Here is a 53,344-nt window from a genome sequence, read left to right on the forward strand (position 1 = left end):
CCGCCGCCGATCTGGATCGGCAGGCCGGGATAGCGCTTGGCGATGGCGGTGACCACCTCGCCATTGACCGGCTGGCCCTCGAAGGCGCCGTTGAGATCCACCAGGTGCAGCCGGCGGCAGCCGCCGTCGACCCACTGGGCGGCCATGGCCACGGGATCGTCGGAGAACACGGTGGAGTCTTCCATGCGCCCCTGGCGCAGGCGGACGCAGGCGCCGTCCTTGAGGTCGATGGCGGGGATGATCAGCATGGCAATACCTTGGCTCGGGGGTGAGGGCGGTCTAGGGCTTTTCCAGCGCCCAGATGTCGCTTTCCAGGCTGTCGACGCGCTCCCTGAGCAGGGCCTGCACGTCGGCAACCGCCTTGTTGTAGTACAGCGGCCCGCACTCGCGGGCGAAGAAATCCAGCAGCTCCTCGACTTCGAACCGCCCCAGGCGGACCTCGAAGCTATCGTCCAGCAGGGTCTGCAAGGCCGTGACCAGGCGCTGGGTCTGCTCGGGTTCGAGCCTGACCAGCGGCGCGGACGGCTTGCGCGCCATTACCAGCGGCCGTCCCAGGCGAGGAAGTTGGCATAGAGCTGCAGACCGCAGTCGGCGCTCTTCTCGGGGTGGAACTGGGTGGCGAAGCGCGAGCCGTCGGCCAGGGCCGCGGCGAAGTCCAGGCCGTAGTGGCCGCGACCGACCACCTGGCGCGGATTGCCGGCCTCGACATAGAAGCTGTGCACGAAATAGAAGCGGGCGCGATCGGGGATACCGTGCCAGAGCGGATGGTCAAGCACGTGGCTGACCTCGTTCCAGCCCATGTGCGGCACCTTGAGGGTCTCGCCCTCTTCCTGCATGCCGCCCGGGAAACGCCGCACGGCGCCGGGGAACAGGCCGATGCAGTCCACCCCGCCGTTCTCTTCGCTGCGCTGCATCAGCGCCTGCATGCCGACGCAGACGCCGAGGAAGGGACGATCCTGGCTGACTTCGCGGACCAGCTCATCGATGCCCTGGCGGCGGATCTCGGCCATGCAATCGCGGATGGCGCCGACGCCGGGCAGGACGATGCGGTCCGCCTCGCGGATCACCGCGGGATCGCCGGTCACCAGCACCTGGTGGCTACCGGCATGCTCCAGGGCCTTGGCCACGGAGTGCAGGTTGCCCATGCCATAGTCGATGACGGCTACCGTCTGCATCACAGGCACCCCTTGGTGGAGGGCATGACACCGGCCATGCGCGGATCTTCGGCAAGGGCCATGCGCAGGGCGCGGCCAAAGGCCTTGAACACCGTCTCGATCTGGTGGTGGCTATTGACCCCGCGCAGGTTGTCGACGTGCAGGGTCACCTGGGCGTGGTTGGTGAAGCCCTGGAAGAATTCGAGGAACAGATCGACGTCCATGCGGCCCACGGTGGCGCGGGTGAAGGGCACGTTCCAGTGCAGGCCGGGCCGGCCGGAGAAGTCGATGACGACGCGTGACAGGGCCTCGTCCAGGGGCACATAGGCATGGCCATAGCGCTGGATGCCCTTCTTGTCGCCGACGGCCTTGGCGAAGGCCTGGCCGAGGGTGATGCCGATGTCTTCCACCGTGTGGTGGTCGTCGATGTGCAGGTCGCCGCGGCAGTGGATATCGAGGTCGATCAGCCCATGGCGGGCGATCTGGTCGAGCATGTGCTCGAGGAAGGGGACCCCGGTGTCGAAGCGCGCCGCGCCCGTGCCGTCCAGATCCAGGGATACCTTGACCTGGGTTTCCAGGGTGTTGCGCTCGACGGTTGCCTTGCGTTCGGCCATAGCCTGCTCCGCGAAAATCGGTGGGCGAAAGGGCCGATATTATAGGGGCGCGAGGACTGGATCGAAAGCGCGGCGGGACGAGGCGTCCCACCGCCAGGGGCGCCCGCGTGGGGACGCCCCGTTACCGCTTGATTCGGCTGTGACTCAGCTGAACAGCGCGGCGGTCTTTTGCAGGGTGATCCAGATACCCCAGGCCAGCGGGATGCCCACGGCCAGCCAGGCGGCGATGGCCAGCGGCTTGGTCTTGGGATCGGCGCTCCACTCCAGCACCTGGGCGCTGCCAGCATTGCTGTCGTGGCCATTGGCGCGCTCGACGGCGAGTTCGGCCTCGGTCATGAAGTGCTTGTCGGCCACCGGGCGCACCATCAGGTTGCAGAGGAAGCCCAGCACCAGCAGACCGGCCAGGATGTACAGGGTGATGTCGTACACCTGGGCACGGGGGATGCCCATGCTCAGCTGGTACTCGCGCAGGTAGTTGACCAGCACCGGACCGAAGACGCCGGCGGCGGCCCAGGCGGTGAGCAGGCGACCGTGAATGGCGCCGACCATCTGGGTACCGAACAGGTCGGCGAGGTAGGCCGGCACGGTGGCGAAACCACCGCCGTACATGGACAGGATCAGGCAGAAGGCAAAGACGAACAGCGCCACGCTGCCCAGGTGACCGGTCCAGGGCACGATGGCATAGAGCACGAAGCCCAGGGTGAAGAAGACGAAGTAGGTCATCTTGCGACCGATGTAATCGGAGAAGGATGCCCAAAAGAAACGCCCGCCGATGTTGAACAGGCTCAGCAGACCGGTGAAGCCGGCGGCGATGGCGGCGATCTGCTTGAGCTGATCGGCGCTGAGTTCACCGTAGGCCAGGCCGTTGCCCAGCAGACGACCACCGAAGACTTCCTGCAGGAGCGGCGAAGCCATGCCGATGATGCCGATGCCGGCGGTCACGTTCAGGCAGAGCACGGCCCAGACCAGCCAGAATTGCGGGATGCCCCAGATCTTGCTCACGTGGACGTGGCGATTGGTGATCATGTTGCTGCCGGCCTTCTTGGTGGACGGCGTCCAACCGGCGGGCTTCCAGCCGGTCGGCGGCACGCGGTAGCCCAAAGCGCCGCTCATCATGAACACGAAGTAGATCACCGCCATGACCAGGAAGGTCTGCCAGACACCGATTTCGGTGGCCGACGCGAAGTGCCGCATCAGGGCATCGGCCAGGGGTGCACCCACCATGGCGCCGCCACCAAAGCCCATGATGGCCATGCCGGTCGCCATGCCGCGCTTGTCCGGGAACCACTTGATCAGGGTCGACACCGGCGAGATGTAGCCTAGGCCCAGACCGATACCACCGATCACGCCCGAACCCAGCCACAGCATCCAGATCTGGTGGGTATAGATGCCCAGGGCGGAGATCAGCAGACCACCGCACCAGCACAGCGCCGAGACGACGCCGGCCTTGCGCGGACCGGCGTGCTCCAGCCAGCCACCGAACAGGGCGGCCGAGCAGCCGAGGAAGATGAAGAACAGGGTGTAGATCCAGCCGAGCTGAGAGATCTTCCAGTCACAGGTGGCACTGAAGATCTGTTCGAAGAAGCCCATCTCGACCGGGCAGGCCACGGCGGCGGTGATGCCGATCGCCTTGGACAGCGGCAGCCAGAAGACCGAGAAGCCATAGGCCATGCCGATGCACAGGTGGATGGCCAGAGCGGCCGGCGGGACCAGCCAGCGGTTGAAACCGGGCCGGGCGACGATGCGCTCCTTGGACAGGAAAGCTGGACGTGCCGAAGCGGCGCCGCCAGCGGTGAGAGTAGTGCTCATGGGTTCAGCCCTTTTCTAGTGTATAGCGTCCAGGTCGGTAGACATTCCCTGCACGCTTCCCCGTAAACGAGTCAAAGAAACGGCGCCAACCGACCAGAGGTGCGCGACATTAAAGCGCACCCTGGCGTACTGCCACCCCTGCTCATTTACCAGGGTACGGGCGGTGCAAGACCGCCGACGAAACGGGCGAGTACCACCGCTGTCACAGGGCCGACACCTCGATGTCATCGCGGCCAGCCCAAGCCCCTATACTGGCCAGTCGCGCCATCGCCCGTCGGAACAGGAATTTCCTCGTCATGAAAGCTTTCGCCAAAGTGCTGGGTATCGTCCTCGTCGGCCTGCTGCTCCTGCTGGTCGCCGCAGGCTTCGCCCTCACCCATCTGGTCGATCCCAACGACTACAAGGACGAGCTCCGCCAGCTGGCGCGCGACAAGGCCAACGTCGACCTGCAACTCAAGGGCGACATCGGCTGGAGTCTGTTTCCCTGGCTGGGCGTCGAATTGCACGACGTCACCCTGGCCAGCGCCGCCACCCCCGACCGCCAGCTGGCCCAGGTGCAGCGGCTGATCCTCTCGGTCCGCCTGCTGCCGCTGCTGCTGCGCCGTGATCTGGAGATGAGCGACATCAAGATCGACGGCCTGGATCTCACCGCCAGTCGCGATGAGCAGGGCCGTACCAACTGGGCTGAAATCGGCCGCCCCGCATCCAAGGCGGACGCTGGCGCCGCGCCGACCGACACCTCCGCCGACGCGTCCACGTCTGGCGAGCCGACCGCGGGACGCCAGCCGCTCAAGCTCAACGTCGAAAGCCTGACCGTGCGCAATTCCCGCGTCGAATACAGCGACGCCCGCAGCGGCGCCCGCTATGCCTTCGAGGGCATCGATCTGGAGACCGGTGCCATCTACGCCGGCACGCCCATTCCCATCAAGCTGGCCGGCACCGCCAGTACCACCCAGCCGCCGGTCAACGCCACGGTACTGCTCAACGGTGAATTGCGCTTCGATCCGGCCAGCCAGCAATACGCCCTGGACAATCTCCAGCTGACCGGCGACGCCAGTGGCGAGCCCTTCAACGGCAAGGTGGTCAACTATTCCGCCAGCGGCCAACTGGCCGTCGACCGCCGCGCCCAGACCGCCGAGTGGACCAGCCTCAAGCTCACTGCCAATGACCTCAAGGCACTGGGCGACCTCAAGCTCACCGGTCTGGAAACCGATCCGCAGCTGGCCGGGCGCGTCTCCATCGCCCGCCTGGACCTGCGCGCCTTCCTCGACAGTATCGGCGTCGAATTGCCGGCCATGGCCGATGCCAAGACCCTGCAGCGCTTCGAGATGAATGCCCAGGTGCAAGCCAGCCGCAACGCCCTGGCGCTGGACGACTTCAACTTCCAGCTCGACGACAGCACCCTCAAGGGCCGCGTCGCCGTCGCCGACATCGCCCGCCGCGCCCTGCGTATCCAGCTCAGCGGCGACGCCCTGGACCTGGATCGCTATCTGCCGGCCAAGGCCGCCGCGGCGCGCCAGGCCAATGGCGCGCGCCAGGAAGAGGTCGCCCAGGTCGATGCCATCGCCACCCAGGGCAACTCGCCGCTGCCGGAAGCCCCGACCCAGCACGCCTGGAGCCAGGAAACCCTGTTGCCAGTGGAGCGCCTGCGCAGCCTGGACGCCGAGGTCAACCTCAGTCTGCAACACCTGACCCTCAATCGCCTGCCCTTCGAAGGCGCCAGCCTCAAGGCCAGGGCCGCCGATGGCCAACTGCAACTCAGCGCCCTGGAAGGCGAGCTGTTCGGCGGTCGCTTCGAGGCCAATGGCGCCCTCGACGTACGTGGCGCCCAGCCGCAACTGACCGCTCGCGAGCGCATCAAGGGCGTGCCGGTGGAGCGCATCCTCCAGGCCCAGGGCCAGAAGCCGCCGGTGGAAGGCCTGCTGGACCTGGACGCCGATCTGCGCAGCGCGGGCGCCAGTCAGCGCACTCTGATCGACAACCTGGGCGGCACCGCGCGCTTCGCCCTGCGCAATGGCCAACTGATCGACGCCAACGTCGAAAGCCAGTTGTGCCAGGGCATCGCCCTGCTCAATCGCAAGCCGCTGGAGCTGCCCCATGGCGGCCAGAACACCCCCTTCCGCCAGTTGAGCGGCAGCCTCAGCATCGTCAACGGCGTGGCCCGCAACCAGGACCTCAGCGTCAGCGTGCCGGGCCTGGCGGTAAAGGGCGCGGGCGACATCGACCTGCGCACCCTCGGCCTCGACTACCGCCTGGGCATCACCGTGCAGGGCGACACCAATGCCGCCGCCGATCCCGGCTGCCGGGTCGGCGAGCGCTATGCGGATATCGAGTGGCCGCTGCAGTGCCGAGGCCCCCTGGAACTGGGCGCCAAGGCCTGCCGCCTGGATCGCGAGGCCATGGGCCAGATCATCGCCCGTGCCGCTGGCAATCGTCTGAACGAAAAAATCGAAGAGAAGCTCGGTGATAAAATCAGCCCCGACATCCAGAACGCCATCCGAGGGCTGCTGCAACGCCGATGACTGACGACGCCTTTGGTACCGCCGTGCTGGCCTGGTACGACCTGCACGGCCGCAAGGACCTGCCCTGGCAACAGGGCGTGACGCCCTATCGCGTCTGGGTCTCGGAGATCATGCTCCAGCAGACCCAGGTCGCCACCGTGCTGGGCTACTTCGACCGCTTCATGCAGGCGCTGCCCACTGTCGAGGCCCTGGCCGCGGCGCCGGAAGACGAGGTGCTGCACCTCTGGACCGGCCTCGGCTACTACAGCCGCGCGCGCAACCTGCACAAGGCCGCCAAGACCGTGGTCGAGCGCCATGGCGGCGAATTCCCGCGCAGCGTCGAGGCCCTGGCCGAATTGCCCGGTATCGGTCGCTCCACCGCTGGCGCCATCGCCAGCCTGAGCATGGGCATCCGGGCGCCCATCCTCGATGGCAACGTCAAGCGCGTCCTGGCCCGCTATACCGCCACTCCCGGCTATCCGGGCGAACCCGCCGTGGCCCGCCGTCTGTGGGAGGTGGCCGACCGACTGATGCCTCACGAGCGGGTCGGCCACTACACCCAGGCGATGATGGACCTGGGCGCCACCCTCTGTACCCGCAGCAAACCCAGCTGTCTGCTGTGCCCGGTCAAGCCCGGCTGCCGTGCCCACCTGCTGGGCCAGGAAACCGACTTTCCCGCCGCCAAGCCACGCAAGACACTGCCGCAGCGCAGCACCCTGATGCCGCTGTTCGTCAACGACGCCAATGCCGTGCTCCTCCAGCGCCGCCCCTCGACCGGCCTCTGGGGCGGTCTCTGGGGTCCGCCGGAGGTGGCCGACGTGGCCGAACTCGAAGCCCTCGCCGAACGCCAGGGCCTCGCCATCGACGAACGCCAGGCGCTGCCCGGCCTGGTGCACACCTTCAGCCATTTCCAACTGGCCATCGAACCCTGGCTGGTGCAGGTGGACCACCGCCAGCACCGCGTGGCCGAGGGCGACTGGCTTTGGTATAACCTCGCGTCCCCGCCGCGCCTGGGCCTCGCCGCCCCGGTGCAGAAACTGCTCAAGCGCGCCGAGCAGGCGCTCAAAGGAGAACCCGCATGACCCGCACCGTGATGTGCCGCAAGCACAAGCAGGAGCTGCCCGCCCTCGATCGTCCGCCCTACCCCGGCGCCAAGGGCGAAGACATCTACCAGCACGTCTCCAAGCAGGCCTGGGAAGAGTGGCAGAAGCACCAGACCATGCTCATCAACGAACGCCGGCTGAACATGATGAACGCCGAGGATCGCAAGTTCCTGCAAGCCGAGATGGACAAGTTCCTGTCCGGTGAAGACTACGCCCAGGCTGAAGGCTACGTGCCCCCCAGCGCCTGAGTCGACGCCTAAGCGCCCGAAAAATCTAAATTTTTTTGGGCTCGCTGTTGACACAGGGTCGAGAAACGCTTTTAATGCGCCCCGTTGCCCAGGTAGCTCAGTTGGTAGAGCAGGGGATTGAAAATCCCCGTGTCGGCGGTTCGATTCCGTCCCTGGGCACCAAGAACATAAATCCGAGTGGTTCCATATGACCTCGGAACACAGAGAAACCGGCCCTTGAGCCGGTTTTTTTGTGCCTGTATGAATCTGTATGGTGATGTACAGCGACGCGGTTTAGGGGTAAGAATGAGGGTAACGACCGATTCGATATTGGTTTTACCCTTAAAGGGATGAAATGGCCCGTACCGTTACCCCCCTGACCGACTCAAAGTGCGAGGCGGCCAGGCCCCAGGACAAGCCGATCAAGCTCAATGACGGCCAAGGCTTGCATCTTGAAATCCGCCCCTCTGGCCTGAAGGTCTGGCGCCTCAAATACAAGCGCCCGAACGGCCAGGAGAACACCCTCACCATCGGCGAGTATGGTCGTAAGGGCATCACCCTAGCCAAGGCCAGGCAGGCCCGCCAGGATGCCCGCGCATTGCTTGCCCAGGGCATCGATCCGTCCGAGTACGCCAAGCTCGAGGAAGCAAAGGCCCAAAACGCGACCACGTTCGAAGCGGTCGCCCGTGAATGGCACGCCTCCCAGGTGAAGCGCGGCAAATGGTCATCCGGTCATGCTGAGCGTGTGCTGCGTGAGATGCAGGCAGACCTATTTCCGATGCTGGGCAAACGCCCGATTGAGCAGCTGAAGACCCGCGACCTGCTGGCGCCCCTGCACGCCATCGAGGCCCGCGACGCCCTGGACATGGCCGCCCGCCTAAAACAACGGCTGTGCTCTGTGATGCGGCACGCCACCCAGACGGGGAAGCTTGATTACAACCCCGCCCAGGATCTCGGTGGCGCCATTTCCACACGGAAAGTGAAGCATCGTCCCGCCCTCCCCCTGGATCGCCTCGGCGAGCTGTCCGGACGAATTGAGCGCTACAGCGGCCGTCCCCTCACTCGCCTGGCGCTGACCCTGACCCTGCAGGTGTTCGTCCGGTCGAGCGAGCTGCGCTTCGCCCGCTGGGCGGAGTTCGACCTCAAGCGGGCGCTCTGGATCATCCCTGGCCAGCGCCCGGCCCTGGAGGGCGTCAAGCACTCCACCCGCGGGAGCAAGATGAGGGACGACCACTTAGTGCCTCTGTCGCCTCAGGCAATCGAAACGCTGGATCAGATACGGGATATGACTGGGCACGGCGAGCTGGTTTTCCCGAGCGATGCCTATGCCAGTAAGCCCATGAGCGAGAACACGATCAACGCCGCGCTCCGGCGCATGGGTTACGACACCCAGGCCGACGTGTGCGGCCACGGCTTCCGGACGATGGCCTGCTCCGCCCTGGTCGAGTCCGGCCTGTGGTCTGAGGACGCCGTAGAGCGACAGATGAGCCACAAGGAGCGCAACAGCGTGCGGGCGGCCTACATCCACCGGGCCGAGCATCTAGAGGAGCGCCGGCTGATGCTGAACTGGTGGGGCAACTTCCTGGACGCAAATCGGATCGCTCCAGTGACCCCCTTCGAATACGCCAGGCCTGACGGCCAGAACGTGGTACAGCTGCCCAGGCGGGCGGTGTAGCTGATAGTGAGATCCCATCATGCAAGGAATTGATTACTGGCGCCTCAATGACGAACTCACGATCATCCAGGCAGCGTTGTTGATCGTAGGCGTAGATCCTTCAAGCGAGGAAGGGGCGAATTGCGAAGACTGGAAGCCAGAGGAGCAACCTCCCGGCTATCAAGCAGCCAAGCATGCGTTGATGAATGCCTTACGCAAAGAAAAAATCGCGGGCGATCTTGAGCCTTATTGTGAGTACGACATCAACGGCAATATCGTTGGAGATCAGCCTGGGACATTAGATCCGGCATACTCCAGGATAGAGGTCGAATCGCTGAAGCAATGGCTGAAGGCTCGCGGAATTACGGGCGGTTTCTTCTTCCCTGACTCAGTCATGGCTGCTGAGTACCTTGATGCTCGCCACCCCAGATACTCGGCCAAGCTCGCCGCTGCGGTGAAAGTATGGCAAGCGATGGAAGATGAGAACTTGCTATCAGGCAAGTCGGCGGCCAAGGCTATGAAGGACTGGATGCAATCCCACTACCGCGAACTGGGTTTGGTCTGGAATGGCGAGATCAACAATACCGGCATTGAGGAGGTGGCGAAGGTTGCCAATTGGCAAACCACCGGGGGATCACCCCGCACGCCAGGCTAACCCACCCACCCCTCAAAACCTTGCACCAGAGCGGAATCGCGTCATTCAGTGCAACCCTACCCACCCCTGTCGGGCATAGCGCCCCACCCTACCCAAGGCCGTTTTCTTGGGGTGGGTTTTGTCGATCCCGCCCTGCTATTCGGGTCCCCGTCGTGACAGCAATCTGGCTCCGTACTCACTCGGAGCCATACGAATGCACAACGATGAACCCCTGCTCTCCAAAGGCCTCATTCGCAAGGTGAAGCTCTGCCAGCGCCTCGGCATCACCGCTGGCGGCCTGGACAAGCTCAAGAAGCGCGACCCTTCCTTTCCCAAGCCAATCAAGGACAGCGACAGCCGCCAGGCTGCCGCCTACTACGTCGTCGCCGAGGTGGAGGCCTGGCTGCAGCGGAAGGTCGCCGAGCGTGATGCGGCTCATGGAGCGGCCGCCTGATGGACAAAAAAAAGGCCGACCAACAGGCCAGCCCCAAGCATTCCGCCGTCGATAGTACCAGTGGTGCTGCGCAACGCCAGCGTTTGCTGGAACGCCTGCAAGAGGGTCCAGCGAACACAGTCGAGCTACGCCGCGATCTGAACATCATGATGCCCGCCGCCCGGGTGAAAGAGCTTCGCGAGGCTGGCCACGACATCCGCACGCACTACGGCCGTGTCCACGACGATCAGGGGCGGCTGCATATCGGCGTCGCTACCTACTACCTCAGCACCGGGGAGGCCAGCGCAGCATGACCGACCTCGCAACCACTGACCGCAGTCCGCGCCAGCTCAACCTGGCGGACGAACTCCTGCGTATCACCTTCGCCGCGGCTAACGTCGACGACCTACGCGATATGCAGGGCGGGACCCTCTTGCACCAGCGCCTCACAGACGCCGGCCGTCTGCTCGCCACCCTCGACGGCCTGTCGGCTGAGCTGGCAGCCCTACGTGTCCATGTCGCCCAAGCCTTGAACGATGGCCAAGGCCGTCTGGATGGCGTTTCTGTGCCGCTACTGCTCGCCCTGGTAGGGGAGGCCTCCGCATGATTCCGCTCAAGTCCACCGACGAACGGTCGATACAGATCATTGCCAGCAATCTCGCTCGTGGCTATCGTTCGCCCGTCGCTGCAAATTCAGCGACCGGGTTTGGCGACCCGAGTAGCAAAAGGCGCACAGGCGCCCATACCGATTGCAGGCGCTTTTTTTGTGCCCGTAAGTCCGTGTTATGGCGGTCGTGCGTGGGAGACCGAAAGGTCTGCCGGGTTCCTTTTGCCCCGGTTCGCCAACCTGCGCACGGCTGCCTCCCTTCGTTTGGCGACGATGGCGGCAGCTCCTACCAGCAAAAGGAGCTTCACCCCATGATCCCTACCCGCAATCCGTCTGCCCTTCTGGCCCGCGCTGCTGCACACCGCGCCATGGCCATGTCGGCCCTCTCCGCCAACTCGTCCCTTTCCTCCCGCCTCAAGCGCTACAACCACCACATGACCGTCGCACGCTCGCTGCAGGCGCTGGAAGCTCAGGGGGTGACCCATGGCCAGCACTGACCAGCCTTGCGTGATCCTCAACTGTGGCGAGAAAGATGGGCTCCGCATGACAGTCCAGGTCGGTCCCTTCGTCTCCATGGCCCAGGCCTCCGAAGCGGCCGAGCGGCTGACCCGGGATTGTCCTGGCGTCATTGCAACCGTCTGCCGGAACTACGATTCGCGGCAGCCTGACGATGCGGAGCTGGCCGAGCGCCTCACCGAGGCACGCCGGACCGCAGCGGAGATGCTGAGGATCTGCCACCCCCAAGGAACGCCCACCGTTTCAGTGTCGCAACCTGCACGGCCTTCGACCTTTCCATCGCCCCTGCATGGCCGTATCAAGCCGGGCTATATCGAGACCCAGGTGATCGCCTACCTACCCAAGCACGGCAGGGTCGCTATCCCGCCCGTGGTCGGGCACAGCCTGGCTGGCGCCGTCGCGGCTGAGATTCAGCGGGACTATCCCGGCGCTGAGGTCTGGACGCATGACATGCAGCGCGGTACCGGCGAAGGGTTCGCCGAGGCGTGCGAGGTCAGCGATCAGGTACAGCAGGCATTCGTAGCCACGGCCGGTAAGCCTCGACGCGGTATCGCGCTGATGGAGCGGCTACGGCTCATCCATCCAGACCAATCTGGCGCCGGCACTGCACGAGCGCCCTCCCCCAAGGCCACGGCGCCAGCGCCCGCCACGAGGACCTGACCATGACTGATTTCGAACAGCGCGGCGACGCGTTGACGGGAGCGGCTTGCCCGAATAACCAGTTCGCCATGCTCGACCTGATGGAAGACTTCAAGCGCGTACAGGCCGACCTGTCCAGGCGTATGCAGGCCCGCGATGAGGCCATGGTGCATCTGTTCAAATCGCTCGATGCCTCGCTGCCCATGCTCCAAGCGCTGGCGCAGATCATTGATCGCCGGGCCACAGACCCCTCCCTCAAGCGGGCCGCCGAGCTGATGACCACTGAGCTCGGACAGCTCGAATCGTGGCTTGCCCACTGCATGCAGGTCTGCGTCAGCGGACCGGGCGGGGAGTAGCGGCCATGACGAGTAATCGCACGACCGACGCCATCCGCAGCGTTGCTGCTCTCGCCCTGCTGCATGCCCCGGCACTGGTGCCTGAGCTGCTGCCTGAGGGCAAGCGCCAGGGCTCGGAGTGGTGGAGCCGTAACCCGACCCGCGCCGACCGGCACGCCGGCAGCTTCTCCGTCTCGCTGGTGGATGGCCGGTGGCATGACTTCGCCAGCGGCGATCGGGGCGGCGACCTGGTTAGTCTCGCGGCCTTTCTCTGGGGAGTCCGGCAGACCGACGCCGCCCGCGACCTAGCGCGACGCCTTGGGCTCGATCTGGCGCCGCTGGAAGGCCACGGCGATCCCCATGCCATGGCCACCCAGCAACAGCGCCTAGCCGAGGCTGTCCGGCTTGCAGACGAACGCCTGGCCGCCGAGGAGCGCCAGCGCCAGCAGGACCAGCAGAAGGCCGCGTGCCAGGCACAGCGCTGGTGGCGCGACGGGCGCCGGGCAGATCCGGCCCATCCCTACCTCACCACTAAGGGGATCAGGCCCTACAGCCTGCGCCAGCGCGGCGACGTGCTGCTGGTGCCGATGTATGCCGGTGGACGCCTGCTCAACCTGCAGCGGATCGGCCACGACGGCGGGAAAAAGATGCTCTACGGCGCTCAGGTCACCGGCTGCTACTCCCCACTAGGCCGCATTGAGGGTGCCACACGCCTGTTCGTCTGTGAGGGCTGGGCAACCGGCGCCACGCTGCACGAGCACGAGCGCTGCCCCGTGGCCTGCGCCATGACCGCCGGCAACCTCAAGGCCGTGGCGCTGGCGCTGCGCGAACGCTACGGCGCCGGCCTGGAGCTGGTAATCGCCGGCGACGACGACCGCGAGACCGAGGGCAACCCCGGCCGCACCGCGGCGAACGCTGCCGCCCTGGCCGCTGGCGCCCTGGTGACCTTCCCCGACTTCCCGTCCGAGGCACCTGCCAGCCTGAACGACTTCAACGACCTCGCAGTATGGAGGGCCCAGCATGGCCAAGCCTGAAAGCAACCTTGTGTCCCTGGCTCGCCTGGAGGAGCCCTCGATCAACCCGCGCCGGCCTGGCTGGGGTGTGTATGAGCACCCGGTGCGCAACGAGCGCGGTCGCACCTTGAAGCCGGGCGTCTACCGACACACCTGCCGTACTGCCGATGACGCTACCCAGGCCGATGCCGACCGGGCGCTGGTGGACGAATGGATCGCCACCCCCGTGACGGTTATTGCCAGAACGATCAACAGCGACGATGGCAGCGAGGGGCGCCTACTACGCCTGGTCACCGATGGTGGGGGCGTAAGGGAGTGGGCTATGCCCATGGAGATGTTTGGCGGCAGCGGCGAGGATGCCCGCCGGGCGCTGTTCGCCATGGGCGCCATCATCAGCCCGCGCAAGCGCAACGCCTTCATGGAGTACCTCCTGGAGCAACGCCCCTCTACGGTCTACGCCACAACCAGCCGGCCAGGCTGGCATTCGTCCGGAGCCTTCGTGCTGCCTCGGCGCACCATCGGCGGAGACAACGTGCGGTTTCAGGGTGGCGGCGAGGTGGATCTGTTCACCACCCGTGGTGACCTAGCGGCCTGGCAGGCCCTCATCGCGTCCCGGTGCCAGGGTAACCCTGTGCTGACGCTGGCCATCGGCTGCGCCTTAGCTGGCCCCCTGCTGAGCTTGGTGGGCGTGCTGGGCGGCGGCGTGCACCTGGTGGGTGACAGCTCCAGCGGCAAGTCCCTGGCGCAATTGGTGGGCGCCTCCGTCTGGGGACCGCCAAAGCTGTTCGCCGCCAGCTGGGACATGAGCAAGGGCGGCCTGGAGATCGAGGCATCCTCGCGCAACGACACCCTGCTTCCACTGGACGAGATCAAGCGGGCCGACCCCAAACGGGTGCAGGAGATGGCCTATGCCCTCTCCAACGGCCAGGGCAAGGGCACCATGGATCGCAACCGCCAGAGCCGCGCCAAGCTCTCCTGGTGCGTGCTGGCGCTATCTAGTGGCGAGCGATCGCTGTCCGAGCATGCCGCCATCGCCGGCAGCCCAGCGCATGCCGGCGCGGAACTGCGCATGGTGGACGTGAACGCGGGCACCCGTACCTATCGTGCCTTCGATGAGCTGCACGGCATGGAGGGCGCCGCCTTCCACCGAGCGCTGACGGTGGCCACCTCCCAGCATTACGGCCACCTTGGCCCGGCCTTCGTTGAGTGCTTGCTACACGGCAATGACCGCACTGGCCTCGAGGCTGATTTCGGGCGTATGCGGGCCAGCTTCGAGAGTGACAACGCCCAGGCCGGCCGGGTGGCGGATCGCTTCGCCGTGATCGCCCTGGCGAGCGAGATGGCTATCGCCTACGGCCTGCTGCCATGGCCTGCCGGTACTGCCCTAGCCGATGCCCGCCTCCTGTACGCCGAGTGGCTGGCCCGCGTTGGCAGTGGCAACGCCGAGGACCGCCAGATCCTGACCGGCGTTGCCGACTTCATCGACCGTCATGGCAGCAGCCGCTTCTCCGACATCGAGGCAGCGGCAGACGACGACCGAAGCCGGGTCTACGACCGCGCTGGCTACTGGCATAGCGACGCCGGTCGGCGCCTATACCTGTTCAATCGTCCCGCGCTGCTACAGGCCGCCCAGGGCTACGGCGTATCGAGGATCGCGAAAGCCCTTGATGCGGCCGGCGCCATCGCCAAGCGGGATATAGGCCGTCAGCAGGCCAGCTACCGGTTGCCTGGCGGCGGCAAGGCGAAGTTCTACGCCATCAATCCCGAGGCGTTGGAGGGGGCGGCGTGATGAAAAAGAGGCCTGAATTTGGGGACGTGGGGACGGATTTCGGCGTTGTGGGGACGCTGAAACCCGCGCCGTTGAAGGGTTATCCCCACTGTCCCCAGCGACCCCACCAATTTTTCGAAATACAGACCTATGAGAGGGGGCGGTGTGTAGGTGAAGACATAAAAAGTGCGGGGACACGGGGGACGCTGGGGACATCCAGTAACCATGCGGGCTGTAGCGTCCCCTTTGTGGGGACAAGAGTGGGGACAGGTGTGGACACAATCCAATTATGGGGACAAATGCATGGGCATTCTTTCCGCGTTGCTTGACCGAATCGAACAAGCCGACGCTCTCGAAACACGCGCCACGCCTCGCCCACAGCCTGCGCCAGACGTACCTCTGAGCTGCAAGCTCGTACTGCTCGACCCACCCGCCCAAGCAGATCCCGCCAGCCCGTGCTGGCAGGTCTTCATCGATGGGGAACTGATCTGCAGCATGGTCGGCGCCCCCATGACTCAGCGGCAGGCCGATGAGGCCGCCAAGCACCGCTGGCCAACGGCGTCTGTCCTGTCGCCCGCCAGGCCTTCCAGCACCAGCACCCACGAAGGCGCGATCAGCGCCACGCAAGGCCGCCCAGGCGGCAGGAGCGCCCAATGACCACAGCAGCTCATTACACCCCCGCCACCATTATTAAACTGTCAGGGCCGCTGGCACGCTTGTTCGGACGTAATCACCGCTACATCCTCGACCGTGGTACCGCCGAGGAAGCTTTCAGCGCCCTACGCAATACCCTGGATGGCTTCCGCGAGGCCATCGCCGCCCTGGAGCGCCGTGGTCTGGTCTACGCGATCTTCAGGAACGGCAAGAATGTCGCCGCCGATCGCTTCGAGCTAGGCGGTACCCGAGAGATCCGCATCGTGCCGGTGCTGCGCGGTAGCAAACGCGCTGGACTACTGCAGACAGTCGTCGGCGTGGTTCTGATCGCCCTTAGCCCTGTTACCGGAGGCGCAACACTAGCCCCAGGTTTAGCGGTTGCTGCGGGCGGCATCATCCAGATGATCAGTCCACAGCCAAAGGGGCTACGCTCCAGCGCTTCGCCCGAGAACCAGCCCAGCTACGCGTTCGGCAGCGCTAAGAACACCACAGCCAGTGGAAACCCGGTCCCGATCTGCTACGGCCGCCGGCGCTGGGGCGGGGCAATCATAAGCGCGGGGATCTATGCGGAGGACGCCCAATGAGCGAGCGCATTCGCGTCGTCCGCCTTTACGGCACCCTAGGCGCCCGGTTCGGCCGAGTGCACCGCCTGGTCGTAAACAGCGCCGCCGAAGCGGTACGGGCGCTATCCGTCCAGCTCCCAGGCTTCGAGCAATTCTTCTACGACGCCAGGGACCGGGGAGTCGTGTTCGCCGTCTTCCACGGCCGGCGGAACATCGGCCAGGACGAGCTGGGGCATCCGCCTGGCCGGGCCGAGATCCGGATCGCACCAGTGATCGCCGGCAGCAAGCGGTCGGGAGGACTGCAAACGGTAATAGGTGTGGCGCTGATCGCCGTTGCGTCGTACTTCTCCGGCGGCCTGGCTGCGACCGGATCGGGAGCCCTGTTCGGTAGCGCAGGCTATGCAGGTGGTGCAGCTTGGGCCGCAGTAGGTGCCGTGGGTATCTCGCTAGCGCTCAGTGGCGTGGCCCAGATGTCGGCGAAGGTGCCCAAGGGGCTAGGGACTGGCGATAGCGCCGATAACTCACCTAGCTACAGCTTCAACGGGCCCGTGAACACCCAGGCCCAGGGTAATCCGGTACCGCTGCTCTATGGGCGCATGATTGTCGGCAGTGCCGTGTTGAGCGCAGGCATCTACGCGGAGGACAAGGCATGACCAGCGCGGTTGATTACGCCGCGCTGACCCCTACGGAGAGAACCCAGCGTACGGTGCAAGCGGTAGCCGCCAGCGACTTCGCCGAGGTCCGCCGGCTGATCGATACCGCGCCGCGGCGTACTACCACTTCTGCCGATCCCGAGTATCTGGACCGCGCCCGAATGGTGCTCCGTGTGGCGATCCAGTACGAGCTTGAGCTGCGCGGGCTGGCACTTACCTGGCACAACCTGTGCGCAGGCAATCAACAGGCTGGCCAGCAGATACGAGCCGAGGCGGCCGCCGCTGCGCATGCCTGGAATGATTTCTGCGCGGGCCAGGGCCTAGAGCCGGACGAGTTGATCGCCGCGGCCGGTGGGCATCATCCCGTTGTGGTCGACCTGGTGCGCTGGGCGCCTGACCCGCAGCCGAAGCTGGTAGAGAAGTGGCGCGGGCTATTCCAGATAGCGGCAAGCGGCGAGATGTTTGGGGAGAGTCGGCACTAGGAATCTAGTCCGTCGAAGGCATCGCTTGATTGACCATACATTGACAGGTCTACCAGTGCCATCAGACGGTCACAAGTCCGCAGGGCTGTAGCAGAGCCACTTAAGCACCACAGCTCGATCAGGTGATTTCGCTAGCTCGTCAAGGTGAACCAGGATGTTCGCCTTCGTGCTTACTAGGGGACTCTACGCCTTTAGGTCTGCACTGGAGGACCCTAGGAAAGGAATACAAGGAACTGCTCAGCCCTTCGATAAAGCCCGAAACGTATTAGCTGAGGAGAAGTATCCCGACCCATCGTCAATGGCGTAGACAAGCGCATGGCTTCTAACACTGTGGATTGTCTGCTCTATATCCCACATGGTGTCGGGGACTCGAATAACCAAGACATGCACAAGCCCGTCGTCGGAAATACTCTTTTTGATCGCGTATTCGCAACTGCTGAGAAGCGAGGTCAGCTTACCCAAAGGATTGTAATCATGAACCTGGCGAGGAAGTTTGATGGCGTTTTTTCCAAGTACGAACGCGACTATAAATTTGGGCGCCATGACCGACAGGTCTACATCTGCATCGCTCGCAGGTGCCTTGAAGTATTTCCCTTCCTGCATGGAAATTACAACCTGCTCAGCCTTTTCGTATGCCTCTATAGCTGACCTAGTTGCTCCAAAGCCAACTACAGAAACTGAAGCTATGGCGACCGAAAGAGCTAAGGCTTTAAATATCTTCGGTACGAACATACTCGACTCCTGATCGGTACAGAGGAAAAATAGGTAAATATTAGAAACCGGCCAATGCAAGAATTTTTTGACAGTTTTTGACGAAACCTCTGACAGGCCTTTGACGGGAAAGACACGCGAACCTAGCCCCAAAGCGGCATAAAGCTTGGTGCGCAGGGGATTGGGTGGAGATAGGTGGTCAAAAACTCTAGCAGAGCGGAACATCGCCGCGGAAGAAGGAGCGCCTCGTAGCCCCCCCCCCCCGAAGGCAACCTAACCGGCGTAAGTCAAGGCAGTAGCCTTGAGCAGCTCCGCCAACTCGAATATATCGTCCACAGACTCTATCGGATGGCGAGTTTCTTTCTTTGCCTCATCAAAAGTACCAATGTACTTTTGAGATCGATTGAAATGAAGCCGTGCTATTGGCTTCCGATTGTTATCATCGAGCAAGATGCCAAAATAACTTTGTGTATCTCGGGCAGTGATGCGCTTTACATCAACGACAGACCTAATGATGGCTTTCACTACGTTAAAGCCTTCGATCTCATCCGCAGTTGTAACAACCAAGTCTTTCTCCACTACGTCGACTTGGGACTCGCTCCCTGGAGTGGCGCCGGCAGCTACCACCTGACTAACTATTACCGGCTGAGCACTCCCAGTGATTGCCGACTTGAGCCGATCATTCACCTGATCACTTAGAAACTGCACGGTAGCTTTGCGCGTTAGCTGAGCAAACTGCTCCCTTACTTTCTGGGTGATGGTGCCCTCATAAACGCGAGAGGCGAAGAAGCGGACGAAGTCCTCATCCGGCTGCTGAAACTGCGCCTGAAGCTCACGCTTGATTTGTCCGACATACTTCAGCTCGCCAGCGGCACTGATAATTGACTCTACGTCAAAGGCTGACTTGGTAAGCTTTTGGAGTTCCGGTACGACATGATCATCGATATCTAGCATGTCAAACTCGAGGAACGGCTTATCGTCCATTTTGTTCGGCGCTTCGAGATCGGTGAAAAATCGATAAACCTGACCGTTGGTCAGTATCGAGATTCTCGCAGTGGTCACATGAAAATAGCGAAAGAGCTGACTAGCATGATTGATATTGAGAGGCTCGCCGACCTTCTTACTCTCAATAAGAATTTGTACCTGTCCATCTTTGAAGATGGCATAGTCGATTTTTTCGCCTTTCTTTGTGCCAACGTCACAAATGAACTCAGGTACGACTTCGAGCGGATCGAATACATCGTAACCAAGAACACTTTGAATGAACGGCATGACGAAAGCCGTCTTAGTCGCTTCCTCTGTCTGAATCGCCGCTTTCTGTTGCCGAATTTTCGCGGCTAGGCTGGCCAACTTCTCTTCAAACTCCATGGTTCCCTCCTTTGGGTTGCAGGTCCTTTCAGTATCGGCAGAGATCTCACACCCTGCATCCCGCATCAATGCCGCCTGAGGCCCCAACTGAGCCACTGGTCGCGGCTTTGCTCACCATCCTGTCAGCGCAGCCGGGGAAAGCAATAATCTGCCAGCCACTTGTGGAGCCGCTCTGTTCGATTCAAGCTCAACTCACGTCAGTCCGGATTTCGAAAGTATGTTTACTGGCACATCTAAGCAGCGGAAAAACTTGTTAAGGACATTCACCGTCCGCAACCTGTTTTTCGCACTATGCGCAATCACTGCTCTTGCCTATATGGCTAAGTTGGTCGGCGCCACTTCAATCGAAGTCTGACATAAAGGGAGAAACACATGGCACGACGCCGCCCCCGCACCTTTCGATCCTGGGCCCTCGGTTTGGCAGGCGCCGCGGTAATAGCGCTGGTGTCCTACAAGCTTCGCCTACTAGTCGCCGAAGACTTCACGCAGCATCAGCTAGCGCAGGTGCAAAAGACCATCGCCCAGGTTCAGCAGCAGTCGCTCCAACAGCAGGCACAGTTCCAGGCAGCAAGCCAGGCTCAAGCTCAGGCGACGCGCGTGGAGGCTGACCGCCGAGCTGCGGACTCCATACGTCGCGCTGACGAATGGCAGAAGAAGGAAGCTGCTTGGAATGCGTTCTTCCACCAGTCGCCGGACTGTGACGTTTGGCGTGACGATCGCCACATGGTGGAATGCCAAAACAAGGTCATGAGGGCGAAGTGGGATTTCGAACATCGATGGGCTGCCGGCGAACTGCATGGTGGTGGCTGAGCTGCTATCTGCGCCAGCGCAGGATCGAGATCGCCTTGAACTGCGCGATAGCAAGAGACCCACGCTCATTGCGTGCTTTGGAGCCAGGGCGAGCTAGGGCAGCCTCTACGTCACCTCTGGAGGCCTCACGCATTTCATAAGCATTGAAGTCGTCATCCAGAAGCACCAGTAGCACTGAATCAAACTCCTGACGTAGATCGATGGCGCCCATCCGTCCCGCCCTGCGGTTGCCTGACGTAACTTGGCGCCCCTTGATCTGGATGCGCCTAGGGGAACCGTCACGGATCTCCGTTGCGTCATAGCCGGCCTGACGAGCCGAATGCAGCTCAAGCCCCAGTAGCCGGGCCGCCTCGTACTCGGCAACCTCGCCAGTAATCCCCAGCGGTTTGCCTGTTAGCTCCTTGTAACGTCTGGCGAGCCCTTTCGCCTGGGAGAGTAGCGCCATAACCTCCGAGTCACTCGCCTGGTGCTCTTGTCCGCTCATTGGCTGCGCTTTTTGGCCACCTGCTTTGCGGCAAGACCGTACTGCTCTCGGTAAGCCGTAATGTCATCTGCACTCACGTCCTCCCGATAGCACACCGTGTCATAGCCGCCCGCCCGACTGTAGGCGCTACGACGGCCGCAACTGCTCCCGTTGCGAGCATGGTTGTACGGGCAGGCGCACGGACCGGAATAGTTGGCGATCGACTCTTTAATGATCTGCTGGGCGACCTGATCGTCGCTGACGAAACCCTGCAGGGCGAAGGCTGGAGCCGCCAGTGCAGAGAGCGAAAAGGCGACGGCGAGGAGCTGAATGCGCATGATGGTTCCTCCCTAGATGCGTCCTCTCCTTATCGGCAACGGTCGGTATGCTCTTGAAGTAGACGAATGTCGAAAATGGGAGGGGGCATAGCCAAGCCTTAGGAGCCGCCCTCAGGGGCCGACCGCTCCACCATTTTTCACGCTCGCAAATTACTGCTTCTGTCAGAGCGATAGCCGCGGAAAATGGGAATGACCTCCGCGCTTACTAGGCGGTAAATCAATCCTGGCATGACCCTTCATCACTCATACAGACAGCCTTATCCGCCAGATTTGACAGGAGGAAAACAGCTGATATTTTGCGACGCAATTCACTCAAGGAGATGAGACATGCGCCGCTTGCTGATTTTAATAGGGACTGTATCTGCGCTGACTGGCTGTGTATCGAGCCAAGAGGTGGACGCATGGAGAAGTGAGGCTGGAAGGACGACGCCGGTATGCCAGGGCGATGACGACTGTCAGGTTAAATGGTCTGCCGCACGACGCTGGGTGCTCAATAACGCTGGAACGAAGATCCAAAACTATGGCGCTGACTACTTCGATACGTATAACCCGCTTCCCGATAGCCCCAACCTTGCAGCGCAGGTCTCGAAAGAGGCACTAGGTAGCGGCAAATACGCCATCACTGCAAAGCTCTGGTGCAACAACATGTTTGGATGCCAACCAAACGCTTGGAAAGCTCTAGTGGATTTCAACCGTACAGTGAACGCAGCCTCACCACACTAAGCGTTTCGGTTCCTCCCAACGCCCCTCGGTTAAGGTATGTGAGGGGAGTACTTTCGGTTTTAGGGGTAAAAATGAGGGTAAACTCATGCCCCTTCAAAACAGGAACCCTGCAGTTGCTGCTACTCAGGCAATCTTTCGATTCCGTCCCTGCACCAAGACAAGCTTCCAGATCCTGCGGGATCTGGAAATCAGAGAAACCGGCCTAGCGCCGGTTTTTTTGTGCCTGCGATATGGGCAAGCCAGCCTGCAGGCGTCGCTATCTCGTCACGCCCCTTCCCTTGCGGCCCAGCACCGCCCTCCTGCTCCTGCTCCTGCTCCTGCTCCTGCTCCTGCTCCTGCCCAAGGGTGCCAAGGCCCGTTCTAGACAGCCTCAATCCTTTGCGAAACCCGCCCAGACGATCTTGACTCTCTACCCACTTCAGACTTTTTAATGGCACGGCGTCGCCCGACACCCACCTTTTCTGGAGTCAGCACCATGAGCACCTGCAGCCAAAAGCATCACGCCAATCACAGCCACCAGCACGGTCCGAACTGTGGCCACACCGCCATCGAGCACGCGGGCCACATCGACTATCTCCACGACGGCCATCTGCACCACATGCATGGTGACCACGTGGACGAGCACGTGCTGGAGGTCAATGCGACCAATCCGGATCACTGCACCCATGGCCAGAGCAGCGGCCATGCGGCCGACCACGTCCATGGGCCCGATTGCGGTCACGAAGCCGTGCCCCACGGCGATCATGTCGACTACCTGGTGGATGGCCGGCTGCATCATGTCCATGACGGCCACTGCGACGACCATGGCCCGGTGACCCTGGTCCGCTAGCGACGGCTGTCGAAAGAACGCCAGGCGCCATCGCCCTCACGCCGGCGCCGGGGCTCCGTCCACCACGCCGAGATGAAGAGCCAGCCACACCGTGGCGACTGTGGGATCGGTATAGGTCACCCAGTGCTCAGCGTGGGCGGGGATGAGCAGCGTATCCCCTGGCTCGAGCGCCACCTCCCGCCCTTCCAGGGCGATCCGCGCGGCGCCCTGCAGAACCAGCACCCACTCCTCATGGGCCTGCCGATAGGGCGTCTGCGCTGGCGTCGTCTGGCCCTGGGAAACGATGCGTTCGATGCGGCAACCGGGCCGCGCCAGCAGGGACGTGAACACCTCCGCGGCGGAGGCATCGGGCAGGTCGCGAAACAGATTGGTCATGACGTTTTCCCATAGGGCCTCGCGCCAGGGTGCGCTAAGGTCATCCAGACTGCGCCTGTCCGACCAGGCGCTCAAGTCTCGAAGGGATCCGCGCCATCCAGGAGTCGCCGCCATGGCCCCAGGTGCTCTGCCATTTGCCGTCAAGAGTGCGATCCGCCCGACCTTTTCGGGAGCCCGTCACCCGATCGCCAAGATTTTCGGCGATGATCGATCGCAGGGGTGGCTACCGATCAAGGGCGCCGCTCGACCCCGGTTGGCCGCTGCGGTCAACCAGACCTCGCACCAGGCGCACGGAGGCGCTTACTGCATGCCGATTCCCTCGATTCCCCTCATCGCCCCTGCCCTGTCCGGCGCCCTGCCTCAACCAGCCATCGACCAGCCCGGCCCGCGTACCGCCGAGCCGACCGTCCCCCTCTGGTTCAGGGTGCTGAGCGGCGTCAGCTTATGGCTGAACCGGTTGTTTCTCGGCCTGGTGCTGGCGCTGGTCGGCTTTACCCTCTGGCACTGGTGGCAGGGATGAAGCGACGTCTGGATCAACTGGAGCTGACCATCCTGATGTGCGGTATCGGCCTGCTGGCCATGGCGCTGATCGTCGCCGTCGGCATGCAGGGCCTCGATTGGGGCTGAGTGGACGGGCGGGCTTACCGGACCTTTACCTGGCCTGACGTCCGCTGACCGCCAAAGGTGTTTCATGGTGACGCGGCCTATCGAGCGCCGCGAGGAGAACACCATGGCATCGCGAGCGTCGTTGATTCTGCTGTTGACCGCCACCCTGACCGCCAGCGGCCTGGCCGCCGCCCATGAAGGCCCCGATCGAGGACAGCCCTGGGCGGGCGGCGCCCCAGCCGTCGCCGAGGGCGGCGAATTCCTGCCGGCGGGCGAATTTCGACGGCATCACCGGCACCCCCCCTATTACCGCAGGGATCGCTACCCCTACAGCTACTACCAGCCCTATCCGCAACCGGGTTATGCCGCGCCGCGTTGGCGGCCGGCACCGCCGGGCTACTACGCCTATCCGCCGGCCTATGAGGCGCGACCCTATTACGGACCACCCCGGCATTGGTGAACTGCTTGGCATCGCGGCGGCGAGATGGTGGCCTTTTGCGATGAGCCACACAGGGAGATGTTTGCCAGAGGAGCAAAATGCCATCACCCCATTAGGCTTTAGGGCGTTGCCAACATGTATGAGAGAGATGATGTAATCTGCATGGCCTGCCTTGCGACCATGGCTGCGGCCTTCACCGGCTTCATCATGGTGATGGCGCTGCTGTAACTGCCAGATAGACGAAACCCCGCCGAGGCGGGGTTTCGAAGGCGGTATGGCGTGGTCCTAGATGGGCCGACTGCCATACTTGCTGTCGGGCTTCTTGGGCGGATCGGCGACCACATTGGCGTCGATCTCCTGCACCTTGCCACCGCGGGCCAGAAAGTCCTGCATGGCCTTTTCCAACGCATCCCGCTCGCGCTGCTTGGCTTCCACCGAAGGCAGTTCCTCGGGCTCGGCTTCGCGCTTCTTCTTGGCCTTGCTGCCGGACGCGGGTGTTTCGCTTTCGCCGCTTTCCTCTTGCTCGGCGTCGTCGGTTGCGGCAGCGAAGTCTTCGTTATCGCCCTCTTCCTCCGCCCCGGTCTCCAGGTCGTCCTGCTCCAGATCTTCGTCGCTCATAAACCGCCTCCACAGACTTTGGCAAAATCGGACCGCGCGTTTTGACGCGGCCTCTTAAAAAAAATTCCTGGCTATTCGCCTTGCAGCGTCGCGATCAGCCGCCGCGCGCCACCTTGGTCGCGATGCTCGCCCAGGTAGATGCCCTGCCAGGTTCCCAGCGCCAGGCGCCCGGCCTGGACTGGTAGGCTCAGACTGCAGCCGAGCAGACTGCTCTTGAAATGCGCAGGCAGGTCGTCCGGGCCTTCGTAGTCGTGCTCGTAACCAGCCTGCCCCTGGGGCACCAGCTGATTGAAGAACCGCTCGAAGTCACGGCGCACCGCCCCGTCGGCATTCTCGTTGATGGTCAACGAGGCCGAGGTGTGCTGCAGCCAGAGGTGCAACAGGCCGATCCGGCATTCGCCAAGCTCGGGCAGTTGCTCCAGCACCTCAGCCGTGACGAGATGGAAACCACGCGCCCGCGCGCGCAGGGAAAAGGTCCGCTGCAGCCACATGAACAACCCCCGCCGACTGACTGGGCGCGCATTCTAGCGCGACGATCGGAAAAGCAAAGCGGTGATTGCACACCGCTGGCGTGCAGTCTAGACACAGCAGGACGACGGTTGTTCCGGCCGTACGGCAGACGTAAAAAAGGCGCCTCGCGGCGCCTTTTTCCAGAGCGGCGGCTTACAGGTTGTAGCCACGCTCGTTGTGCAGGGTGAGGTCCAGACCCACGGTTTCCTCTTCTTCGTTGACTCTCAGACCCATGACCACGTCCAGCACCTTGAGGATCACGAAGGTGACGATGCCGGTGTAGACGATGGTGAAGGCCACGCCCTTGAACTGGATGAACAGCTGGGCGCCGATGTCGGTGACGGTGCCGAAGCCCCCCAGGGCCGGGGCGGCGAAGACCCCGGTCAGCAGGGCGCCGACGATGCCGCCGATGCCGTGCACGCCAAAGGCGTCCAGGGAGTCGTCGTAGCCCAGCTTGCGCTTGAGGCTGGTGGCGGTGAAGAAGCACACCACACCGGAAACCAGACCGATGATCAAGGCGCCCATAGGGCCGGCGGTACCGGCGGCCGGGGTGATGGCCACCAGACCGGCGACCACGCCAGAGGCGATGCCCAGGGCGCTCGGCTTACCGTGGGTGATCCACTCGGCGAACATCCAGCCCAGGGCGGCAGCGGCGGTGGCGATCTGGGTGGTCAGCATGGCCATGCCGGCGGTGCCGTTGGCAGCGGCGGCGGAACCGGCATTGAAGCCGAACCAGCCGACCCACAGCATGGCGGCACCGACCAGGGTATAGCCCAGGTTGTGCGGCGCCATGGGAGTGGTGGGATAGCCCTTGCGCTTGCCCAGGACCAGGGCCGCGACGAGGCCGGCCACACCGGCGTTGATGTGCACCACGGTGCCACCCGCGAAGTCCAGTACGCCCCAGTCCCACATCAGGCCGCCGTCACCGCTCCAGACCATGTGGGCGATGGGGGCGTAGACGAAGGTGAACCACAGGCCGGTGAAGACCAGCATGGCGGAGAACTTCATGCGCTCGGCGAAGGCGCCGACGATCAACGCCGGGGTGATGATGGCGAAGGTCATCTGGAAGGTGACGAAGACGCTTTCCGGGAACAGTGCGGTAGCCGAGGTGACGGCATCATGCTCCAGGGTGGACAGGAAGGCCTTGCTCAGGCCACCGATGAAGGAATTCAGATTGGTGACGCCCTTCTCCATGCCGGTGGTGTCGAAGGCCAGGCTGTAGCCGTAGACCATCCACAGGATGCTGATGAGACCGGTGATGGCGAAGCACTGCATCATCACCGAGAGGACGTTCTTGGCACGCACCATGCCGCCGTAGAACAGCGCGAGACCAGGGATGGTCATGAACAGCACCAGGGCTGTCGAGATCAGCATCCACGCCGTATCGCCGCTGTTGATTGCTGGTGCCGCAGCCGCTTCCTGGGCCATGGCCAGGCCCGGCAGCGCTACGAAAGACATGAGGGCTCCTAGCCCTGCGTAGGTGCGCAGAGTCATCGTTGTTTCTCCTGGGGCTCGTGTGGGGTTGGGCGGTCGGTTAACGCGTCAGATGGCGTCTGTGTCGGTTTCGCCGGTACGGATGCGGATGGCTTGCTCGAGATTCACCACGAAGATCTTGCCGTCACCGATCTTGCCGGTGTTGGCGGCCTTGGTGATGGCCTCGATGACGCGATCGAGTTGATCGTCGGCGATGGCGACGTCGATCTTGACCTTGGGCAGGAAGTCGACGACGTATTCGGCGCCGCGATAGAGCTCGGTGTGGCCCTTCTGACGGCCAAAGCCCTTGACCTCGGTAACGGTGATGCCTTGCACACCGATCTCGGACAGCGACTCACGCACGTCGTCGAGCTTGAACGGCTTGATGATGGCGGTGACTAGTTTCATGAAACTTCTCCCGATTGAGTTGACTTGCCCCAGGAAAACAAACCCCGGCCCAAGTCTAGCGCAGTGACCGTCTGTTTAACCGTCGGCGTGGTAATCGCCGTGGTTACGGCAGAAGCGGCCAGAGCGCGCCTCTACCCCAGGCGTCCGCTGACGCCCGTCTCTGCTTCGGCAGTAGCAGAAAGCTTGCCAGGTTTGTGAAGGGGGCCGTATTACCGGGGCCGGTGGGCCTGGCGCGCCTCCTGACAGGGCAGACCACCGGTCATGGGGCAGGACTTTGCACCAACAGCGAACAGCTCTGGCACGGGGATGGCACCAAAGCGGTGCAGTCGTGGCTATCCGGGGCACAGGAGCCGCTGTGCTACACTCGGGCTTTGATTACAGGCAGGGAATAACCATGTCCACGACCCGTTCGCTGTTCGACTCCCTGACTCAGCAGGCCAGCCGGCTGTTCGGTCAGGACTCGCCGCTGCCCAAGGCGGAAATCGAGAGCCAGTTCAAGGCCCTGCTCCAGGGTGCACTGAGCAAGCTCGATGTGGTCAGCCGTGATGAATTCGATGCGCAGATGGCGGTGCTGGCACGCACGCGTGCGCGCCTGGAGGCCCTCGAAGCGCGTCTGAACGAGCTGGAGAACAGCCGGAGCCAGGACGTGAAGCCGCCGGTGACCCCGGCCACGGATGTCGCCGCCGCCGACTGACCTTGAAGGCGCGCCAGGATGGTGCAGCCTGCTGTCTAACGAAGCACGATCAAGGAGAGATCATGTCGCTTGCCCTCGTTCATACCCGCGCCCAGGTGGGCGTGGAAGCGCCGCCGGTGGTCGTCGAGGCGCACCTGGCCAATGGCCTGCCCGCCCTCACCCTGGTGGGCCTGCCGGAGACCGCCGTGCGCGAAGCCAAGGATCGGGTGCGCAGCGCCATCCTCACGGCCGGTTTCGAATTCCCCAGTCGCCGCATCACCCTCAATCTCGCTCCCGCCGATCTCCCTAAAGACGGCGGGCGCTTCGACCTTGCCCTGGCCATCGGCATCCTCGCCGCCAGCGGGCAGCTGCCGGCGCAAGGCCTCGACGGCTACGAATGCCTGGGGGAGCTGGCCTTGTCGGGCGCGGTGCGGGCGATTCGCGGCGTACTGCCGGCGGCGCTGGCCGCCCGAACGGCGGGCCGTATCCTGGTGGTGCCTCGTGCCAATGCCGAGGAAGCCTGCCTGGCCAGCGGCCTGACGGTGCTGGCGGTCGATCACCTATTGGAGCTCGCCGGCCATTTGAGCGGCCAGGCGCCGCTGGCGCCCTATCAGCCCAGCGGCCTGCTGCGCACCCCGCTGCCCTATCCCGATCTCGCCGAGGTCCAGGGACAGCAGGCGGCCAAGCGTGCCCTGGTGGTGGCTGCAGCCGGTGCCCACAACCTGCTGCTCGCCGGACCGCCAGGAACCGGCAAGACCCTGCTCGCCAGCCGCCTGCCAGGGCTCCTGCCGCCCCTGGACGAGGAAGAGGCGCTGCAGGTCGCCGCCATCCATTCGGTGGCCGGACCCGAGCCGCTGGAACACTGGCCGCAGCGACCCTTTCGTCAGCCGCACCATTCGGCGTCAGGTCCGGCGCTGGTGGGCGGTGGCAGCCGCCCCGGGCCTGGCGAGATCACCCTGGCCCATCGCGGGGTGCTGTTTCTCGACGAGTTGCCGGAATTCGATCGCAAGGTGCTGGAGGTGCTGCGCGAGCCCCTGGAAAGTGGCGAGATCGTCATCGCCCGGGCACGCGAGCGGGTACGCTTTCCGGCGCGCTTCCAACTGGTGGCGGCGATGAATCCCTGTCCTTGCGGCTACCTGGGCGACCCCAGCGGCCGCTGTCGCTGCAGTCCGGAGCAGATCCAGCGCTATAGGGGCAAGCTGTCCGGTCCGCTGCTGGACCGCATCGACCTGCACCTGACCGTGGCCCGCGAGCACCTGCGCCTGGGCGCCTCACCGGCTGCCGAGCTCACCACGGCGGAGGCCGCACGCCAGGTCGCCGAGGCCCGGGCCATCCAACTGGCGCGCCAGGGCCGCCCCAACGCCCTGCTCGGCCTCGATCAGCTGCACCAGGTATGTGTCCTGAGCGAAGCCGATCAGCGCTGGCTGGAAGGCGCCGGCGAACGCCTGAATCTGTCCCTGCGCGCCCTGCACCGGGTGGTCAAGGTGGCCCGCACCCTGGCCGATCTGGCCGGCCAGGCCGAGATCCAGCGGGCGCAGCTGGCCGAAGCGCTACAGTATCGGGCGAGTCACTAGGCGCCGGCAGGCGGACCATAGTGCCGCGGCGGCTCCTGCAGCCGATCTCGCAGCGCCTGGTTTTCCTGCGCCAGCTCGAAGCACATGGCCCGCCATTGGTGGGCCAGCTCGCGATAGTCGTCGCGCTCCGCCCGTAGCGTGGTCAGCATGCGTTCGACGGCCTGCACCGCCTCGTTGGATACGCCCATGACACCCCTCCTCTTATACTGTATTTGCATACAGTAGTCAGAGTATTGCAGCCAGGCAAGCGCCAAGGTGCGCAGGAATGAAAAAGGGAGGCCTGAGCCTCCCTTTCGGTTCTGCCAGAAAGATCCGGCTAGCTGAACCGGCCCACTTCGGCGCTCAGGTCTTCCGCCAAGTGCCGCAGCTCGCCAGCGGTACCGGCCAGTACCTCGGCGGCATCGCGCTGGGCGGCGTTGTCCACGGCGATCGCCTGGATGTTGCGGCTCAGCGCCGTGGCGGTGGTGCTCTGCTCGGCAGTGGCCTGGGCGATGCCGGAGAATTGCTCCACCGCCTCGGCGACCTGCTGATCGATGCTGCGCAGCGCCTGGGCCACATCGGCGTTACGCGCCAGGCCCTGCTCCATGAGGCGATTGCCTTCGTCGATGGCGCCCATGGCGCGCTGGGTCTCGCCCTGCACCGCGCCGATCATCTGGGAGATCTCGCGGGTGGCCTCGCTGGTGCGACCGGCCAATTGCCGGACCTCATCGGCGACCACGGCGAAGCCACGACCTTGCTCACCGGCGCGGGCCGCTTCGATGGCCGCGTTGAGCGCCAGCAGGTTGGTCTGCTCGGCGATCCCGCTGATGACGCCGATGATGCCGCCAATCTGCTGGGAGCGGCCATCCAGGCCCTTGATCAGTTCGGCGGTGCTGGCCAGGGAATCGGCGATCTGCTCCAGGGCGCCCGAGGCGCCCTGCATGGCCTGGGTACCGGTACGGGTCTGCTGGGCGTTTTCCTGCACCAGGCGCTCGGTGCGCTGCATGCCATCGGCGATGTTCTGGGCGGTGGCGCTGAATTCCTCCACGGCGCTGGCCATGCTGTCGATCTGGGTGGACTGCTCGGCGGAGCGTCTGAGGGTCTGGTCGGAGAGCTGGCTCAGTTGCTGGGAGCGCTCGGTGACCGCGCGCGAGGAGCCACGAACCTGCTCGACGGTGGAGGCCAGGGCATCGGCCATCTGGTTGAAGCTCTGGGCGAGTTCGCCGATCTCGTCGTGGCTGCGCGCCTCGACGCGCACGCTGAGCTGACCGCGACCCAGGGCCTGGGCCCGCTCCACCAGCTGGCCCAGCGGGCTGAGCTTGCGGCGCAGCAGCACGACCGAAGCGACCACCGCCAGCACCAGGGCGATCAGACTGCCGATGGCCAGGCGCAGGCCAACGGCATGCACCGGGGCGTCCAGTTCGGCTTTGGGCAGGGTGGCGACCACGGTCCAGCCTTCGCCGGCGACTGGCGCACTGACGCTGAGGAAGGCTTGATTGCCGTCCTGCCAACCATGTACGCGCTGCTTGGGATCGCTCTTGAGGTCGGCGAGCAATTCGTCGGTCTGCTTGGCATTGGCCGGCGGGACCAGCCAGTTGCCCTGTTCGTCGAGCAGGGCCAGGGAGCCGGTCTCGCCGATGCGCAGCTGGGTCAGCTGGGCCAGTTGCTGGGCCTGGGCGTCGGTGTAGTCGAAGCCGACATAGAGCACGGCGATGACCTGGCCCTGGGTGTCGCGTACCGGGCTGTACTGGGTCATGTAGGAGCGACCGAACAGCTGGGCACGCCCCACGTAGGTCTGGCCCTGCAGCAGACCGGCATAGCCGGGATGCTTGCGGTCCAGGCGAGTGCCGATGGCGCGGCTGCCGTCCTGCTTCTTCAGCGAGGTGGTGATGCGGGTGAAGTCGTCGCCATCGCGCACGAAGATGGTGGCGGTACCGCCGGTGAGGCGGGTGAAATCATCGACCTGGGTGAAGTCGTTGTTGAGCGCCTCGCCCTTGTAGAGCAGCACCGGGGTGTCGGTACCGGCGACGACGGTACGCTCGCTGCTGCGGGAAAGGCCGCCATCGAAGCGGCGCTCGAACAGATTGGCAAGGCGCTGGGTGCTGACCTTGAGCGTACCGAGGAAGGTCTGCTGCTGATCGGCGAGCAGCCGGGCCTCGCTGCCCAGGTGCTTGCGCTGGGTGCCTTCGATGGACACGCTCAAGGCATGCAGGGCGAACAGACAGCTGCCGGCGATCACGACAATCAGTACCAGACTGAGGGCCAAGGCAAGTTGTCGGGCAATACTACGACGCGGAGAAATGACCATAGAGGACTCCAAAGCGCCTACATCCCTGTAGGGCAGTACGAAATTGAGGGCAAGGGTCTACATCAGGGACGAGCCGCTCTACGGCGGCCTTCTTAGCGATGAACGGTTAGTTTATCGGCTGGAGCGTGACGAACTAAAGCGAATGACGGATGTCTGGCGCCTTATTTGTGGCGAATGACCTCTGGCAGGCTCTGGGACGCCACCTCCCGCTGCAGAAAATCGCCCAGCTGGCGAACGCGTGCCTGCCCCCGACGATTGCGTGGCCAGACCAGATAATAGGCATCGCCACTGGCCACGGCCGCTGGCCAGGGCAAGGCGATCAGCCCGGCCGCCAGGTCCTCGGCGAGCATCACCAGATCGCCGATGGAAACCCCATAGCCACGCGCGGCGGCAGCCATGCCCAGTTCCAGGGTGTCGAACACCTGGCCGCCGCTGAGCGGCACCGCCTGGGTCAAGCCCATGGCCTGCAGCCAGCGGCGCCAGTCGCGGCGGTCGAAGGTGGGATGCAGCAGCTCTTCCCGTTGCAGGCGCGCCACATCCCAGACGCCCTCTCGGGCCGCGGCTGGCGAACAGACCGGTACCAGCCACTCGTCGAACAGCGGCACCACCTCCCAATCCGCCGGGAAGCGGCCATTGCCGAGCAGCACCGCGCAATCGAAGGGTTCATGGACGAAGTCGACCCGGTCGCTGGCCATCCAGACGCTGGTGAGCTGGATGTCCAGTTGCGGACTGAGCTGGCGAAAGCGCGCCAGACGCGCCAGCAGCCAGCGCAGTGACAGGGTGGTGGGCGCCTTGAGCCTCAGGGTGCCCTCCGCCACGACGAGATTGCCGCAGGCCCGCGCCAGCGCCTCGAAGCCTTCGCTCAGGCCGGGCAAGAGCAGCTTGCCGGGCTCGGTCAGCGCCAGCTGACGCCCGGCGCGTTCGAACAGGCGGCAGCCAAAGGTCTCTTCCAGGGTCCGTACATGACGACTGACCGCGCTCTGGGTCAGCGACAATTCCTGGGCCGCGCGAGTGAAGGAGCCATGGCGGGCGGCGGCCTCGAAGGCGCGCAAGGCGTACAGCGGCGGCAGCCGCGTGGAGACTTCAGGCATGACTCAGACTCATGGATGACATGGCTATTTTCCGATTGTGGGCGGCGCGACCGCATCCAACAATGAGTTCTTGTCAAAGTCGCCTCCCGTTCAGCGAGATCGCCCCATGTCCCTGCCGCGTCACGAATTGCTCGCGCTGTTGCGTCTCGCCCTGCCCCTGATCGGCGCCCAGCTGGCCTATGTGGCCATGGTCTTCACCGACACCCTGATGATGGGGCGCCTGGGGCCTGCCGCCCTGGCCGGTGGCGGCCTGGGCGCTGCGGTCTATTCCTTCGTCTCGGTGATCTGCGTGGGGGTGATCACCGCGGTGGCCAACCTGGCGGCGCTGCGCCGGGGTGCGGGGGATAGCGAAGGAGTAGCGGCGGTGACCGCGGCGGGAATCTGGATCGCCGGGGTGCTGGCGCTGCTGGCCGGCACCCTGCTGTGGCACATCGAGCCGCTGCTGGCCCTGGCCGGCCAGCCGGAAGAAAGTCGTCAGGCGGCTGGGGTGTTCCTGCGCTGCCTGGCCTTCGCCCTGCCCGGCCACCTGCTGTTCATGACCCTGCGCGGCTTCACCAGCGCCCTGGAACGACCCGGGCCGGTGCTGACCATCGTCCTGGGTGCGGCGGTGCTCAACGCCCTGTTCAACCTCGGCCTGCTGCACGGCTGGGGCGGCCTGCCGCAGCCCGGGCTCGCGGGCATCGGCGCGGTGACCGCCGTGGTGATGAATGGCGCAGCCCTTGGGCTGGCGCTGTATATCGCCCGGCACCCGGCCTATGCCGCCTATCCCCTGCGTCGTTATCTGCGCCGCCCGGATCGCCGCGCCCTCGCCGACACCCTCGGCCAGGGCCTGGCGATCAGCGGCACCTATGCGGTGGAGGCCTGCCTGTTCCTCGCCGCGGCCCTGTGCATGGGCGTCCTGGGTGCCACGGCGCTGGCGGCCAATCAGATCGCCAACCAGCTGGTGTACCTGGTGTTCATGCTGCCGGCGGGGCTGTCCTATGCCACCAGCATTCGCATCGGCCAGCATCAGGGCGCGGGCCGGCCACGGGAGGCGCTGCTGGTGGGGCGGCTGGCCATCGGCGGCGGCGCCCTGGTGATGCTGGGCATCGCCCTGCTGTTCTGGAGCTTTCCCGCATGGTTGGTGGGACTGTTCCTGCCAGATGCCCACAGTCCGGTCAGCGAGCTGGCGCGGCAGCTGGTGCTGATCGCTGCGCTGTTCGTCATCTTCGACGGCACCCAGAGCATCGCCCAGGGCGCCCTGCGCGGCATCCGCCAGGCGCGTCTGGGCTTCTATGGCGGGCTGCTCTGCTATTGCCTGATCGGCGCCAGCAGCGCCTGGCTCCTGGGAGTGCACGCAGGCTTCGGTCCGCACGGGGTGTGGTGGGGGCTGGCGCTGGGACTGGCCTGCGCGGCCGTGCTGCTGACCGCCGCCTTCGAGTGGCTGATGCGGCGGCAGCTGGGCGCAGGCCCTGTGCAGGCCCCGCCGGAGCCGCTGGCCGCCACGCGCGGCATGGCGCAAAACGGGTGAGCGCCGCGGCGGCCCAGGAATTTTACCAAGTGGTCCACTTTCGACCGCTGCGCTAGAATAAAGGCTTTGGGCCACCCCGGAGTTGCGACCGGCGTCTGCGGCCCCAGGATAGCCAGAGATGCAACGTTTCATCGTCGCCGACGACCATCCGCTGTTTCGTGAAGGCCTGGTGCGCATCCTGCGCCAGCTGCAGCCGCAGGCACAGGTGGAGCAGGCCGACAGCCTGCAACAGGTCCTGGAACTGGCGCGCCAGGGCGAGCCGCCCAGCGGCCTGCTGCTGGACCTGCTCTATCCCGGTCAGGACCTGAGTTTTTCGCTGCGCGCGCTGCGCCAGGAATTCAAGCGCAGCACCCTGGTCGTGGTCTCCATGCTCGAAGACGCCACGGTGATCGAGCACATCCTGGCGGCGGGCGTGGATGGCTTCATCGGCAAGGCCCTGCCGCCGACGGCCATGGCCGAGGCCATCGCCGACTGTCTCGCCGGGCAACCTGTGGTGCGCTACGCCACGCCGAGTCTGGCCCCGACCAGCCTGGCACCCGATAACCGGTTGCAGGCGCTGACGCCGCGGCAGTTGGAGGTACTCGGCTTGATCACCCAGGGCCTGAGCAACAAGGAGATCGCGCGGGTCCTGACCATCTCGCCCTTTACCGTGCGCATCCATGTGTCCGCGCTGCTGCGCACCCTGGGCGTCGGCACCCGCGCCGCAGCGGCCGCCTTTGGTGCCAAGACCGGCCTCGGCGCCCAGCGTTCGCTCAGGTAGCCGCGACGCGAAAGGCCAGCAGCAGGGCGCGCAACTCCGCCGGTCGTACCGGCTTGGCCAGCACCGGAATCTCGGCATCGCCCAGCGCCTGCTGGACTTGCGGGATGTCATGGCCGGTCACCACGATGGCCGGAATGCGTCGGCCCTGCAGCCGGTTGAGATAGGCGATGCAGTCGGCGCCGGAAGCGCTGCGATCCAAATCAAAATCGGTGATCACCAGATCGCAGGCCACGGCGCCGGCGGGGATGCTGGTGGCTGTGGCGACCTCGCAGCCCCAGCTGCGCAGCAGGGTCGCGGTGGCCAGCAGCACATTGGCATCGTCTTCGATGAGCAGCACCCGCCAGCCGGCGAGCAGGTGCTGGGGACCGCTCGCCGGTCTTGGCCGCGCCTCCAGCGGCACGGCGGCCAGTGGCAAGCCCTGGAGGCTGACCGCCGTGCCCCGCCCGGGCCGCGAGCGGATGATCAGCTGCAGTTCCAGCAAGGTGGCTATGCGCTGCACGATGGATAGGCCAAGGCCGACCCCCTCGATGTCGCGATCCCGTGTCTCCCGTACCCGATAGAACTCTTCGCACAGGTGCGGCAGGTGCTCGGCGGCGATGCCGGGGCCCTGGTCGTAGACCGCCAAGGCGAGCCGGCCCTGACGGCGGCGCACCGCCAGCAGCAGGGGCTGGCCGGGCGCGTACTTGAGGGCGTTGGACAGCAGATTCTGCAGCGAGGTGAGCAGCAACGCCGGATCGCTGTAGACCTGCAGGCCGCAAGGGCGCCAACGGATCTCCACCCCCGCCCAGCGCGCCGCCTCGGCGTTCTGCCGGATCAGGTCGTCGACCAGGGTATCCAGGTCGACCACCGTGCGCCGCGGGCTGACCTGCTTCTGATCGAGGGTGTAGATGTTCAACAGCGAACGGAACAGCTGCTCGACGCCCAGCAGCGAGCGGTCGATGTTGTCCACCAGCTGCCCCTGATCCGCGCTCAGCTGGCTGTCGCGCAGGCAGGCGGTGAACAGGCCGATGGAATGGATCGGCTGGCGCAGGTCATGGCTGGCCTGGGCCAGGAAGCGCGCCTTGGCCAGGTTGGCGGCCTGGGTCTCGCGCAGCGAATCCTGGATGCGGGTCAGCAGGAAATAGACGTAGCCGGGCACCAGCAGGGCGGTCACCAGCATCATCAGGGCCACCGTGGGATAGCGTTGCAGAAAGGGCATCCCGGCGATGATGGCGGCCAGGGCGGTCAGTGACAGTCCGGTGGCCAGCAACAGGTAGCCACGCCCATAGCGCAGGCCATTGCCCACCGTGACCCAGAGCAGCACGCCGAACAGTGGCAGCAGGGCCTCGCCGCTGGTGATGGAGGAAAAGGTGATGGCGCTGAAGTCCAGGCTCATGGCCAGGAGGCGCCGCCAGGGCTTCACCCCCGGCCACTGCCGGACCTCGAAGAACAGTCCGATGGCCACCACGGCGAACAGCGCGTAGCACAGCAGGTTGGCTAGCAGGACGGCGGTACCGAACAGGCCGCAGGCCCAGGCGCCGATGATGTAGGCCGAGGCCGGCAGGATGAAGGCCAGGCGAACCTTGGCCTGGCCGAGTTCGGGATCGCGGACGCTGACGCCCAGGGCAGGGGTCGCTTCGCTCATGACGCCAGATAACCCAGTTGCCAGGCTCGCGGGATCAGGCGAAAGATCACCGCCAGAATTGCCGCCAGTGCCGCGCAGGCATACCAGGCCGCCAGACCCAGGCCCGCCTCCAGGGCAGCGCCCAGCACCCCGCCCAGCAGCATGCCCAGCCAGGGCACCAGCTGGATGCGCCAGCCGCGACGGCGTTCGCCCAGCAGCCAGTGACCCAGACCGCGCCCGAAGCGCGACAGGGCGCCGGTGACGTAGGTGAGGCCGATGGGCAGGCCATAGACCTGCTCCACCACCGCATTGACCATGCCCATGGCGAACACCCCGGTCAGCAGCGCCAGGCGCCCTGCGGGCAGGCTGGCCGCCAGGGCCAGCAGCAGGGCCAGCAGGCCGAGCAGCAGGCAGGCGCGCTGGCGGGTCAGCCGCTGCAGCAGCACGCCGCCGGCGTTGCCCAGCACGAAGGTGGCGATGGCCAACGCCAGGTGCCCCACGGCAGCCCAACGACCCGCCGCCACATCGGCCGCTAGACGGGTGGTATTACCGCTCATGAAGGAAACGAAATCGCCGGTGGCGAGAAAGCCGATGGCATCGGTCATGCCAGCCAGCAGTGACAGCCCGGCGACCAGCGCCAGGCCGACCGCACCGTGGCGTGGCGTCACGGGCGGAGCGAGGGGCGGAAGAGCAGCAGAGGGATTCATGGCGGCCATCCTGGCGCGGCAGCGAAAACGACCGCCAGTGTGCGGCGTCGGGGATCCTGGCGCCATGGGCGGCCTCCTGGAAGGCGCCCTGGGCTAGACTGATGGATCCGCCTGGCCGGAGGCCTCGTGACCACGCCCCTGTTCGCCCTGGTACTGCTCGCCGCCCTGCTGCACGCCGGCTGGAACGCCCTGCTCAAGATCGGTCTCGATCGCTTTCTCACCGCCAGCCTGATCCAGATCGGCGCCGGCCTCGCCGCCGGGTTGGTGGCGATCAAGCTGGCCTGAGCGAGAGGACCAGGGAGCGGCTAAGCTGAGCCTTCTTTCGACCAGGAGGGATCCATGGGCAAATCGTTGCGGCTTTCGGAAAAGTGGTTCAATCGCGGCCTCTGGCTGCTGGCGCTGGTGTTCGCCGGCTTTCTGATCGGCCTGGGTGGCACCCTGGTCGGCGATCTGCCCCAGGTCGAGCGCCAGCAAGGTCTGGAAGACTTCATGGACCCGGTGGCCACTGCCACGGCCCGTGGGGACCAGCGCCAGGCGCACCAGGCTCGACGCACGGCCCAGGACGCCCTCGACCAGGCCCAGTTGCAGCAGACCGCGGCGGCACGCAGCTACCGGGCCAACCGCGAGACCTTCGACAACTGGCTGGCCACCCGCCAGAGCACCCAGCGCCCCGAGCAGGACGCCGAGCTGATCGCCCGCAGTCGCGCCCTGGACGAGCTCAAGGCCGGTGAGCGCCGAGCCGAGCAGCAGGTCGAACGCCAGGAACAGGCGCTGCTGGATGCCGAGCAGCGCGCCAACGCCGCCGAGCGTACCCTGGCCAGCCTTGGCGAGTCGGCGCAGTCCGCCTGGCTGGAGGCCAGCCAGCAGGCCGAGCTGCGGGTCTTTCTCTATCGTCTGGCCCTGACCCTGCCACTGCTGGCGGTGGCGGCCTGGCTGTTCGTCCGACAGCGCAAGAGCACCTGGTGGCCCTTCGTCTGGGGCTTCATCTTCTTCGCGCTGTTCGCCTTTTTCGTCGAGCTGGTGCCCTATCTGCCCAGCTATGGCGGCTATGTGCGCTATCTGGTGGGCATCCTGCTGACGGTGCTGGGTGGACGCTATGCCATCCGCGCGCTGCAGGACTACCGCGCCCGCCTGGCGCTCAAGGAAGCCCAGCCGGATACGGTGCGCCGCGAGGAATTGCACTACGACACCGCCCTGGCGCGCCTGGCCAAGGGCGTCTGTCCGGGTTGCGAGCGGCCGGTGGACCTCAAGGACCCGAGAATCGACTTCTGCCCCCATTGCGGCATCGGCCTGCACGACCACTGCGGCGCCTGCCAAACACGCAAGAGCGCCTTCGCACATTTCTGCCAGGCGTGTGGGACGGTGGCGCGTGCGCCCGTGACTACCCCTGCTGCGCCAACCACTGCGCCCGGGTGAGCGCCCAGCACTCCGCGGGGAGCCGTCCGCTCACGCTGTCCATCTCCAGGCAGGCGATACGCTGCATGCCTTCGCGCTGCGACAGCCGGCGGGAGCCTTCGTTGGCGATCACCTTGGTCACCCGCAGACTCGGTCGTGCGAGTGTCTGGAACCAGTAGCGATTGAGCTCGACACAGGCCTCGCTCATGAAACCCTGCCGCCAGTATCCGGGATCAAGCCAGAAGCCGCGTTGGTTGTCCGGCTCCTCCTGCAGACTGGCCAAGCCGATCAGCTCGTCCGGTCGCGCCTGCAGCCGTAGCGTCCAGCACCAGTAAGTACCCGCGGCCATGCCGGGCAGGACCAGATCACGGACGAAACTCAGGGCACCGTCCGCGGGATAGGGCCAGGGCACCCTGGCCGAGAGGTAGCGCACGATCTCCCACTGCGGAAAGATCCGCTGGATCGCCCCGGCATCCTCCAGCTGCAAGGGCCGCAGCAGCAGGCGGGGCGTATACAACGTGGGCAAGGACACGGGCGGACTCCAGAGGGTTACTTGACCGGAGCCTAACCCAAGCCTCAGGGCTTGTTCGAACTGGTATTGACGCCCTGCTCGGTGTGCTCGCCATCGTGGTTGTGCAATTGGCCGGTGGGGTCCTGCAGCTGGATGACCTTGCCCTGCTGCCAGGCGTCGGCGCCGGGGGCGACCGTGGGGGTTGGCAGATCGGCGCGGGCGGCCTTGGTTTCGGTGCTGGAAATGCCCAGGCGGCGGTCACGCTCGGCGAGCAGCTTGGGATCGAGCTGGCCGTCGGCGGTGAAGCCCATCATCAGTTGGGGGACGCCCAGGGGCAGCTGCAGATCCTGGTCGGTATGCCAGGTGTGCCAGGTCTTGCCATAGGTGTGCACCAGCTTGTCCATCAGCCGGTGCTCGGCCACCTGGGGCACGCCGGGTGCGACCAGCTGACCCGACTTCACCTCGTGTACGTGACTATGCCAGAGGGCCTTCTCGGCCTCGGGCAGGGTCTTGAACAGCCGCTCGCTGATGATGTACTCGACCCCCATCAGCTTGGCGTCGGCGACGTTGCCGTCGTAGATCACGCACTGGAACATCTCTTCGCCCAGGACGCTGCAATAGTGGTGGGCTTCCATCTGGCCGTGGGGATGGCCATTGTAGAAATGGAAGCCGTCCAGGTAGGTGTTGAGGGCGGTGATGGGCGGTTTGCGCTGCAAGACATCGGCGCCGGCTTCGAGCACCCGGGTATCGGTCTGGGCAGGGGCACCCGGTACCGGTACCGGCGACTGGGTATCGTTGGCGGCCTGGGCCAGGGGAGCACAGGCGAGTAGTAGCAAGGCGGAAAGTCGACGGGTATTCATGGTGGATTCTCGGCGGAAGCTTGCCGAGTTCGAAGGGCGAGCAGGCGCCAAGGTTCCACCGTTGCGCTAGTCTCGTCATACAGCTGTCATGCAATGGCCATAAATTCGTCATCGTCCGAGCGTGGCGTTTCGGTATAAGCGAAACGGTCGATCGGGCCTTGTGCCTCTGGCTTTCCATTTCTGTCGGGACGACTCAATGAACGCACACAGCTCTCCAGCCGGTCATGCCCTGCGCCGCGTGGTCTTCAACAAGAAGGGTGGCGTCGGCAAGTCCAGCATCGCCTGCAACCTGGCGGCCATCAGCGCCCACGAGGGCTATCGCACCCTGCTGGTGGACCTCGATCCCCAGGCCAACTCCAGCCAGTACCTCACCGGCCAGGTAGGCGACGACCTGCCCCACGGCATCGCCGACTTCTTCAAGCAGACCCTGAGTGGCGGCAAGAAGGCCCAGGCCAACATCCATGCCACCGCCTGGCCGAATCTGGATCTGATCGCCGCCTCGGGCGAGCTGACCGAGCTGCAGTTCAAGCTCGAATCCAAGTACAAGATCCAGAAGCTCGCCAAGTACCTCGACAAGCTCGGCGAAGACTATGACCGCATCTACCTGGATACCCCGCCGGCGCTGAACTTCTACAGCATCTCGGCATTGATCGCCGCCGATCGCTGCCTGATCCCCTTCGACTGCGATGTCTTCGCCCAGCAGGCGCTGTACGACCTGATCGAGGAGCTGGACGAGATCCGCGAGGACTACAACGACAGGCTCACCGTCGAAGGCATCGTCATCAACCAGTACCACGCCCAGGCCAGCACCCCACGCCAGCTGATCGAGGAACTCCAGGCGCGCGACCTGCCGGTATTGGCGGCGCCGCTGATGGCCTCGGTGAAGATGCGCGAATCCCACCAGCAGCATCGTCCGCTGATCCATCTGGACCCTGGCCACAAGCTGACCAAGCAGTACCTGGAACTCTTCGCCCTGCTGGAGAAGTAGCGCAAGAACGTTCAAGACAGGCCGGGGCGCGGGGCGTCACTCTGGGGTTTCCCCGCTATCCGGAGCCCTGCCGATGACCGCTTCCCGCCGCCGCGCCTTCCTGCAGGGCGCCTGGCAGATCATGCCGCTGTCGCTGGCTTGCGCGCCCTGGGGCATCCTGGTCGGCGCCCTGGCCATCGAGACCGGCCTCAGCGTGCTGGAAGGCCAGGCCTTCTCCCTGCTGGTGTTCGCCGGCGCGGCGCAACTGGTGGCCCTGGGCATGCTCAAGGCCGGCGCGGGCCTGGCCACCATCCTGCTGACCACCCTGCTGCTGACCTCCCAGCACCTGCTCTATGGCCTGCATATGCGACGGGTGCTGGCGCCCCAACCACTGCCCTGGCGCCTGGGCTTCGGCTTTCTGCTCACCGACGAATTCTTCGCCCTTAACCATGCCGAACAACCGGCGGGCTTCGACCGCTGGCGCGCCCTGGGCATGGGCCTGAGCTTCTACCTGCTGTGGAATCTCTTCACCCTGGCCGGCCTGCTGCTGGGGCGAGTGCTGCCCAACCTGGGCGCCCTGGGCCTGGATTTTTCCATCGCCGCCACCTTCATCGCCCTGGTGGTGCCCCTGGTGCGGGATCTGGCCACGGTCGCCTGCGTGCTCACCGCGTTGCTGGTGTCGGTCTGGCTGCATCACCTGCAGTGGCAGGGCGCCCTGGTGCTGGGCGGGCTGGCGGGCATGAGCGTGGGCTTCTTGGTGCGGCGTCTGCGGGAGCGCCTGCAATGATCCTCGCCACCGTGCTGGGCATGGCCGCCCTGGTCTTCTTCAATCGCTATCTCTTTCTCGAACCGCGCCTACCACTGCGCCTGGGGCGCCACCTGCGCACCTTCCTGGAATTCGCCGTGCCGGGGATGCTCACCGCCATCTGCGGTCCCCTCCTGTTCTCGGGCGAAAAGTCGCTGGTTGCGACCCTGGTCGATCCCTATCTGCTCGCGGGCCTGGCCGCGGTGGGGCTGATGCTGTGGACCCGGCAGGTGTTGACCACGGTGATCCTGAGCATGGGGGTGTTCTATCTGCTGCGCTGGCTGCTGTAGCGCGGTAAGGTGGAATCGGGCACGGTCGATGCCCTGAGAGTCTCATGAACGGACCACAAGAAAACGCCCGCCTCTGGGCGGCGCGCGGACTGGGCGGTGTCGAGTTGCTGCATGCCCGGTACCGCCGCCAACGCTTCGCCCCCCATGTGCACGAAGGCTATGTGTTCACCGTGATCGAACGCGGCGCCCAGCACTTTCGTCATCGCGGCGCCGAACACCTGGCCGCGACCGGCAGCATGGTGCTGATCAATCCGGACGAGTTGCACACCGGGGCGACGGCGGTGGAGGAAGGCTGGCAGTACCGCGGCTTCTATCCGACGCTGGCGCAGCTGGCGCCGGTCTTCGCCGAGCTGGGACGCCCGCTCGATGCCACCCCGGCCTTCGCCACCAGTGTGCTGCAGGATCCCCAGGTGAGCGCGGCCTTCAGCCAGCTGCATCGACTGGCCGATGGTGACGCCGAGGCCCTAGAACAGCAGACCGTCTGGCGCGAGGCGCTGCTCTTACTGTTCGGGCGCCATGCCCGCCTGGGTGCCCTGGTAGAACCCGGCCACGAACCCCTGGCGGTGCAGCGTGCCCGCGAATTGCTCGGCGCGCGCCTGCAGCACCCGCCCAGTCTCGAAGAGTTGGCCCAGGCGGTGGGGCTGTCGCCCTTTCATTTCCTGCGGGTGTTCCGCCGGGCCACGGGCCTGCCGCCCCACGCCTGGCTCAAGCAGCAGCGCCTGACCCGCGCCCAGGGCCTGCTGCGGGCCGGCTGGGCGCCGCTGGAAGTAGCCCTGCAAATGGGCTTCGCCGACCAGAGCCATCTCAATCGGCAATTCAAGCAGGCCTACGGGGTGGCACCGGGCGCCTATCGCCGCGCCTGGCAAAGCTAGCTGGACACCGACGAACGGTCCTGGCCGCTGAAGCGGCATGCCAGAGCCCTGCAAGCGGCAAGAGGGCCGGGATGGCTGGGATCCTGGAGAAACTTTCCGCTGTCGTCCCGGGCCTAGTCAGGATGAGCGCCGGTCCTGCCGAACGCTCTCCCTTGCCCTTTTGCCAGAGGTTACCGGTATGACACTCGAAGAACGCATCCGCCAGCGCGCCTATGAAATCTGGGAACGCGAAGGTCGTCCCCATGGCCAGGATTTCGAGCACTGGTTCCAGGCCAATCGCGAACTGGAAGACCAGCCCGACGACAACCTGACCCAGGTTGGCGGCATCCAGAGCAGCGTCGCCCCGCCAGCGCCCAAGCCGCGCAGCCGGTCGCGCAAGAAGGCGACCGCCAGCGACGCCTGAGTCCAGGCTCGCTTACTTGCGGATCATGTCGGCCGCCCGCTGGGTGGCCTCCGAGGTGCGGGTCGCCAGCTTGCGCACCTCGTCCGCCACCACGGCGAAGCCCCGCCCCGCCTCACCGGCCCGTGCCGCCTCGATGGCGGCGTTGAGCGCGAGCAGATTGGTCTGGGCGGCGATACCCTGGATGGAACCGACGATCTCGGTCACCTTCTGCAGGTTCTCTTCCATGGTGCGGTGCTGGTCTTCCTGGCTGCCGCGCAGGGATTCCTGCTCATGCAGGGCATGGACGTCGGCCAGGGCGCCCACTACGCGCAGCGGGGTGCCATCGGCGGTGCGCTTGGTCTGGCCGCGGGCGCGGAACCAGCGTACCTCGTTGTTCTTCAGCAACAGGCGATAGGTGATGTCGAAGCCGGTGCGGCCGCTGCGGTCGTTGATGTGCGAACCGAAGGCTTCCAGGACCCGGTCGCGATCTTCCGGATAGAGCCGCGAGGCCCAGCTGTCGAGTACGTCGGGGAATTCCTGGAGGGTCTCGTAGCCGAGCAGGCGCCGGAATTGCGGCGACCACCAGAAGGGATTTCTGGGATTGAGCGGATCGCCGGCGATCACCTCCATGTCCCAGAGGCCGTCGTTGAGCATCTCCCGCGCCAGTTCGAAGCGGGTCAGGGTGACGTCCAGCTCCTGGTCGCGCAGGCGCTGGTCGTGGATGTCGCGCAGCGAGCCAGCCGTGCGTAACGGCACGCCGCGTTCATCGCGCAGGGTCGCGCCAGTGGCGCGCATCCAGCGGTATTCACCGGATTTCAGGGCGATGCGGTATTGCACATCGAAGGGGGTCTGGCCGCTGCGATCCTTCATATGGGCGGCAAAGGCGTCCAGCACCCAGGCGCTGTCCTCGGGGTGCAGACGCTTGGCCCAACTACCCAGCTCGCTGGGAAAATCGCTTTCGTCGCGAAAGCCGAGCATGCTGCGGAATTGATCCGACCACCAGAAGGCGTTGCGCGGATTGACCGGATCGCCCGCCACGACTTCCATGTCCCAGAGACCTTCGCTGGAGCCCTGGCTGACCAGTTCAAAACGAGTGCCCAGGCGCTTGGCCAGCGCTTCGCTCTCGGCCACCCGAGCGGTTAGCGTGGTATTGTCCTGATTGAGGATCTGGACCTGCTGCTGCAATTCACTCTGCTGCACCAGCAGGGCTTGCAGCCCCTTGGCCAGCCGGGCCAGGGTGGGATCGCCCTGGAAGCTGCCGATCTCGGCCAGGGGCGTGGCGGTTTCGGTCGCCGCGGCCAGAACGTCCAGTGCGCGCATGATCGAATAGTGCTTGAGCAAGGCCATGATCGAATCCTCAAGGAGAGCAGCCGCGGCAGGGGCTGCACGCGATCCGAATCCCTGTATCGGCCTTGCCGCTTCGCTCTTTAGCCCATTCCAGAGCCTTTTTCGCGGGTGATACCTCCCGCTCGACTAGCGCCAGTCGTCCAGCAACCAGACCTCGGGATGATCGTAATGGGCCTCGCCCCGGTGCAGGGTGATGCCGAGGATCTCGCTGCGAAATCCCTGCGCCAGCAGCCAGCGGTAGGCCCCCAGGCGGGCGGTGTTGACGCCGGCCAGCAGGCGCTGCTGGCCATGGTCCCGGGCCAGGCCGTCGCAGGCGGCGATCAGCCGAGCGAAGCGCGCCTCGGCCCCCATACCGGGCAGGACCGCCGCGCACTTGACATAGCAGACCCCGGTGCCCGCCTCGCTGCGGGGCCCGAAATGGCAGACGGCGAAACCCTCCGCCCGGCCCTGCGCGTCCTGCAGCAGCAGACTCTCGCCGAGTTGCTGTTCACGTACCGCGGCCATCTCGGCGGAGACGTCCAGCCCTGGCGCATTGGCCCGGCCCAGTTCGGCGCAGGACGCCAGCAGCCGGTCGGGCTCGGCCGACAGGGAAAAGCGCAGCGCCGGCGGCGCCGCCTGTGTTTGCAGCGGACGCGCCATTACCGCGGTCAGGGTACGCGGCCAGAAGCCGAAGCCCTGGTAGAGCCCCAGGTGACGCGGACTGTCGGGAAAGGTGAAGAGTCCGGCATGCACCAGCTGCCAGGCGTCGAGCTGCTCGACCGCGGCGCCCATCAGCGCCTTGGCCACCTTGGCATCCCAGTAGTCCGGGTGCACCGCCAGCGGCCCGAGGATGCCGTGACGCCCCCAGCGGGTGACGCAGACAGCGCCGACCAGGCGCGCGCAGTCGAGGGCCTTGAACCAGCCGGTGTGGGGTGCGGCGAAGCGACTACGCACATAGTCGCGGTCATTCCAGAATTCGCCCGGCTCGGCGGCGCCCATCCAGGTGGCGAAGGCCAGGCGCACCACCTCGGTGGTGGCGGGCAGGTCGGCGGCGGTGAGGGATTCGACACTGAAGGCGGGGCTGGACATAGGGCGGCTCCTTGGCTGTAGGCCTTGGACCCGCCCGGCCGGGGCTTTGCGCCCAGGCGGCAATCGCCGGTTACAGCAGCAGCACCGCTGCCCAGCCGAACAGCAGCATCGGCAGGCTGAAGTGCAGGAACGATGGCACCACGGTGTCCCAGATATGGCTGTGCTGGCCGTCGACGTTGAGGCCCGAGGTGGGGCCCAGGGTGGAATCCGAAGCCGGAGAACCCGAGTCGCCGAGGGCACCGGCGGTGCCGATCAGGCAGACGATGGCCAGCGGCGAAAAGCCCAGATGCAGGCACAGCGGACCCAGGATGGCGGCGAGGATGGGCACGCTGGAAAAGGACGAGCCGATGCCCAGGGTCACCAGCATGCCCAGCAGCAGGAGCAGCAGCGCGCCCAGGGCGCGGTTATCACCGATCAGGCCGGCGGCGGTGGCGGCCAGGTCCTTGATCTGGCCGGTGGCGGTGAGCACCTCGGCGAAGCCGCCGGCGGTCAGCATGATGAAGCCGATCACCGCCATCATCTTCGCGCCCTCGCTGAACAGATCGTCCGCCTCGCGCCAGCGCACCACGCCGGTGGCGGTAAAGACCACGAAGCCGACCAGGGCGCCAAGAATCATGGAGTCCAGCCAGAGCTGCACGCCAAAGGCGGCGATCACGGCGACCAGCGCCACCAGCAGGGTGCGGCCGTTGTAGGGGCGGTCGGCCCGCTCGGTGCGCGCCACCAGACTCAGGTCGTATTGGCGCGGTCGGCGATAGCTGACAAAGACCGCCAGCAGCAGGCCGACCACCATGCCCAGGGCCGGCAAGAACATGGCGCGGCTGGGATCGACGCCGCTGACGTCCACCCCGGCGCGGGCCACGCTGGCCAGCAGGATGTCGTGCAGATAGAGACTGCCGAAGCCCACCGGTAGGAACATGTAGGGGGCGATCAGGCCAAAGGTCATGACGCAGGACAGCCGCCGCCGGTCCAGCTCCAGGCGCGTCAGCACATAGAGCAGCGGCGGCACCAGCAGCGGGATGAAAGCGATGTGGATGGGCAGGATGTTCTGCGAGGCGATGGACACCGCCAGCAGCAGGCCGAGCAATGCCCAGCGCAGCGAGCGTCCGCCCTGGGCAGCCTGACGCTCCATCAGCGCCAGGGCGCGATCGGCCAGCATGTGGGCCAAACCCGACTGGCTGATGGCCACGGCGAAGGCGCCCAGCAGCGCATAGGAGAGCGCCACCTTGGCGCCATTGCCCAGGCCGGTGTTGAAGGCCAGCAGGGTGCCCTCCAGCCCCAGGCCGCCCACCAGGCCACCGGCCACCGCGCCGGCGATCATCGCCACCACCACGTGCACCCGGGCCAGACTCAAGACCAGCATGAGTCCTACCGCTACCACCACCGCATTCATCGCCAGCTCCGCACCACCAAAAGGGCGCGCACTCTGCCGCAGCCCGGCACGGGCGTCAAAGGCCGGGGATGGATGGCGCGGCGCCTGGCTTACCCCCGAGCACGGAGGCGGCAGCTGCCTGCAACTACGTCAGCCACCAAGACCGATTAAGTGCCGGGGCAGGCTCATAGGATGAAAGGGGCATCGCGCAATCGCTCTGGACTGAACCTTTCAGCGCACGGTGACGTCTGAGTCGCACGCTTTCACGGTCACAACAAGGACGAGCTGCCCATGCAAAACGCCATTGATATGCTGATTACCGCGTTCAGCCCGCACTCCTGCCTGGCCGTCCCCCGCCGCGCCGACCGCACCCTGCTGTTCACCGTCACCGACACGGCCCGCGCGGTCACGGTCACCAAGGCCATCCCCCTGTGCAACCTGGAATGCCAGACCACGCTGGCCACCGTGATCAAGGATCTACAGCGCGACCTCGATCGTGCGATCGGCACCCTGAGCCCGGCAAGCCTCGCCGACCTGCGTCAACGCGGCCCACGGGTGCAGCGGTTCGAGAGCTGAGCGGAGATCGCAGGGGGATCAAGCGCCTGTTGAGCCGCCCTCACCCCAGCCCTCTCCCTGAGGGAGAGGGGGCAACACAGCGCGAGGCAGACAGAGGAGTGATCGCGGGATGCCTCCCCTGTAGGAGCGGCCCATGGCCGCGATCCACGAGGCGTCGGCCCTCACCCCGGCCCTCTCCCAAGGGAGAGGGGGCAACACAGTGCGAGGCAGACAGAGGAGTAATCGCGGGATGCCTCCCCTGTAGGAGCGGCCCATGGCTGCGATCCGTGAGGCGTCGGCCCTCACCCCGGTCCTCTCCCAAGGGAGAGGGGGTCATTCGGAGCAATAGCTAGCCTGCCGTAGGATGGATGACGACGCAGCCTCATCTCCCGCTGGCCATCCCGCTCAGCGCCGGCTGGTGCGGGTGCTGACGTCGACCCAGACCGCCAGGACCAGGATGCTGCCCTTGACGATCATCTGCCAGTAGCTGTCCACGTCGAGCATGGACATGCCGTTGTCCAGGCTGGCGATCACCAGGGCGCCAAGCAAGGCGCCATAGACGGTGCCAGAGCCGCCGCGCATGGAGGTGCCGCCGATGAAGCAGGCAGCGATGGCGTCCAGTTCGCCCATGGTGCCGGCCGAGGGCGAGCCGGCGGCCAGGCGAGCGGTGTTGACCAGGCCGGCCAGGGCGCACATCACGCCCATCAGGCCGAAGATGCCGAGCTTGATCGCCCGGACGTTGATGCCCGACAACCGCGTGGCTTCCAGGTTGCTGCCCACCGCATAGATGCGCCGACCGAACACCGTCTGGCTGGTGATGTAGCTGAACACCCCGAGCAGCACCAGCAGGATCAGCACCGGCACCGGGATGCCGTCGTAGCGGTTGAGGGTCTGGATGAAGGCCACCAGCACCACGCCGATCACCACCACCCGCAGCACGTCGCGCCATAGCGGCGCCAGGCTCAGCGCCAGGGTCTTGCGCTTGCTGCGTTGGCGCCAGGTAAGCACCACGGCCACCGCGAACAGCAGCACGCCCAGGACGCTGCCCACCACCGGCGGCAGGTAGCCCTGGCCGAGGTAGACCAGCTCCGGCGATACCGGGGCGACGGTGACGCCGCCGGTGAGCCCCAGCAGCACCCCGCGAAAGGCCAGCATGCCGCCGAGGCCGACGATGAAGGACGGTATCCCCCGATAGGCACTGAGGTAGCCGTTGATCAGGCCGATCAGCAGACCGCCGGCGGCCACCGCCAGCAGGGTGATCGGCAGGGGCACGTGGTAGGTGACGTCGAGTATCGCCGCCACCCCGCCGAGCAGGCCGAGTTGCGAGCCCACCGACAGGTCGATCTCGCCGGCGATGATCACCAGCACCATGCCGCAGGCGAGGATGCCGGTGATGGACATCTGCCGCAGCAGGTTCGAAAGGTTGCGCGGGGTGACGAAGCCGCCTTCGGTCTGCCAGCTGAAGAACAGCCAGATCAGGGCCACGGCGATCAGCAGAGCGAGCATCTTGTAACGGGTGAACAGCTGTTTCACGGCGTGCATCAGAAGTGCTCCCGGGCTTGGGCGACCGCCCGTTCGGTGGTGCCCAGGGCGGCGGCCAGTACCCGCTCCTGGGTCAGATTCTCATTGGGGAAATCGCCGCGCAGCCGGCCTTCGCCGAGCACCAGCACCCGGTCGGAGACACCGAGCACCTCGGCCAGCTCCGAGGAGACCATGACGATGGCCACGCCCTTCGCCGCGAGCAGGCCGATCAGCCGGTAGATCTCGAACTTGGCGCCGACGTCGACGCCGCGGGTGGGCTCGTCGAGGATCAGCACCTTGGGCCGCGCCAGCAGCATCTTGGCGAGCACCGCCTTCTGCTGATTGCCGCCGGAAAGGCCGGTGATGGGCAGGAAGGGACTGCTGGTCTTGAGTTGCAGCCGGGCGATCTCGGTGTCGATGCAGGACAGTTCCGCTTCGCTGTCGATGCGACTCAGGTGGGCGAATCTGTCCAGCACCGTGAGGGTGATGTTCGAACCCACGCCCAGGTCGGGAATGATGCCCTGGCGTTTGCGATCCTCCGGCACCAGGCACAGGCCGGCGCGGATGGATTTCAGTGGGGTACGGGTGTCGATGCGCTGGCCATGGAGCCAGACCTCGCCCTCGTAGCGGCCGTCGTAGGCACCGAAGATGGCCGAGACCAGTTCGGTGCGCCCGGCCCCCACCAGCCCGGCGATGCCGAGGATCTCGCCGGCGCGCACGGCGAAGGAGACGTCGTCGACTCTCTTGCGCTGGGGATTGTCGACGTCCAGGCAGGTGAAGCGACGCGCCTCGAAGATCACCTCGCCGATTTCATGGGGAATCTGTGGATAGAGGTTGGTCATGGCGCGGCCGACCATCTGGGTGATGATGCGGTCGATGTCCATCTCGGCCATGGGGGTGGTGGCGATGTGCTTGCCGTCGCGGATCACCGTGATGGTGTCGCAGATGGCCGCCACCTCGTCGAGCTTGTGCGAGATGTAGACGCAGGCTACACCTTGCGCCTTGAGGTCGCGGATGATGTCCAGCAGCACGGCGATCTCGGAGGTGGTCAGCGCCGAGGTCGGTTCGTCGAGGATCAACAGCCGGGCGTTCTTGTTCAGCGCCTTGGCGATTTCCACCAGTTGCTGCAGGCCGCCGCCGTACTGGGACACCGGCAGGGCCACGTTCATGTCCGGCACCTTGAGCCGGCGCATCAGCTCGGCCGAGCGCTGCAGCATGGTCGGGTAGTCCAGCCGCCCGCCGAAGCGGCGCGGTTCGTGGCCCATGAAGATGTTCTCGGCCACGGACAGATCGGGTACCAGGGTCAGTTCCTGGTGGATGATGACGATGCCGGCCGCCTCGGATTCGGCGATGGACTGGGCCTCCAGGGGGCGCCCGTCCCAGCGGATCTCGCCTTCCCAGGTGCCGTGGGGATAGACCGCCGAGAGCACCTTCATCAGGGTGGACTTGCCGGCGCCGTTCTCGCCGCACAGCCCTACGCATTCGCCCGGACGCACCTTGAGATCGATGCCATCCAGCGCCCGCACCCCACCGAAGCTCTTGGCGATGCCGTGCATTTCCAGCAGATAGTCGGCCATGGCCGCTCCTTGCCCAGGGGCCGCCCGACGCCAGGCGTCAGGCGACCAGCCGGTGGCCAGTGGTTATTTGCCGTCGATCTGGGCCTGGGTGTAGAAGCCGTCCTTGACCAGCAGGTCGACATTGGCCTTGGTCAGCTCGGTGGGCGTGAGCAGCAGGGTGTCGACCTTCTTGGTGCCGTTGTCGTAGCTGGAGTTGAAGGCTGGCTTCTCGTTGCGCACCAGTTGCACCGACAGCTTGGCCGCCTCGGAGGCGATCAGCTTGAGCGGCTTGTAGACGGTCATGGTCTGGGTCCCGGCGATCACCCGCTTGATGGCGGCGAGGTCGGCGTCCTGACCGGACACGGCGACCTTGCCGGCCAGCTTCTGCGCCGCCAGGGCCTGGATGGCGCCGCCGGCGGTGGCGTCGTTGGAGGCGACGATGCCGTCGATCTTGTTGTCGTTGGCGGTCAGGGCGTTCTCGACGATGGCCAGCGCCTCGGTCGGGTTCCACTCCTTGACCCACTGCTGGCCGACGACCTTGACGTCGCCCTTGTCGATGGCCGGCTGCAGGACCTTCATCTGGCCCTGGCGGAGGATCTTGGCGTTGTTGTCGGTGGGCGCCCCGCCGAGCAGGAAGAAGTTGCCCTTGGGCTGGGCCTTGAGCACGCCACCGGCCTGCATCTCGCCGACCTTCTCGTTATCGAAGGAGATATAGGCGTCGATGTCGGCGTTGAGGATCAGGCGGTCATAGGAGATCACCTTGACCCCGGCCTTCTTGGCCTCGGCCACCACGTTGTTCAGCACCGTGGCGTTGAAGGGCACGATGACGATGGCGTCCACGCCGCGGGAGATCAGGTTCTCGATCTGCGACAGCTGGCGCTGTTCGTTGGCGTCGGCGGATTGCACATAGACCTTGGCGCCGAGTTGCTCGGCGGCAGCGACGAAATAGTCGCGGTCGCGGGCCCAGCGCTCCAGGCGCAGGTCGTCGATGGAAAAACCGATCTTGGGATGCTGGGCGTCGGCCTGGGCGAAACCGGTGGTGCAGAGGGCGAGCAGACCGGCGAGCAGGGTCGTCTTGAAGTTCATGGTGGCGTCCTTGGTTATTGTTGTTGTGGAGCGGGCGAACGGATTCGAGTGTAACGATTCAGCGGGCTGGCACAAGCGGGTCAGGCAGGCATTTCTGCCGACCCGCTCGCGCGGTCGCTAGCGATACAGATAGCGATTGACCACACCTTCGAGCAGCTCCTGGCGACCGCTCACCGGTTGGGGCGCCAGGCCCTGGCTGAATGTGTGCTCGGCCAGTTGTTCCAGGCTCAGCTGACCACCCAGGATGCGCTGGCCGAGGGACTGGTCCCAGCCGGCATAGCGCTCGCTCTTGAACTTACCCAGGGGGTCGTCCTGCAGCAGTGCTGCGGCGCGTTCCAGGGACAGCGCCAGGGTGTCCATGGCCGCCACGTGGCCGTGGAACAGGTCGACGTCGTCCAGGCTCTGGCGCCGGACCTTGGCATCGAAGTTGAAGCCGCCACGGGTGAAGCCGCCGCCCTTGAGGATCTCGTAGATCGCCAGGGTCATCTCCTCGACGCTGTTGGGGAACTGGTCGGTGTCCCAGCCGTTCTGCGGATCGCCTCGGTTGGCGTCGATGCTGCCGAAGACGCCCAGGGCCACGGCGCTGGCGATCTCGTGCTGGAAGCTGTGCCCAGCCAGGGTGGCGTGGTTGGCCTCGATGTTGACCTTGATCTCCTTCTCCAGCCCGAATTGCTGCAGGAAACCGAAGACGGTGGCCACATCGTAGTCGTACTGGTGCTTGGTTGGCTCCTGGGGCTTGGGCTCGATCAGCAGATCGCCCTGGAAGCCGATGCGGTGCTTGTGTTCCACCACCATCCGCATGAAGCGGCCGAGTTGCTCGCGCTCGCGTTTGAGGTCGGTGTTGAGCAGGGTCTCGTAGCCTTCGCGACCGCCCCACAGTACATAGTTCTCGCCGCCCAGGCGGTGGGTGGCGTTCATCGCGGTGCAGACCTGGGTGGCCGCGCAGGCGAAGACTTCCGGATCGGGGTTGCTGGCGGCGCCGGCGGCGTAGCGCGGGTGGCTGAAGCAGTTGGCGGTGCCCCACAGCAGCTTGAGGCCGGACTCGCTCTGGTGCCGCTCCAGATCGTCCACCAGGCGGGCGAAGTTCTCGCGGTACTCGGTGAAGCTGGCGCCTTCGGGGGCGACGTCGGTGTCATGGAAGCAGTAGTAGTCCACACCCAGCTTGCTGAAGAATTCGAAGGCCGCGGTGGCCTTGGCGCGGGCCTGCTCCAGGGGCGAACCCGCTGCCTGCCAGGGCCGCTGGAAGGTGCCCTGACCAAAGACATCGCTACCCGGCCAGACGAAGGTGTGCCAGTAGCAGACCGCCATCCGCAGGTGCTCGCGCATGGGCTTGCCCATGACCAGGCGATCGGCCTCGTAGTGGCGGAAGGCAAGCGGGGAATCGCTGTCGGGCCCGGCGTAGCGGACCTTTTCGACATTGGGGAAATAAGCCATGACGTTGTCCTTGTTCTTATCTGTCGCACCCGATACGGCGTACCGGTTTGTCTCGATGGTAGCGCCGCCACCCGGGCTGCCTATTGTGAAA

59 protein-coding genes, 1 tRNA gene and 3 pseudogenes (1 of these 63 cut by a window edge) are annotated in these 53,344 nt (G+C 65.3%); 34 read left to right on the forward strand and 29 right to left on the reverse strand.

The genetic code is table 11. The annotated features are described in order from the left end of the window. The 5 genes from hisA to NRG74_RS15665 all read right to left on the reverse strand — a co-directional run. Positions 1–248, reverse strand: partial view of a 1-(5-phosphoribosyl)-5-[(5-phosphoribosylamino)methylideneamino]imidazole-4-carboxamide isomerase gene (gene hisA / locus NRG74_RS15645; RefSeq protein WP_017639562.1) — the start only. Its footprint begins 490 nt before the window's first position; the window shows 248 of its 738 coding nt (coding positions 1–248); it begins with the start codon at positions 246–248; its stop codon lies off the left edge, out of view. A 31-nt stretch (positions 249–279) separates the two neighbouring features. Then, positions 280–537, reverse strand: coding sequence for a DUF2164 domain-containing protein (locus NRG74_RS15650; RefSeq protein ID WP_064306838.1), 258 nt, complete (start codon positions 535–537; stop codon positions 280–282). Further along, positions 537–1,175, reverse strand: a complete 639-nt coding sequence (hisH, locus tag NRG74_RS15655; protein WP_007159789.1) for an imidazole glycerol phosphate synthase subunit HisH — start codon at positions 1,173–1,175, stop codon at positions 537–539. The genes NRG74_RS15650 and hisH overlap by 1 nt, the downstream gene beginning before the upstream one ends. Beyond that, positions 1,175–1,768, reverse strand: coding sequence for an imidazoleglycerol-phosphate dehydratase HisB (gene hisB, locus NRG74_RS15660; RefSeq protein ID WP_007159790.1), 594 nt, complete (start codon positions 1,766–1,768; stop codon positions 1,175–1,177). The genes hisH and hisB overlap by 1 nt, the downstream gene beginning before the upstream one ends. A 144-nt stretch (positions 1,769–1,912) precedes the next feature. After that, complete coding sequence (locus NRG74_RS15665) at positions 1,913–3,577, reverse strand: OFA family MFS transporter (RefSeq protein ID WP_017639564.1); 1,665 nt, start codon at positions 3,575–3,577, stop codon at positions 1,913–1,915. A 296-nt stretch (positions 3,578–3,873) separates the two neighbouring features. On the opposite strand from NRG74_RS15665, the gene NRG74_RS15670 reads away from it, so the two are divergent. From NRG74_RS15670 to NRG74_RS15750, 17 genes are all read left to right on the forward strand, one after another. Next, positions 3,874–6,099, forward strand: coding sequence for an AsmA family protein (locus NRG74_RS15670; RefSeq protein ID WP_257704732.1), 2,226 nt, complete (start codon positions 3,874–3,876; stop codon positions 6,097–6,099). After that, a complete protein-coding gene (gene mutY, locus NRG74_RS15675; RefSeq protein WP_017639566.1) occupies positions 6,096–7,160 on the forward strand; it encodes an A/G-specific adenine glycosylase in 1,065 nt (354 codons plus the stop codon). Before NRG74_RS15670 ends, mutY begins: the two co-directional genes overlap by 4 nt. Further along, complete coding sequence (locus tag NRG74_RS15680; RefSeq protein WP_017639567.1) at positions 7,157–7,429, forward strand: oxidative damage protection protein; 273 nt, start codon at positions 7,157–7,159, stop codon at positions 7,427–7,429. The genes mutY and NRG74_RS15680 overlap by 4 nt, the downstream gene beginning before the upstream one ends. Positions 7,430–7,515: 86 nt before the next feature. Continuing rightward, a tRNA-Phe gene (locus tag NRG74_RS15685) sits at positions 7,516–7,591 on the forward strand. Between the two features lie 172 nt (positions 7,592–7,763). Continuing rightward, complete coding sequence (locus NRG74_RS15690) at positions 7,764–9,083, forward strand: tyrosine-type recombinase/integrase (RefSeq protein WP_257704733.1); 1,320 nt, start codon at positions 7,764–7,766, stop codon at positions 9,081–9,083. Between the two features lie 19 nt (positions 9,084–9,102). Beyond that, positions 9,103–9,717, forward strand: a complete 615-nt coding sequence (locus NRG74_RS15695; RefSeq protein ID WP_257704734.1) for a hypothetical protein — start codon at positions 9,103–9,105, stop codon at positions 9,715–9,717. Between the two features lie 193 nt (positions 9,718–9,910). Beyond that, positions 9,911–10,150, forward strand: coding sequence for a helix-turn-helix transcriptional regulator (locus NRG74_RS15700; protein ID WP_257704735.1), 240 nt, complete (start codon positions 9,911–9,913; stop codon positions 10,148–10,150). Beyond that, the gene (locus NRG74_RS15705; protein ID WP_307773953.1) at positions 10,150–10,443 is read left to right on the forward strand and encodes a helix-turn-helix domain-containing protein; all 294 of its coding nucleotides are present in this window, start codon (positions 10,150–10,152) and stop codon (positions 10,441–10,443) included. The genes NRG74_RS15700 and NRG74_RS15705 overlap by 1 nt, the downstream gene beginning before the upstream one ends. After that, a complete protein-coding gene (locus NRG74_RS15710) occupies positions 10,440–10,736 on the forward strand; it encodes a hypothetical protein (protein WP_257704736.1) in 297 nt (98 codons plus the stop codon). The genes NRG74_RS15705 and NRG74_RS15710 overlap by 4 nt, the downstream gene beginning before the upstream one ends. A gap of 311 nt (positions 10,737–11,047) precedes the next feature. Further along, positions 11,048–11,233 carry a hypothetical protein gene (locus tag NRG74_RS15715; protein WP_437181153.1) on the forward strand — a complete coding sequence of 62 codons (186 nt, stop codon included), beginning with the start codon at positions 11,048–11,050 and terminating at the stop codon, positions 11,231–11,233. Further along, positions 11,220–11,912: a hypothetical protein gene (locus NRG74_RS15720; RefSeq protein WP_257704737.1), complete on the forward strand. Its 693-nt coding sequence runs from the start codon at positions 11,220–11,222 to the stop codon at positions 11,910–11,912. Before NRG74_RS15715 ends, NRG74_RS15720 begins: the two co-directional genes overlap by 14 nt. A 2-nt stretch (positions 11,913–11,914) precedes the next feature. After that, positions 11,915–12,247 (forward strand): hypothetical protein, encoded by a 333-nt coding sequence (locus tag NRG74_RS15725; protein WP_257704738.1) that lies wholly within the window; start codon positions 11,915–11,917, stop codon positions 12,245–12,247. A gap of 5 nt (positions 12,248–12,252) precedes the next feature. Continuing rightward, on the forward strand, positions 12,253–13,260 hold the full coding sequence (locus NRG74_RS15730; protein WP_257704739.1) for a toprim domain-containing protein: 1,008 nt from the start codon (positions 12,253–12,255) through the stop codon (positions 13,258–13,260). Next, positions 13,247–15,028 (forward strand): DUF927 domain-containing protein, encoded by a 1,782-nt coding sequence (locus NRG74_RS15735; RefSeq protein WP_257704740.1) that lies wholly within the window; start codon positions 13,247–13,249, stop codon positions 15,026–15,028. Before NRG74_RS15730 ends, NRG74_RS15735 begins: the two co-directional genes overlap by 14 nt. A 632-nt stretch (positions 15,029–15,660) precedes the next feature. Beyond that, positions 15,661–16,245 (forward strand): tail assembly protein, encoded by a 585-nt coding sequence (locus NRG74_RS15740; protein WP_257704741.1) that lies wholly within the window; start codon positions 15,661–15,663, stop codon positions 16,243–16,245. Continuing rightward, complete coding sequence (locus tag NRG74_RS15745) at positions 16,242–16,877, forward strand: tail assembly protein (RefSeq protein WP_257704742.1); 636 nt, start codon at positions 16,242–16,244, stop codon at positions 16,875–16,877. The genes NRG74_RS15740 and NRG74_RS15745 overlap by 4 nt, the downstream gene beginning before the upstream one ends. After that, the gene (locus NRG74_RS15750) at positions 16,874–17,359 is read left to right on the forward strand and encodes a hypothetical protein (protein WP_257704743.1); all 486 of its coding nucleotides are present in this window, start codon (positions 16,874–16,876) and stop codon (positions 17,357–17,359) included. The genes NRG74_RS15745 and NRG74_RS15750 overlap by 4 nt, the downstream gene beginning before the upstream one ends. A 237-nt stretch (positions 17,360–17,596) precedes the next feature. Here the strand turns inward: NRG74_RS15750 and NRG74_RS15755 are convergent, their stop codons facing one another. Continuing rightward, on the reverse strand, positions 17,597–18,091 hold the full coding sequence (locus tag NRG74_RS15755; protein WP_257704744.1) for a hypothetical protein: 495 nt from the start codon (positions 18,089–18,091) through the stop codon (positions 17,597–17,599). A 252-nt stretch (positions 18,092–18,343) separates the two neighbouring features. Further along, positions 18,344–19,438 (reverse strand): type I restriction endonuclease, encoded by a 1,095-nt coding sequence (locus NRG74_RS15760; protein ID WP_257704745.1) that lies wholly within the window; start codon positions 19,436–19,438, stop codon positions 18,344–18,346. Between the two features lie 372 nt (positions 19,439–19,810). On the opposite strand from NRG74_RS15760, the gene NRG74_RS15765 reads away from it, so the two are divergent. Then, a complete protein-coding gene (locus NRG74_RS15765; RefSeq protein ID WP_257704746.1) occupies positions 19,811–20,248 on the forward strand; it encodes a hypothetical protein in 438 nt (145 codons plus the stop codon). 4 nt (positions 20,249–20,252) lie between these two features. On the opposite strand, the gene NRG74_RS15770 is transcribed toward NRG74_RS15765, so the two are convergent. Further along, on the reverse strand, positions 20,253–20,693 hold the full coding sequence (locus NRG74_RS15770) for a hypothetical protein (RefSeq protein WP_257704747.1): 441 nt from the start codon (positions 20,691–20,693) through the stop codon (positions 20,253–20,255). A 35-nt stretch (positions 20,694–20,728) separates the two neighbouring features. Next, positions 20,729–21,049: a hypothetical protein gene (locus NRG74_RS15775; RefSeq protein WP_257704748.1), complete on the reverse strand. Its 321-nt coding sequence runs from the start codon at positions 21,047–21,049 to the stop codon at positions 20,729–20,731. Positions 21,050–21,376: 327 nt separating this feature from the next. Here NRG74_RS15775 and NRG74_RS15780 point away from each other — a divergent pair, with 327 nt between their 5' ends. Together NRG74_RS15780 and NRG74_RS15785 are read left to right on the forward strand one after the other, a co-directional pair. Continuing rightward, entirely contained in the window at positions 21,377–21,772 is a 396-nt protein-coding gene (locus NRG74_RS15780; protein ID WP_257704749.1) for a hypothetical protein, read from the forward strand. 475 nt (positions 21,773–22,247) lie between these two features. Further along, positions 22,248–22,601, forward strand: coding sequence for a hypothetical protein (locus NRG74_RS15785; protein ID WP_017639568.1), 354 nt, complete (start codon positions 22,248–22,250; stop codon positions 22,599–22,601). A gap of 36 nt (positions 22,602–22,637) precedes the next feature. Here the strand turns inward: NRG74_RS15785 and NRG74_RS15790 are convergent, their stop codons facing one another. Further along, on the reverse strand, positions 22,638–22,976 hold the full coding sequence (locus NRG74_RS15790) for a cupin domain-containing protein (RefSeq protein ID WP_017639569.1): 339 nt from the start codon (positions 22,974–22,976) through the stop codon (positions 22,638–22,640). A 112-nt stretch (positions 22,977–23,088) separates the two neighbouring features. Between NRG74_RS15790 and NRG74_RS15795 the strand changes: the two genes are divergently transcribed. Both NRG74_RS15795 and NRG74_RS15800 read left to right on the forward strand, forming a co-directional pair. Beyond that, positions 23,089–23,496 carry a hypothetical protein gene (locus NRG74_RS15795; RefSeq protein ID WP_257704750.1) on the forward strand — a complete coding sequence of 136 codons (408 nt, stop codon included), beginning with the start codon at positions 23,089–23,091 and terminating at the stop codon, positions 23,494–23,496. 210 nt (positions 23,497–23,706) lie between these two features. Next, positions 23,707–24,042, forward strand: coding sequence for a hypothetical protein (locus tag NRG74_RS15800; protein ID WP_257704751.1), 336 nt, complete (start codon positions 23,707–23,709; stop codon positions 24,040–24,042). Between the two features lie 264 nt (positions 24,043–24,306). Here the strand turns inward: NRG74_RS15800 and sutA are convergent, their stop codons facing one another. The 4 genes from sutA to glnK all read right to left on the reverse strand — a co-directional run bounded on the left by sutA (position 24,307) and on the right by glnK (position 27,030). Further along, a complete protein-coding gene (gene sutA, locus NRG74_RS15805; RefSeq protein ID WP_017639573.1) occupies positions 24,307–24,639 on the reverse strand; it encodes a transcriptional regulator SutA in 333 nt (110 codons plus the stop codon). A gap of 71 nt (positions 24,640–24,710) precedes the next feature. Further along, positions 24,711–25,130: a secondary thiamine-phosphate synthase enzyme YjbQ gene (locus tag NRG74_RS15810; protein WP_093255020.1), complete on the reverse strand. Its 420-nt coding sequence runs from the start codon at positions 25,128–25,130 to the stop codon at positions 24,711–24,713. Between the two features lie 172 nt (positions 25,131–25,302). Continuing rightward, positions 25,303–26,643 (reverse strand): ammonium transporter, encoded by a 1,341-nt coding sequence (locus NRG74_RS15815; protein WP_026083673.1) that lies wholly within the window; start codon positions 26,641–26,643, stop codon positions 25,303–25,305. Between the two features lie 48 nt (positions 26,644–26,691). Next, on the reverse strand, positions 26,692–27,030 hold the full coding sequence (gene glnK / locus NRG74_RS15820; RefSeq protein WP_003096476.1) for a P-II family nitrogen regulator: 339 nt from the start codon (positions 27,028–27,030) through the stop codon (positions 26,692–26,694). Positions 27,031–27,424: 394 nt separating this feature from the next. Between glnK and NRG74_RS15825 the strand changes: the two genes are divergently transcribed. Next, complete coding sequence (locus NRG74_RS15825) at positions 27,425–27,724, forward strand: accessory factor UbiK family protein (RefSeq protein WP_064306842.1); 300 nt, start codon at positions 27,425–27,427, stop codon at positions 27,722–27,724. 62 nt (positions 27,725–27,786) lie between these two features. Then, on the forward strand, positions 27,787–29,277 hold the full coding sequence (locus tag NRG74_RS15830) for a YifB family Mg chelatase-like AAA ATPase (RefSeq protein ID WP_017639577.1): 1,491 nt from the start codon (positions 27,787–27,789) through the stop codon (positions 29,275–29,277). Here the strand turns inward: NRG74_RS15830 and NRG74_RS15835 are convergent. The 3 genes from NRG74_RS15835 to NRG74_RS15845 all read right to left on the reverse strand — a co-directional run bounded on the left by NRG74_RS15835 (position 29,274) and on the right by NRG74_RS15845 (position 32,655). Then, positions 29,274–29,465: a hypothetical protein gene (locus NRG74_RS15835; RefSeq protein WP_027597468.1), complete on the reverse strand. Its 192-nt coding sequence runs from the start codon at positions 29,463–29,465 to the stop codon at positions 29,274–29,276. The two genes, NRG74_RS15830 and NRG74_RS15835, sit on opposite strands and share 4 nt — an antisense overlap. A gap of 128 nt (positions 29,466–29,593) precedes the next feature. Then, the gene (locus tag NRG74_RS15840; protein WP_257704752.1) at positions 29,594–31,564 is read right to left on the reverse strand and encodes a methyl-accepting chemotaxis protein; all 1,971 of its coding nucleotides are present in this window, start codon (positions 31,562–31,564) and stop codon (positions 29,594–29,596) included. Positions 31,565–31,725: 161 nt separating this feature from the next. After that, entirely contained in the window at positions 31,726–32,655 is a 930-nt protein-coding gene (locus NRG74_RS15845) for a LysR substrate-binding domain-containing protein (protein WP_017639580.1), read from the reverse strand. A 106-nt stretch (positions 32,656–32,761) separates the two neighbouring features. On the opposite strand from NRG74_RS15845, the gene NRG74_RS15850 reads away from it, so the two are divergent. Both NRG74_RS15850 and NRG74_RS15855 read left to right on the forward strand, forming a co-directional pair. Then, entirely contained in the window at positions 32,762–34,165 is a 1,404-nt protein-coding gene (locus NRG74_RS15850) for a NorM family multidrug efflux MATE transporter (RefSeq protein WP_257704753.1), read from the forward strand. Between the two features lie 118 nt (positions 34,166–34,283). Next, positions 34,284–34,925 carry a LuxR C-terminal-related transcriptional regulator gene (locus tag NRG74_RS15855; RefSeq protein ID WP_257704754.1) on the forward strand — a complete coding sequence of 214 codons (642 nt, stop codon included), beginning with the start codon at positions 34,284–34,286 and terminating at the stop codon, positions 34,923–34,925. On the opposite strand, the gene NRG74_RS15860 is transcribed toward NRG74_RS15855, so the two are convergent. Together NRG74_RS15860 and NRG74_RS15865 are read right to left on the reverse strand one after the other, a co-directional pair. Beyond that, on the reverse strand, positions 34,918–36,549 hold the full coding sequence (locus NRG74_RS15860; RefSeq protein WP_257704755.1) for an ATP-binding response regulator: 1,632 nt from the start codon (positions 36,547–36,549) through the stop codon (positions 34,918–34,920). The two genes, NRG74_RS15855 and NRG74_RS15860, sit on opposite strands and share 8 nt — an antisense overlap. Continuing rightward, positions 36,546–37,235 (reverse strand): YoaK family protein, encoded by a 690-nt coding sequence (locus tag NRG74_RS15865; RefSeq protein WP_017639584.1) that lies wholly within the window; start codon positions 37,233–37,235, stop codon positions 36,546–36,548. Before NRG74_RS15865 ends, NRG74_RS15860 begins: the two co-directional genes overlap by 4 nt. Positions 37,236–37,361: 126 nt before the next feature. Between NRG74_RS15865 and NRG74_RS15870 the strand changes: the two are divergent. Further along, positions 37,362–37,493: pseudogene (locus tag NRG74_RS15870) on the forward strand (EamA family transporter); the annotation flags it as partial. An 81-nt stretch (positions 37,494–37,574) separates the two neighbouring features. After that, positions 37,575–38,651 (forward strand): serine endopeptidase, encoded by a 1,077-nt coding sequence (locus tag NRG74_RS15875; protein ID WP_257704756.1) that lies wholly within the window; start codon positions 37,575–37,577, stop codon positions 38,649–38,651. Here NRG74_RS15875 and NRG74_RS15880 read toward each other — a convergent pair. Next, positions 38,617–39,162 carry a GNAT family N-acetyltransferase gene (locus NRG74_RS15880; protein ID WP_257704757.1) on the reverse strand — a complete coding sequence of 182 codons (546 nt, stop codon included), beginning with the start codon at positions 39,160–39,162 and terminating at the stop codon, positions 38,617–38,619. The genes NRG74_RS15875 and NRG74_RS15880 overlap by 35 nt on opposite strands. A 44-nt stretch (positions 39,163–39,206) precedes the next feature. Further along, a complete protein-coding gene (locus NRG74_RS15885; RefSeq protein WP_173149767.1) occupies positions 39,207–40,001 on the reverse strand; it encodes an OBAP family protein in 795 nt (264 codons plus the stop codon). Between the two features lie 229 nt (positions 40,002–40,230). Here NRG74_RS15885 and NRG74_RS15890 point away from each other — a divergent pair, with 229 nt between their 5' ends. The 5 genes from NRG74_RS15890 (at position 40,231) to NRG74_RS15910 (ending at position 43,338) form a co-directional block, all read left to right on the forward strand. After that, positions 40,231–40,989, forward strand: coding sequence for a ParA family protein (locus tag NRG74_RS15890; protein ID WP_026083677.1), 759 nt, complete (start codon positions 40,231–40,233; stop codon positions 40,987–40,989). 73 nt (positions 40,990–41,062) lie between these two features. Continuing rightward, complete coding sequence (locus NRG74_RS15895) at positions 41,063–41,755, forward strand: AzlC family ABC transporter permease (RefSeq protein WP_231357159.1); 693 nt, start codon at positions 41,063–41,065, stop codon at positions 41,753–41,755. Next, positions 41,752–42,063 carry an AzlD domain-containing protein gene (locus NRG74_RS15900; RefSeq protein WP_017639591.1) on the forward strand — a complete coding sequence of 104 codons (312 nt, stop codon included), beginning with the start codon at positions 41,752–41,754 and terminating at the stop codon, positions 42,061–42,063. The genes NRG74_RS15895 and NRG74_RS15900 overlap by 4 nt, the downstream gene beginning before the upstream one ends. A gap of 44 nt (positions 42,064–42,107) precedes the next feature. Then, the gene (locus tag NRG74_RS15905; protein ID WP_257704758.1) at positions 42,108–42,935 is read left to right on the forward strand and encodes an AraC family transcriptional regulator; all 828 of its coding nucleotides are present in this window, start codon (positions 42,108–42,110) and stop codon (positions 42,933–42,935) included. 178 nt (positions 42,936–43,113) lie between these two features. Continuing rightward, positions 43,114–43,338, forward strand: a complete 225-nt coding sequence (locus NRG74_RS15910; RefSeq protein WP_017639592.1) for a DUF2934 domain-containing protein — start codon at positions 43,114–43,116, stop codon at positions 43,336–43,338. Between the two features lie 39 nt (positions 43,339–43,377). On the opposite strand, the pseudogene NRG74_RS24665 reads toward NRG74_RS15910, so the two are convergent. The 4 genes and pseudogenes from NRG74_RS24665 to NRG74_RS15930 all read right to left on the reverse strand — a co-directional run. Then, positions 43,378–43,641 (reverse strand): annotated as a pseudogene (locus tag NRG74_RS24665) (methyl-accepting chemotaxis protein); the annotation flags it as partial. 51 nt (positions 43,642–43,692) lie between these two features. Next, positions 43,693–44,664: pseudogene (locus tag NRG74_RS24445) on the reverse strand (PAS domain-containing protein); the annotation flags it as partial. 126 nt (positions 44,665–44,790) lie between these two features. After that, positions 44,791–45,732, reverse strand: a complete 942-nt coding sequence (locus tag NRG74_RS15925; RefSeq protein WP_257704759.1) for a GNAT family N-acetyltransferase — start codon at positions 45,730–45,732, stop codon at positions 44,791–44,793. A gap of 70 nt (positions 45,733–45,802) precedes the next feature. Beyond that, positions 45,803–47,122, reverse strand: coding sequence for a Na+/H+ antiporter family protein (locus NRG74_RS15930; RefSeq protein ID WP_257704760.1), 1,320 nt, complete (start codon positions 47,120–47,122; stop codon positions 45,803–45,805). Positions 47,123–47,392: 270 nt separating this feature from the next. On the opposite strand from NRG74_RS15930, the gene NRG74_RS15935 reads away from it, so the two are divergent. Continuing rightward, complete coding sequence (locus tag NRG74_RS15935) at positions 47,393–47,677, forward strand: hypothetical protein (RefSeq protein WP_257704761.1); 285 nt, start codon at positions 47,393–47,395, stop codon at positions 47,675–47,677. 384 nt (positions 47,678–48,061) lie between these two features. Here the strand turns inward: NRG74_RS15935 and NRG74_RS15940 are convergent, their stop codons facing one another. From NRG74_RS15940 to xylA, 4 genes are all read right to left on the reverse strand, one after another. Beyond that, on the reverse strand, positions 48,062–49,198 hold the full coding sequence (locus tag NRG74_RS15940) for a sugar ABC transporter permease (RefSeq protein ID WP_257704762.1): 1,137 nt from the start codon (positions 49,196–49,198) through the stop codon (positions 48,062–48,064). Then, entirely contained in the window at positions 49,198–50,754 is a 1,557-nt protein-coding gene (gene xylG / locus NRG74_RS15945; protein WP_257704763.1) for a D-xylose ABC transporter ATP-binding protein, read from the reverse strand. Before xylG ends, NRG74_RS15940 begins: the two co-directional genes overlap by 1 nt. A gap of 63 nt (positions 50,755–50,817) precedes the next feature. Beyond that, the gene (gene xylF / locus NRG74_RS15950; protein ID WP_064306857.1) at positions 50,818–51,819 is read right to left on the reverse strand and encodes a D-xylose ABC transporter substrate-binding protein; all 1,002 of its coding nucleotides are present in this window, start codon (positions 51,817–51,819) and stop codon (positions 50,818–50,820) included. 117 nt (positions 51,820–51,936) lie between these two features. Beyond that, positions 51,937–53,253, reverse strand: a complete 1,317-nt coding sequence (xylA, locus tag NRG74_RS15955; protein WP_257704764.1) for a xylose isomerase — start codon at positions 53,251–53,253, stop codon at positions 51,937–51,939. Positions 53,254–53,344 lie beyond the last annotated feature (91 nt).

This window comes from Pseudomonas oryzihabitans, from assembly GCF_024652905.1.
GTDB lineage: Bacteria > Pseudomonadota > Gammaproteobacteria > Pseudomonadales > Pseudomonadaceae > Chryseomonas > Chryseomonas benzopyrenica.

Bases quoted from the DNA above. Each gene is read 5' to 3' on its own strand.
- NRG74_RS15815 (WP_026083673.1), bottom strand. From the start codon at position 26,643: ATGACTCTGCGCACCTACGCAGGGCTAGGAGCCCTCATGTCTTTCGTA.
- NRG74_RS15905 (WP_257704758.1), top strand. From the start codon at position 42,108: ATGAACGGACCACAAGAAAACGCCCGCCTCTGGGCGGCGCGCGGACTG.
- NRG74_RS15770 (WP_257704747.1), bottom strand. From the start codon at position 20,693: ATGGCGCTACTCTCCCAGGCGAAAGGGCTCGCCAGACGTTACAAGGAG.
- NRG74_RS15650 (WP_064306838.1), bottom strand. From the start codon at position 537: ATGGCGCGCAAGCCGTCCGCGCCGCTGGTCAGGCTCGAACCCGAGCAG.
- NRG74_RS15785 (WP_017639568.1), top strand. From the start codon at position 22,248: ATGAGCACCTGCAGCCAAAAGCATCACGCCAATCACAGCCACCAGCAC.
- xylA (WP_257704764.1), bottom strand. From the start codon at position 53,253: ATGGCTTATTTCCCCAATGTCGAAAAGGTCCGCTACGCCGGGCCCGAC.
- NRG74_RS15670 (WP_257704732.1), top strand. From the start codon at position 3,874: ATGAAAGCTTTCGCCAAAGTGCTGGGTATCGTCCTCGTCGGCCTGCTG.
- xylG (WP_257704763.1), bottom strand. From the start codon at position 50,754: ATGGCCGACTATCTGCTGGAAATGCACGGCATCGCCAAGAGCTTCGGT.
- NRG74_RS15895 (WP_231357159.1), top strand. From the start codon at position 41,063: ATGACCGCTTCCCGCCGCCGCGCCTTCCTGCAGGGCGCCTGGCAGATC.
- NRG74_RS15780 (WP_257704749.1), top strand. From the start codon at position 21,377: ATGCGCCGCTTGCTGATTTTAATAGGGACTGTATCTGCGCTGACTGGC.
- NRG74_RS15740 (WP_257704741.1), top strand. From the start codon at position 15,661: ATGACCACAGCAGCTCATTACACCCCCGCCACCATTATTAAACTGTCA.
- NRG74_RS15900 (WP_017639591.1), top strand. From the start codon at position 41,752: ATGATCCTCGCCACCGTGCTGGGCATGGCCGCCCTGGTCTTCTTCAAT.
- glnK (WP_003096476.1), bottom strand. From the start codon at position 27,030: ATGAAACTAGTCACCGCCATCATCAAGCCGTTCAAGCTCGACGACGTG.
- NRG74_RS15855 (WP_257704754.1), top strand. From the start codon at position 34,284: ATGCAACGTTTCATCGTCGCCGACGACCATCCGCTGTTTCGTGAAGGC.
- NRG74_RS15690 (WP_257704733.1), top strand. From the start codon at position 7,764: ATGGCCCGTACCGTTACCCCCCTGACCGACTCAAAGTGCGAGGCGGCC.
- NRG74_RS15800 (WP_257704751.1), top strand. From the start codon at position 23,707: ATGGCATCGCGAGCGTCGTTGATTCTGCTGTTGACCGCCACCCTGACC.
- NRG74_RS15775 (WP_257704748.1), bottom strand. From the start codon at position 21,049: ATGCGCATTCAGCTCCTCGCCGTCGCCTTTTCGCTCTCTGCACTGGCG.
- NRG74_RS15885 (WP_173149767.1), bottom strand. From the start codon at position 40,001: ATGAATACCCGTCGACTTTCCGCCTTGCTACTACTCGCCTGTGCTCCC.
- NRG74_RS15935 (WP_257704761.1), top strand. From the start codon at position 47,393: ATGCAAAACGCCATTGATATGCTGATTACCGCGTTCAGCCCGCACTCC.
- NRG74_RS15760 (WP_257704745.1), bottom strand. From the start codon at position 19,438: ATGGAGTTTGAAGAGAAGTTGGCCAGCCTAGCCGCGAAAATTCGGCAA.
- NRG74_RS15755 (WP_257704744.1), bottom strand. From the start codon at position 18,091: ATGTTCGTACCGAAGATATTTAAAGCCTTAGCTCTTTCGGTCGCCATA.
- hisH (WP_007159789.1), bottom strand. From the start codon at position 1,175: ATGCAGACGGTAGCCGTCATCGACTATGGCATGGGCAACCTGCACTCC.
- NRG74_RS15705 (WP_307773953.1), top strand. From the start codon at position 10,150: ATGGACAAAAAAAAGGCCGACCAACAGGCCAGCCCCAAGCATTCCGCC.
- NRG74_RS15745 (WP_257704742.1), top strand. From the start codon at position 16,242: ATGAGCGAGCGCATTCGCGTCGTCCGCCTTTACGGCACCCTAGGCGCC.
- NRG74_RS15840 (WP_257704752.1), bottom strand. From the start codon at position 31,564: ATGGTCATTTCTCCGCGTCGTAGTATTGCCCGACAACTTGCCTTGGCC.
- NRG74_RS15730 (WP_257704739.1), top strand. From the start codon at position 12,253: ATGACGAGTAATCGCACGACCGACGCCATCCGCAGCGTTGCTGCTCTC.
- NRG74_RS15835 (WP_027597468.1), bottom strand. From the start codon at position 29,465: ATGGGCGTATCCAACGAGGCGGTGCAGGCCGTCGAACGCATGCTGACC.
- NRG74_RS15710 (WP_257704736.1), top strand. From the start codon at position 10,440: ATGACCGACCTCGCAACCACTGACCGCAGTCCGCGCCAGCTCAACCTG.
- NRG74_RS15680 (WP_017639567.1), top strand. From the start codon at position 7,157: ATGACCCGCACCGTGATGTGCCGCAAGCACAAGCAGGAGCTGCCCGCC.
- NRG74_RS15665 (WP_017639564.1), bottom strand. From the start codon at position 3,577: ATGAGCACTACTCTCACCGCTGGCGGCGCCGCTTCGGCACGTCCAGCT.
- NRG74_RS15875 (WP_257704756.1), top strand. From the start codon at position 37,575: ATGGGCAAATCGTTGCGGCTTTCGGAAAAGTGGTTCAATCGCGGCCTC.
- NRG74_RS15795 (WP_257704750.1), top strand. From the start codon at position 23,089: ATGGCCCCAGGTGCTCTGCCATTTGCCGTCAAGAGTGCGATCCGCCCG.
- NRG74_RS15810 (WP_093255020.1), bottom strand. From the start codon at position 25,130: ATGTGGCTGCAGCGGACCTTTTCCCTGCGCGCGCGGGCGCGTGGTTTC.
- NRG74_RS15910 (WP_017639592.1), top strand. From the start codon at position 43,114: ATGACACTCGAAGAACGCATCCGCCAGCGCGCCTATGAAATCTGGGAA.
- NRG74_RS15830 (WP_017639577.1), top strand. From the start codon at position 27,787: ATGTCGCTTGCCCTCGTTCATACCCGCGCCCAGGTGGGCGTGGAAGCG.
- NRG74_RS15860 (WP_257704755.1), bottom strand. From the start codon at position 36,549: ATGAGCGAAGCGACCCCTGCCCTGGGCGTCAGCGTCCGCGATCCCGAA.
- xylF (WP_064306857.1), bottom strand. From the start codon at position 51,819: ATGAACTTCAAGACGACCCTGCTCGCCGGTCTGCTCGCCCTCTGCACC.
- NRG74_RS15940 (WP_257704762.1), bottom strand. From the start codon at position 49,198: ATGCACGCCGTGAAACAGCTGTTCACCCGTTACAAGATGCTCGCTCTG.
- NRG74_RS15750 (WP_257704743.1), top strand. From the start codon at position 16,874: ATGACCAGCGCGGTTGATTACGCCGCGCTGACCCCTACGGAGAGAACC.
- NRG74_RS15845 (WP_017639580.1), bottom strand. From the start codon at position 32,655: ATGCCTGAAGTCTCCACGCGGCTGCCGCCGCTGTACGCCTTGCGCGCC.
- NRG74_RS15865 (WP_017639584.1), bottom strand. From the start codon at position 37,235: ATGAATCCCTCTGCTGCTCTTCCGCCCCTCGCTCCGCCCGTGACGCCA.
- NRG74_RS15700 (WP_257704735.1), top strand. From the start codon at position 9,911: ATGCACAACGATGAACCCCTGCTCTCCAAAGGCCTCATTCGCAAGGTG.
- NRG74_RS15925 (WP_257704759.1), bottom strand. From the start codon at position 45,732: ATGTCCAGCCCCGCCTTCAGTGTCGAATCCCTCACCGCCGCCGACCTG.
- NRG74_RS15725 (WP_257704738.1), top strand. From the start codon at position 11,915: ATGACTGATTTCGAACAGCGCGGCGACGCGTTGACGGGAGCGGCTTGC.
- NRG74_RS15735 (WP_257704740.1), top strand. From the start codon at position 13,247: ATGGCCAAGCCTGAAAGCAACCTTGTGTCCCTGGCTCGCCTGGAGGAG.
- NRG74_RS15765 (WP_257704746.1), top strand. From the start codon at position 19,811: ATGGCACGACGCCGCCCCCGCACCTTTCGATCCTGGGCCCTCGGTTTG.
- NRG74_RS15790 (WP_017639569.1), bottom strand. From the start codon at position 22,976: ATGACCAATCTGTTTCGCGACCTGCCCGATGCCTCCGCCGCGGAGGTG.
- hisB (WP_007159790.1), bottom strand. From the start codon at position 1,768: ATGGCCGAACGCAAGGCAACCGTCGAGCGCAACACCCTGGAAACCCAG.
- NRG74_RS15825 (WP_064306842.1), top strand. From the start codon at position 27,425: ATGTCCACGACCCGTTCGCTGTTCGACTCCCTGACTCAGCAGGCCAGC.
- NRG74_RS15930 (WP_257704760.1), bottom strand. From the start codon at position 47,122: ATGAATGCGGTGGTGGTAGCGGTAGGACTCATGCTGGTCTTGAGTCTG.
- NRG74_RS15715 (WP_437181153.1), top strand. From the start codon at position 11,048: ATGATCCCTACCCGCAATCCGTCTGCCCTTCTGGCCCGCGCTGCTGCA.
- sutA (WP_017639573.1), bottom strand. From the start codon at position 24,639: ATGAGCGACGAAGATCTGGAGCAGGACGACCTGGAGACCGGGGCGGAG.
- NRG74_RS15720 (WP_257704737.1), top strand. From the start codon at position 11,220: ATGGCCAGCACTGACCAGCCTTGCGTGATCCTCAACTGTGGCGAGAAA.
- mutY (WP_017639566.1), top strand. From the start codon at position 6,096: ATGACTGACGACGCCTTTGGTACCGCCGTGCTGGCCTGGTACGACCTG.
- NRG74_RS15695 (WP_257704734.1), top strand. From the start codon at position 9,103: ATGCAAGGAATTGATTACTGGCGCCTCAATGACGAACTCACGATCATC.
- NRG74_RS15850 (WP_257704753.1), top strand. From the start codon at position 32,762: ATGTCCCTGCCGCGTCACGAATTGCTCGCGCTGTTGCGTCTCGCCCTG.